This is a genomic window from Psychroflexus montanilacus (assembly GCF_020164535.1).
In the GTDB taxonomy this organism is placed as follows: domain Bacteria; phylum Bacteroidota; class Bacteroidia; order Flavobacteriales; family Flavobacteriaceae; genus Psychroflexus; species Psychroflexus montanilacus.
In genome coordinates this window covers 403,701-452,317 of sequence record NZ_JAIQZC010000003.1, presented here as the reverse complement: position 1 = coordinate 452,317, position 48,617 = coordinate 403,701, and the positions used below count along the sequence as shown (strand labels likewise).

General features: G+C 37.5%; 41 protein-coding genes and 1 tRNA gene (1 of these 42 only partly in view). 18 read left to right on the top strand and 24 right to left on the bottom strand.

Going from position 1 to position 48,617, the window contains the following annotated elements; genetic code table 11:
* The first annotated feature begins 1,101 nt into the window (after positions 1-1,101).
* The 5 genes from gcvP to LB454_RS11000 all read left to right on the top strand — a co-directional run bounded on the left by gcvP (position 1,102) and on the right by LB454_RS11000 (position 7,314).
* Positions 1,102-3,945: an aminomethyl-transferring glycine dehydrogenase gene (gene gcvP, locus LB454_RS11020; protein ID WP_224464719.1), complete on the top strand. Its 2,844-nt coding sequence runs from the start codon at positions 1,102-1,104 to the stop codon at positions 3,943-3,945.
* 82 nt (positions 3,946-4,027) lie between these two features.
* Positions 4,028-4,198 (top strand): hypothetical protein, encoded by a 171-nt coding sequence (locus LB454_RS11015; protein ID WP_224464718.1) that lies wholly within the window; start codon positions 4,028-4,030, stop codon positions 4,196-4,198.
* A gap of 667 nt (positions 4,199-4,865) precedes the next feature.
* Positions 4,866-5,930, top strand: a complete 1,065-nt coding sequence (locus LB454_RS11010; RefSeq protein WP_224464717.1) for a 3-oxoacyl-ACP synthase III family protein — start codon at positions 4,866-4,868, stop codon at positions 5,928-5,930.
* Positions 5,931-5,937: 7 nt separating this feature from the next.
* Positions 5,938-6,462 carry a class I SAM-dependent methyltransferase gene (locus LB454_RS11005; RefSeq protein ID WP_224464716.1) on the top strand — a complete coding sequence of 175 codons (525 nt, stop codon included), beginning with the start codon at positions 5,938-5,940 and terminating at the stop codon, positions 6,460-6,462.
* Between the two features lie 3 nt (positions 6,463-6,465).
* Complete coding sequence (locus LB454_RS11000) at positions 6,466-7,314, top strand: glycosyltransferase family 2 protein (protein WP_224464715.1); 849 nt, start codon at positions 6,466-6,468, stop codon at positions 7,312-7,314.
* Here LB454_RS11000 and pafA read toward each other — a convergent pair.
* Entirely contained in the window at positions 7,306-8,937 is a 1,632-nt protein-coding gene (gene pafA, locus LB454_RS10995; RefSeq protein WP_224464714.1) for an alkaline phosphatase PafA, read from the bottom strand. The genes LB454_RS11000 and pafA overlap by 9 nt on opposite strands.
* A gap of 119 nt (positions 8,938-9,056) precedes the next feature.
* Here pafA and LB454_RS10990 point away from each other — a divergent pair, with 119 nt between their 5' ends.
* Positions 9,057-9,800, top strand: a complete 744-nt coding sequence (locus LB454_RS10990; protein WP_224464713.1) for an MlaE family ABC transporter permease — start codon at positions 9,057-9,059, stop codon at positions 9,798-9,800.
* A 1-nt stretch (position 9,801) separates the two neighbouring features.
* A complete protein-coding gene (locus tag LB454_RS10985) occupies positions 9,802-10,566 on the top strand; it encodes an ABC transporter ATP-binding protein (protein ID WP_224464712.1) in 765 nt (254 codons plus the stop codon).
* Here the strand turns inward: LB454_RS10985 and LB454_RS10980 are convergent.
* The 10 genes from LB454_RS10980 to porU form a co-directional block, all read right to left on the bottom strand.
* Positions 10,563-12,005: a DUF389 domain-containing protein gene (locus LB454_RS10980; RefSeq protein WP_224464711.1), complete on the bottom strand. Its 1,443-nt coding sequence runs from the start codon at positions 12,003-12,005 to the stop codon at positions 10,563-10,565. The genes LB454_RS10985 and LB454_RS10980 overlap by 4 nt on opposite strands.
* Positions 12,006-12,008: 3 nt before the next feature.
* On the bottom strand, positions 12,009-13,091 hold the full coding sequence (locus tag LB454_RS10975) for a mannose-1-phosphate guanylyltransferase (protein ID WP_224464710.1): 1,083 nt from the start codon (positions 13,089-13,091) through the stop codon (positions 12,009-12,011).
* A 5-nt stretch (positions 13,092-13,096) separates the two neighbouring features.
* Complete coding sequence (locus LB454_RS10970; RefSeq protein ID WP_224464709.1) at positions 13,097-13,693, bottom strand: SprT-like domain-containing protein; 597 nt, start codon at positions 13,691-13,693, stop codon at positions 13,097-13,099.
* Between the two features lie 6 nt (positions 13,694-13,699).
* Positions 13,700-14,383, bottom strand: a complete 684-nt coding sequence (locus LB454_RS10965) for an SDR family NAD(P)-dependent oxidoreductase (RefSeq protein ID WP_224464708.1) — start codon at positions 14,381-14,383, stop codon at positions 13,700-13,702.
* A complete protein-coding gene (locus LB454_RS10960; protein ID WP_224464707.1) occupies positions 14,383-15,351 on the bottom strand; it encodes a M28 family metallopeptidase in 969 nt (322 codons plus the stop codon). The genes LB454_RS10965 and LB454_RS10960 overlap by 1 nt, the downstream gene beginning before the upstream one ends.
* A gap of 80 nt (positions 15,352-15,431) precedes the next feature.
* Positions 15,432-17,168 carry a pyruvate dehydrogenase complex dihydrolipoamide acetyltransferase gene (locus tag LB454_RS10955; RefSeq protein ID WP_224464706.1) on the bottom strand — a complete coding sequence of 579 codons (1,737 nt, stop codon included), beginning with the start codon at positions 17,166-17,168 and terminating at the stop codon, positions 15,432-15,434.
* Between the two features lie 4 nt (positions 17,169-17,172).
* Positions 17,173-18,171 (bottom strand): pyruvate dehydrogenase (acetyl-transferring) E1 component subunit alpha, encoded by a 999-nt coding sequence (gene pdhA, locus LB454_RS10950; RefSeq protein ID WP_224464705.1) that lies wholly within the window; start codon positions 18,169-18,171, stop codon positions 17,173-17,175.
* A 93-nt stretch (positions 18,172-18,264) separates the two neighbouring features.
* Complete coding sequence (cdd, locus tag LB454_RS10945) at positions 18,265-18,750, bottom strand: cytidine deaminase (protein ID WP_407692592.1); 486 nt, start codon at positions 18,748-18,750, stop codon at positions 18,265-18,267.
* Positions 18,751-18,823: 73 nt separating this feature from the next.
* The gene (porV, locus tag LB454_RS10940) at positions 18,824-19,993 is read right to left on the bottom strand and encodes a type IX secretion system outer membrane channel protein PorV (protein WP_224464703.1); all 1,170 of its coding nucleotides are present in this window, start codon (positions 19,991-19,993) and stop codon (positions 18,824-18,826) included.
* 31 nt (positions 19,994-20,024) lie between these two features.
* Entirely contained in the window at positions 20,025-23,858 is a 3,834-nt protein-coding gene (porU, locus tag LB454_RS10935) for a type IX secretion system sortase PorU (RefSeq protein WP_224464702.1), read from the bottom strand.
* A 168-nt stretch (positions 23,859-24,026) separates the two neighbouring features.
* Here porU and gldJ point away from each other — a divergent pair, with 168 nt between their 5' ends.
* From gldJ to LB454_RS10905, 6 genes are all read left to right on the top strand, one after another.
* On the top strand, positions 24,027-25,688 hold the full coding sequence (gene gldJ / locus LB454_RS10930) for a gliding motility lipoprotein GldJ (protein ID WP_407692588.1): 1,662 nt from the start codon (positions 24,027-24,029) through the stop codon (positions 25,686-25,688).
* Between the two features lie 66 nt (positions 25,689-25,754).
* Positions 25,755-27,038, top strand: coding sequence for a UDP-N-acetylmuramoyl-tripeptide--D-alanyl-D-alanine ligase (locus tag LB454_RS10925; protein WP_224464700.1), 1,284 nt, complete (start codon positions 25,755-25,757; stop codon positions 27,036-27,038).
* Complete coding sequence (locus tag LB454_RS10920) at positions 27,028-28,374, top strand: MATE family efflux transporter (protein WP_224464699.1); 1,347 nt, start codon at positions 27,028-27,030, stop codon at positions 28,372-28,374. Before LB454_RS10925 ends, LB454_RS10920 begins: the two co-directional genes overlap by 11 nt.
* 78 nt (positions 28,375-28,452) lie before the next feature.
* Entirely contained in the window at positions 28,453-29,562 is a 1,110-nt protein-coding gene (locus tag LB454_RS10915) for a vWA domain-containing protein (protein ID WP_224464698.1), read from the top strand.
* Position 29,563: 1 nt separating this feature from the next.
* Positions 29,564-31,027 (top strand): magnesium chelatase, encoded by a 1,464-nt coding sequence (locus tag LB454_RS10910; RefSeq protein ID WP_224464697.1) that lies wholly within the window; start codon positions 29,564-29,566, stop codon positions 31,025-31,027.
* 21 nt (positions 31,028-31,048) lie between these two features.
* Positions 31,049-31,216, top strand: a complete 168-nt coding sequence (locus LB454_RS10905) for a hypothetical protein (protein ID WP_224464696.1) — start codon at positions 31,049-31,051, stop codon at positions 31,214-31,216.
* A gap of 345 nt (positions 31,217-31,561) precedes the next feature.
* Here the strand turns inward: LB454_RS10905 and LB454_RS10900 are convergent, their stop codons facing one another.
* The 8 genes from LB454_RS10900 to rseP all read right to left on the bottom strand — a co-directional run bounded on the left by LB454_RS10900 (position 31,562) and on the right by rseP (position 39,233).
* Positions 31,562-31,762, bottom strand: a complete 201-nt coding sequence (locus tag LB454_RS10900) for a hypothetical protein (protein WP_224464695.1) — start codon at positions 31,760-31,762, stop codon at positions 31,562-31,564.
* Between the two features lie 4 nt (positions 31,763-31,766).
* On the bottom strand, positions 31,767-34,655 hold the full coding sequence (locus tag LB454_RS10895; RefSeq protein WP_224464694.1) for a T9SS type A sorting domain-containing protein: 2,889 nt from the start codon (positions 34,653-34,655) through the stop codon (positions 31,767-31,769).
* A 95-nt stretch (positions 34,656-34,750) separates the two neighbouring features.
* Entirely contained in the window at positions 34,751-36,025 is a 1,275-nt protein-coding gene (locus LB454_RS10890; protein ID WP_224464693.1) for a metal-dependent hydrolase family protein, read from the bottom strand.
* Positions 36,026-36,201: 176 nt separating this feature from the next.
* Positions 36,202-36,648 carry a ferritin-like domain-containing protein gene (locus LB454_RS10885; RefSeq protein WP_224464692.1) on the bottom strand — a complete coding sequence of 149 codons (447 nt, stop codon included), beginning with the start codon at positions 36,646-36,648 and terminating at the stop codon, positions 36,202-36,204.
* A 308-nt stretch (positions 36,649-36,956) separates the two neighbouring features.
* Positions 36,957-37,256, bottom strand: a complete 300-nt coding sequence (locus tag LB454_RS10880) for a GIY-YIG nuclease family protein (protein WP_224464691.1) — start codon at positions 37,254-37,256, stop codon at positions 36,957-36,959.
* Between the two features lie 90 nt (positions 37,257-37,346).
* Complete coding sequence (locus LB454_RS14215) at positions 37,347-37,652, bottom strand: GIY-YIG nuclease family protein (protein WP_224462032.1); 306 nt, start codon at positions 37,650-37,652, stop codon at positions 37,347-37,349.
* Positions 37,653-37,701: 49 nt separating this feature from the next.
* Positions 37,702-37,775, bottom strand: a tRNA-Asn gene (locus LB454_RS10870).
* 93 nt (positions 37,776-37,868) lie between these two features.
* Complete coding sequence (gene rseP / locus LB454_RS10865) at positions 37,869-39,233, bottom strand: RIP metalloprotease RseP (RefSeq protein ID WP_224464690.1); 1,365 nt, start codon at positions 39,231-39,233, stop codon at positions 37,869-37,871.
* Between the two features lie 149 nt (positions 39,234-39,382).
* On the opposite strand from rseP, the gene LB454_RS10860 reads away from it, so the two are divergent.
* The 3 genes from LB454_RS10860 (at position 39,383) to LB454_RS10850 (ending at position 42,806) form a co-directional block, all read left to right on the top strand.
* Positions 39,383-40,063, top strand: coding sequence for an SCO family protein (locus LB454_RS10860; protein ID WP_224464726.1), 681 nt, complete (start codon positions 39,383-39,385; stop codon positions 40,061-40,063).
* 586 nt (positions 40,064-40,649) lie between these two features.
* Positions 40,650-41,390, top strand: a complete 741-nt coding sequence (locus LB454_RS10855; RefSeq protein ID WP_224464689.1) for an SDR family oxidoreductase — start codon at positions 40,650-40,652, stop codon at positions 41,388-41,390.
* 24 nt (positions 41,391-41,414) lie between these two features.
* On the top strand, positions 41,415-42,806 hold the full coding sequence (locus LB454_RS10850) for an NAD-dependent succinate-semialdehyde dehydrogenase (protein ID WP_224464688.1): 1,392 nt from the start codon (positions 41,415-41,417) through the stop codon (positions 42,804-42,806).
* Between the two features lie 340 nt (positions 42,807-43,146).
* On the opposite strand, the gene LB454_RS10845 is transcribed toward LB454_RS10850, so the two are convergent.
* From LB454_RS10845 to LB454_RS10835, 3 genes are all read right to left on the bottom strand, one after another.
* Positions 43,147-44,049, bottom strand: a complete 903-nt coding sequence (locus LB454_RS10845) for a geranylgeranylglycerol-phosphate geranylgeranyltransferase (RefSeq protein WP_224464687.1) — start codon at positions 44,047-44,049, stop codon at positions 43,147-43,149.
* A 16-nt stretch (positions 44,050-44,065) separates the two neighbouring features.
* The gene (locus LB454_RS10840) at positions 44,066-45,004 is read right to left on the bottom strand and encodes a mevalonate kinase family protein (RefSeq protein WP_224464686.1); all 939 of its coding nucleotides are present in this window, start codon (positions 45,002-45,004) and stop codon (positions 44,066-44,068) included.
* Between the two features lie 151 nt (positions 45,005-45,155).
* Complete coding sequence (locus LB454_RS10835; RefSeq protein WP_224464685.1) at positions 45,156-46,223, bottom strand: diphosphomevalonate/mevalonate 3,5-bisphosphate decarboxylase family protein; 1,068 nt, start codon at positions 46,221-46,223, stop codon at positions 45,156-45,158.
* A 100-nt stretch (positions 46,224-46,323) separates the two neighbouring features.
* Here LB454_RS10835 and LB454_RS10830 point away from each other — a divergent pair, with 100 nt between their 5' ends.
* Positions 46,324-46,800, top strand: coding sequence for a TspO/MBR family protein (locus LB454_RS10830; RefSeq protein WP_224464684.1), 477 nt, complete (start codon positions 46,324-46,326; stop codon positions 46,798-46,800).
* Here LB454_RS10830 and LB454_RS10825 read toward each other — a convergent pair.
* Complete coding sequence (locus LB454_RS10825) at positions 46,797-47,588, bottom strand: anti-sigma factor (protein ID WP_224464683.1); 792 nt, start codon at positions 47,586-47,588, stop codon at positions 46,797-46,799. The two genes, LB454_RS10830 and LB454_RS10825, sit on opposite strands and share 4 nt — an antisense overlap.
* Position 47,589: 1 nt before the next feature.
* Positions 47,590-48,117, bottom strand: coding sequence for an RNA polymerase sigma factor (locus LB454_RS10820; protein ID WP_224464682.1), 528 nt, complete (start codon positions 48,115-48,117; stop codon positions 47,590-47,592).
* A 240-nt stretch (positions 48,118-48,357) separates the two neighbouring features.
* Here LB454_RS10820 and LB454_RS10815 point away from each other — a divergent pair, with 240 nt between their 5' ends.
* Positions 48,358-48,617, top strand: partial view of a glycosyltransferase family 2 protein gene (locus LB454_RS10815; RefSeq protein ID WP_224464681.1) — the beginning only. It continues 430 nt past the right edge of the window; only the first 260 of its 690 coding nucleotides appear in the window; its start codon is at positions 48,358-48,360; the stop codon falls past the right edge of the window.

Sequence of the window (48,617 nt, the reverse complement as noted above, 5' to 3'; positions counted from 1 at the left end):
AAAACAGAAGTTAAATCTACTTTACCTCTGTGTTAACCTTACTCCAATACCTCAATTAGCGGGGTGCAAAATTACAACTCTTTCCCACTACCAACCAAACTTTTTTGAAGGTTTTTTTGAGATAATTTCAAAATAAAACATAACTACTTGCTAGGCTTGTATTTAACTCATCAAATATTTTAATAAGAACCAGAGAATTGGAACAGCCTCCACCAAAAGTGCTGAATAATAGAAGCCGCTTTCCCTTTTTGAGTAGATAACCAATAAAATTAAAAGTAGATAAATGTATACATATATATAAGTATCAATTTGAGAAAAATATAAGAATACCATCGAACAAAGGATGAGAACAACAGCCAGTACCTTGGATCTAAAAACACCTAAAACTTGTGGCAATGTCTTTAAATATATATCATCAAGTTTTAAATCTCTTATTTCAAAGGGAATTATTAGGGCGATGACTATAAAAAAACGGCTTACTGCATATAAAATAAATTCGGGATAAAATGAACGTAAGTCAAATTCAGAAGTAAGAAATGGAAGCATTACCGTAGTTCCCGTCCAAACCAATGCAATAATAAAAATTTTGAGACCACTAATATCTCTTAAGTTTTTTGCTTTGGGTAGAAAAGGCAAGACATATAATAATGTAAAAAGACCTAATAAGGTGATAAATATTAATACTTTGGTTTCGAAATAAACTAATGAAATGAAGATAGGGAGTATTGAAAACAATGATAAAATGATAATCAACTTAAGACTCCTGGCTAGTTTTAAGTGTTTATGCTTCACTAGGGAAATATACTTGACGAATGTGTAAGCTACAATGGTTGAAAAGAAAACAAACGAAAGAAGGTTTTGTTCAATTTTTAAATCAAAATCTAAATAAGTAATGCACGTCAATGAAACAACAGCTAGCGCAACATGAATGCTAGAATTGACATAAAATTTTAAACATTTGAGGAAAAGATTCACATCGTCAAAAATAGAGTTTTATTCACAATAATTTTTCTCAGAAAGTTAACGATAGTCAATGCATCTTTAACTATTGTTTCGTTAGAAATAATGTATTTTTGTGAGCAAATTTTTAAAAAATCTTCAATGAATACACAATCATTTGCATCAAGACACATTGGTCCTCGTGGCGAGAGTATAACAGAAATGCTTAGCAACGTTGGAGTGGAGTCTCTAGGACAACTTATTTATGAGACAATACCAGATGATATCAAGTTAATAAATAAATTAGATCTACCTGAACCTTTGACTGAATTTGAGTTTTCGAATCACATTCAGTCCTTATCGATGAAAAATAAAGTTTTCAAATCTTATATAGGTTTGGGCTATCATCAGGCGATTCTTCCAGCTGTCATTCAAAGAAATATTTTAGAAAACCCAGGATGGTATACGGCTTACACACCTTACCAGGCAGAAATAGCTCAGGGTAGACTTGAAGCTTTGCTCAACTTTCAGACTATGGTTTCTGACTTAACGGGAATGGAATTGGCAAATGCATCTCTACTGGACGAATCTACATCTGCTGCAGAAGCCATGTCTTTGCTTTATGCGGTGCGGTCTAGAAATCAAAAGAAAAACAATGTTGTAAAATTCTTTGTTGGAGAAAATGTTCTTCCACAAACTTTGGCTTTGTTGGAAACTAGAGCCGAACCTTTGGAAATTGAGCTAGTCGTAGGAAATTATGATGATTTTGACTACAGTGACGAATATTTTGGAGCTTTAGTACAGTATTCTGGCAAGTATGGAGAAGTTCGGGATTTTGAAGATTTTACCAAGAAAGCAAAAGAAAATGACATAAAAGTAGCAGTTGCTGCTGACTTAATGAGTCTGGTTTTACTTGAAGCCCCTGGAGACTGGGGTGTAGACGTAGTGGTAGGAACTACTCAACGTTTTGGAATCCCACTTGGTTATGGTGGACCTCACGCTGCTTATTTTGCTACAAAAGAAGAATACAAAAGAAATATTCCTGGCAGAATCATTGGCGTTACCAAAGATATGGACGACAACACCTCTCTTAGGATGGCTCTACAGACTCGCGAGCAACACATCAAAAGAGATAAAGCTACCTCAAATATATGTACAGCTCAGGTCCTTCTTGCAGTAATGGCAGGAATGTACGCTGTCTATCACGGTCCTAAAGGCTTGGAGTATATCGCCAGTCAAATTCATAGGAAAACAGTAAGCCTCGCTGAAGGTCTTGAAAATCTAGGCTTCTTTCAGGTAAATGAATTGTACTTCGATACCATCTTATTAAAGGCAGATGCTGATAAAATAAAATCTTTAGCTGAACAAAAATCAATTAACTTCTTTTACCCTGATACTGAAAGCGTCTCCATTTCAATAAATGAAACCACATCTATTGAAGACTTAAATGAAATTTTAGATATTTTCAAAGAGCTTTCAGAAAAGAACCTAAACAGCATTGAAGAGTTAAAAGAGGGGATCATTGCAAACTCAGAATTAAAAAGAGAAAGTGAATTCTTAACTCATGATGTGTTCAATAGCTACCATTCTGAAACAGAATTGATGCGATACATCAAAAGGCTTGAGCGAAAAGATCTGGCTTTAAACCATTCTATGATTTCGCTAGGATCTTGCACTATGAAACTGAATGCAGCTTCCGAAATGCTGCCGCTCTCTAATCCGCAATGGGGAAATATCCATCCTTTTGTACCAAAAGACCAAGCTTTGGGTTATCAAGAAATTTTAAAAAGTCTGGAGGACTATCTTACTGAAATTACAGGATTTTCTGCGACTTCTTTACAACCTAATTCTGGAGCGCAAGGAGAATATGCCGGACTAATGGTAATACGAGCTTATCATAAATCTAGAAATGAATCTCATAGAAATATTTGCTTAGTACCATCTTCTGCCCACGGCACCAATCCTGCAAGCGCAGTTATGGCTGGTATGAAAGTAGTGGTTGTGAAAGCAACAGAAAAAGGAAACATCGATATTGAAGACCTAAAAGCTAAAGCTGAAAAACACAGTGATAATCTTGCAGCTTTGATGGTCACATACCCTTCTACACATGGCGTTTTTGAATCTGACATCAGAAAAATTACTGCTCTTATTCATGAACACGGTGGACAAGTTTATATGGATGGCGCCAATATGAATGCTCAGGTTGGGTTGACAAGCCCTGGAGGAATAGGTGCTGATGTATGTCATTTGAACCTTCACAAGACCTTCGCTATTCCTCATGGTGGTGGCGGACCTGGTGTAGGTCCGATTTGTGTAGCGAAACAATTAGCTCCATTTTTACCAAACAATCCTTTAATTGAAACTGGGGGGACAGATGCCATTTCATCAATTTCTGGAGCGCCATTTGGATCTGCATTTGTATGCTTGATTTCCTATGCATACATTAGAATGCTAGGTGAAGAAGGCTTAAGAGAATCTACTGAATATGCTATTTTAAATGCCAACTATATCCAGGCAAGATTAAAAGGACATTATAAAACTCTTTATTCTGGAGAAAAAGGAAGAGCGGCTCATGAGATGATTATTGACTGTAGAGATTTCAAAGACTACGGAATTGAAGTTAAAGATATAGCAAAACGACTTATCGATTATGGCTTCCATTCACCTACTGTTTCATTTCCAGTTGCTGGAACCATGATGATAGAACCTACTGAAAGTGAAAGCAAAGCAGAACTAGATAGATTTTGTGATGCCATGATTTCTATCAAAGCAGAAATTGAAAAATGCGATAAAGACAATCCTAACAATGTTCTAAAAAATGCACCACATACAGTAGCGATGTTAACCGCTGAAACCTGGGAGTATGATTACAGCAGACAAACTGCAGCATTCCCACTCCCTTTTGTAGCTGAAAATAAATTTTGGCCATCGACCCGAAGGGTGGATGAAGCGTTTGGAGATAGAAACCTTACTTGTACCTGCGCTCCTATAGAAGCCTACATATAGATTTTTTCTAAAACTCTAATAACTAATAGCCTCAAGTTTTAAAATTTGAGGCTATTTTTATTTGTTATCAAATTGAAAGATCATGTCCTTATCCGAAAATGAGAAAAAGCAGCTTTTAGACTTTATAAGATCGCATTATGTCGATTACTACGATGTGAGCTTACTTATCGCCAAAGATCTGGAAGAGGATATCACATCTCAGATGGAACCAAATGAAGAAATTTTATTTGAAGACGCACTTAAACAGGCTTAGAAAAAGTACGGTGTTATTGGTTTTTCAGATGTGTCTGAAGACTATATGAAGAAAATCGACAAATACTTTAGAAGCAATATTCTATTCAAACTACTAAAAGAAGAGGCTAATACTTTAAGCTTTTGGCTTTTATTCATCTTAAGTTTTATAATCATTTACTCTACGATAACTTCACTAAGCTCCTCACCTGTCACACTATTATGCATATTTGGAGTTTTTATTCTTTCAGCACTTATATTTCATATAAGCAAGTTATACAGAAACTTAAAACAGCTCAAGAAAACAAAACAAAAGTATTATTTAGATCATCTTCTTGCCTCCAATAGTTTTATGCTATTTCCAATTCCTTATACCCCTTTGTATCTTTTAATCCATGTTAAAAATTTGACTGACAATGGGTATTGGTACGTGGCGGTTATAGCTTTTTTCACCACACTTTCTTTTTTAGCTTTTTATTTGATTTATTTCAAACTGTATAAAGAGAGGTTAAAACTTCTTCAAGACTATAAGGAGAACTATTTGTCTGAGAAACTTGACTACAAACATGAAGTGATCTAAAATCAAATTCAGAATAAATTTCAAAAACGATATAAAATCTATTAATTTTGACGCATAGTTTACAATTTAGTTACATTAACTGTACCTTGCTAAAAAATTTATACTGGACATGAATGCTATAAAAATCGTTGGTGTTGGGAGCTATATCCCTGAAATGATTAAGAAAAATGAAGATTTTCTTAAGAACAAATTCTTCAATCAAGATGAAACTGCCTTTGATGCAGATCCAGAAGTCATTATTAAAAAGTTCAAGGCAATAACGGGGATTGAAGAAAGAAGGTATGTAGATGATGATCTTAGAACTTCTGATATTGCCACCTTTGCAGCAGAAAAAGCCATCAAAAATGCAGGAATAGATCCAGAAACTCTTGATTATATAATAGTAGCTCACAATTTCGGAGACGTAAGTCATAAGAAACAACAAGGTGATACTGTACCTAGCCTGGCTTCTAGAGTAAAAGAAAAATTACAGATCGACAATCCAGGTTGCGTAGGTTATGACCTTTTATTTGGTTGTCCAGGATGGATAGAAGGCTGCATTCATTCTTTAGCTTTTATGAAAGCTGGAATGGCCAAGCGCTGTTTGGTAATTGGTGCAGAAACACTTTCAAGAGTTGTAGATCCCAACGATAGAGACAGTATGATTTATGCTGATGGTGCTGGTGCAACTATTTTTGAACATCAACCAGACTCCAAAGGTGGTATTTTGTCTCATAAAACAGCCACCTATGCCAAGACTGAAGCCAATTACATTTACTTCGATAAGTCATTTTCTCCAGACAGAGAAGACGATAGAGCATACATTAAAATGTACGGTCGGAAGATTTATAATTTCGCCTTATCTAAAGTTCCAGAAGCGATGAAAGCATGTTTGGACGAAAGTGGAAAATCTATTTCAGACCTGAAAAAAATATTTATCCACCAGGCTAATGAAAAAATGGATGAGGCTATTGTTCAAAGGTTTTATAAGCTTTATAAAATGGAGACGCCTAAAGATATTATGCCAATGAGCATTAACAAATTAGGCAATAGCAGTGTCGCTACTATTCCTACACTCTACGATATGTTTCTTAATGGAGATTTTGAGCATGAGAGCTTGAATCCTGGAGATACAATTATGTTTGCGAGTGTGGGTGCTGGCATGAACATCAATGCTATAGTCTACGAAATATAGGCTACCAATGTACGAAAACAGCTATCCGGAAAAACGATTTCAAATAACATTAGCATTTTTAAAAACCCACGCTCCTGCTCCGTCGAAAATTTTGGATCTGGGTGTGCCGAATCCTTTTTCAGAATTGCTTTCTGCTGAAGGATATATAGTTGAAAATACTAAAGGACAAGATCTTGACGAAGATCAAAATCAGTTAAAGTCTTCTTCAGCAGAAATTACCACAGCATTTGAAATTTTTGAACACTTATTATCGCCATTAGAAGTCTTAAAAAGTCTTCATAGCGACTACCTGTTTGCGAGTGTTCCGCTTAAGCTTTGGTTTGCCAAAGCCTATCAAAGCAAAACCGATCCTAGGGACAGGCATTTTCATGAATTTGAAAAATGGCAATTTGACTGGTTGCTGGATAAAGCGGGTTGGGAAATTGTGGATTCTAAAAGCTTCACTCACCCCGTCAAGAAAATTGGAATAAGGCCAATTTTGAGGTTAGTTACGCCTAGATATTATCTTGTCTTCTGCAAAAGAAAATCTTAAGCCTTGGATATAGCTATTGTCATACCAGCTTATAATGAAGAAAAATTTATTCAGCGATGTTTAGATTCTCTTCTGAGCCAGACTCTTAAAGCTAAAAAAATTCTAGTAGTTGATGATGGATCAACAGATTCCACAGCTGAACTTGTAGAGAAACTATCAAAACTTCACATGAGCTTAGATGTCATTTCCAAAGACAAAAGCTTCCATCACAAACCTGGAAGTAAAATTGTGGAAGCGTTCAATTTTGGATTAAAAAACATAGATATCCAATATGATATAGTTTGCAAATTTGATGCAGATTTAATTTTTCCAAAAAATTATCTTGAAATTTTAGTCAAAGCCTTCCAAAGCAATCCAAGGCTTGGGATGTATGGTGGATTTTGTACTGTTCGAATCAATGGAAGCTGGGAGGTGGAAAAGCTTACCAATCCAGATCACTTACGCGGTGCCTTGAAAGCTTATCGCAAAACTTGTTTTAATGAAATCGATGGCTTAGTAGCAGCTATGGGATGGGATACCATCGACGAAATGAAAGCAAGGTTTCATGGCTGGGAAGTAGAAACCAATCCACACTTACTGGTAAAACATCTGAAACCTACCGGACAAGAATACAAGAAGGATTTGCCGCAACTTTTTGGCATTTCTTTGTTTAGAATGCGCTATAGTATGTCTCTGGCATTCCTAACCTGCTTAAAAATGGCAAAGCAAAAGTCTAGTTTCAGTTTTTTTAAGGTATCCATGAAATCTTATTTGAGATGCAACTCCAAAAAAAACACCTTCTTGGTTACTGAACCAGAAGGTGTTTTTATAAGAAATTACAGATGGTCTAAAATTAAAGAACGCTTATTCTAAAACTTCAGAAATAACTGTTCCTGTTGCTCCATTAGGAAGTTCAATCCCTAATAACGCAGAAATTGTTGGAGCAATATCTGGGATGTGATATCTGTTGTAGGTTTTACCTGCTTTGATGCCGTTACCGTACATCAACAATGGAGCTTGTGTATCGTAGTTATTTCCACTGCCATGAGTAGAGCCTTTTCTTGAATATGAAATAAAAGAATTGTCTAATACATAGACGACATCACCACTTCTTTTTTGATGAAATCCTCTCAAAACTAATTCTGCTGGATTACCACTAAAATCACTGTTTTCTAAAGATTCTCTAGTGTAGACTTTATCAATGTTCTTGTACTGAAGCAAGAAATGCTTAGCTTCATTTTGGGCTGCAACAAAATCAGCATAGGAGCTGAATTTTGAATAATCGAAGAAAACCTGATTATTATAAATGCTTTCGATAGCATTATCCAAATTAAAATTTGATCTCAAATGTTCTTCTAAAGCTTTCTTCATTTCATCTGTTTCAAAATATCCTGCTGGAATTTTTTCATCTTTCAAAAACTGTGGAACATGAACAGCTCCATGATCTGCCGTTAGAAAAATAGTGTAATTGCCTTTACCTACCTTCTCATCAAGATAAGACAAAAGGTCTGCAACATTTCTATCCAACCTTACATAAGTATCTTGAATTTCTTTAGAATTTACTCCAAAATTATGACCTACATAATCAGTACTTGAAAAACTCAAAGTAAGGACATCTGTAAACTCATCTTGACCTAGATTTTCATTTGCGATAGCCTCTTTAGCAAAGTCTAACAACAAATCATTGCCATAAGGTGTTGGACGTAAAATGCTGTAATCGTCATTTTTCTTAGCAAGTTTCTTAAGATCATAAGGAAAAGAAGCCTCTTTTTTTCCTTTGAAACCATGTTCATAATTGTTTAGGTCATCTCCACTTTCTATATAAGTTGATATGTCTTTATAGGTATCCCAGGTTTTGAGATAACTTTTGGCGGTATTGGACGCGTTGAAGTTGGTCACCCATTCTGGCAATGCATCCATGTAAAAATCTGAACTGATAAAATGACCTTGGTCTCCACCAACAAACCAGTAAGCTGCATTGGCAGTATGTCCTGCTGGTAAAATAGCTCCTCTGTCTTTAATGGACACTCCTATTGTTTTCCCTTTGAACTGAGTATGCAATCGGTTTTGATCTGCAAAACTGGTAGTCAACATTCTACGAGGAGACATTTTCCCATCTCTATCCTCAGGATCTACGCCTAGGCCATTAACCTCTGAATCTGATGCACAATAAACACTTTCTTTTCCAAATTTATCATACCAGTTATTGGCTACAATACCATGATTCATAGGACTTGTACCAGTGAAAATAGAAGCATGTCCAGGACCAGTGTAGGTTGGTACATAATCAAAATGAAAATTTTTCATTTCGAAACCTTCCCTTTGCAGGCGTTGAAAACCATCTTTAGAATAATGCTTTTCAAATTTTGTCAAGTAATCATAGCGCATTTGATCTACAACAATACCAACCACAAGCTTTGTAGATTGATTGTTGTCTTGAGCAAAAAGTTGAGTTTGCACCAGTAAAAGTAATAATACAGCAATTTTAAATTTCATAAGTCTAATATTTATGACAAAGATAAGGAGTTAGGTTAGTTTCAAGTTTATGCTTCGGTTAAATCGTATCCTCAAGTTTTTATTCTATTTTTATCAAAATTTCTAAAGGCTCCAACCAGATGCTATCAAATTATATAAAAAGTATTGGTCAATACTTTATCATGATCTATGAGACGTTCAAAAGAATGACCAAAACTTCTGAATTGAGAAGGCTTATTCTTCAGGAACTCGATGATCTCATCGTAAGTTCCTTAGGGATCGTGGTTTTCATTTCATTTTTTATTGGAGCAGTAATTGCTATCCAAACTGCCCTTAACTTTTCAAATCCATTTGTTCCAAAATCACTTATTGGTTTTGCAGCGAGGCAATCTATCATTTTAGAATTTGCTCCTACGTTTGTTTCCATTATTATGGCTGGAAAAGTGGGTTCATACATCACGTCGAGCATTGGGACTATGCGAGTTTCAGAGCAAATAGACGCCCTGGAAGTAATGGGAATCAATTCTTTGAATTATCTGGTTTTCCCAAAGATTGTTGCGATGTGTATGTTCCCATTTGTCATTGCAATATCCATGTTTGTTGGAGTCATTGGCGCTTATTTTGCTGGTGTTTACGGTGGATTTCTCAATGCAGATGAATTTTTAGCAGGATTACAAGAAGATTTTATACCCTTTCAAGTATTTTACGCTTTTCTAAAGAGTTTCATTTTTGCTTTTATTTTGGCAACAGTACCTTCATTTCACGGATATTACATGAAGGGAGGATCTTTGGAGGTTGGTCACGCCGCTACGACTTCATTTGTATGGACGAGTGTTATCATCATTTTTATGAATTATTTCATCACTCAATTATTACTAAGCTGATATGATAAAAGTAAAAGACTTAAAGAAATCATTCGAAGATTTGGAAGTTCTCAAAGGAGTGAATACTGAATTTGAAAAAGGAAAAACCAATTTAATTATCGGTCAATCTGGATCAGGTAAAACCGTTTTTTTGAAGTGTTTGCTTGGACTATTTGTTCCTGATTCTGGTACTATTGAGTACAATGAAAAGGTCTATCAAAACTTTACAAAAGATGAAAAAAGAGAGCTAAGTACACAAATGGGAATGGTATTTCAGGGCGGAGCGCTTTTTGATTCTATGACAGTTGAAGAAAACGTTATGTTTCCGCTAAAAATGCTTACTAAGATGAGCAGACCAGAAATGAAGAGACGGGTAGAAGAAGTTTTGGATCGGGTTAATCTTGTAGATACCAATAATAAGTTCCCTTCAGAAATAAGCGGTGGAATGCAAAAAAGAGTTTCCATCGCAAGAGCAATTGTGAATAAGCCTAAATACTTATTCTGTGATGAACCCAACTCCGGACTAGACCCAAGAACAGCCTCTGTTATTGATAATCTTATTCAGGAAATAACACATGAAAATAACATCACTACTGTCATCAATACCCATGATATGAATTCTGTGTTTGAGATTGGTGAAAAGATTGTTTATCTGGAACATGGAGTGAAAGCCTGGGAAGGTGACAAAGACAATATTTACAAAACTGACAACAAAAAATTGACAGATTTTGTATACGCTTCCAATTTATTCCAGAAAGTAAGAATTGCACAAAGAGAAGGTCTTTAATTTAAAGACTGAACGGAGATGTTATCAAGGTCTAATTTATAAGATAACCAACCTTCGAGCCTTTTAAGTTTAGTATTCTTTTCTTCAGGATTTACCTCTGGGTTCCATTTGATACTGAAAGTCGGGATGGTATCCATGTTCTCAAAATTGGACTTGATGACATCAGCAAAACTCACCTCAACTATATTTTCATAATTGAGCTGTATTTCTTGAGCGAGTTGATCAAACTTAACAATCCGATTGCTTTTTTGCATGTTTCGAAGCTCATAACGAAGAGTTTCAATTTCAGCTTTAGATTGAACAAGATCCAAAGAATCTCTTTTTTTCAATTCTACCATATATTTTAACTGGTCGAAATTTTCAGAATTTTCGTTCTGCAACACCCTCAGCTCAGTATCATCCAGGTAGGGATAGTTTTTCATCTTGTCTTTCCAGAGCGTGATTACTTCCTTAGGAATTTCTTTGCCTAGAAAAGAAGCTTCTATTGTAGGATTGAGTCCGGAATTATAAGAAATAACAGTTGAATTTTTCTGAAGGAACGACTGTTTGTAATTCAAGAGTTCTTCCTGTACAAATTTATTAGCGTCACTCGTAAAGTAAGATTCTTTCAATAAGTTATAAAACAAATAAACACTTGGTATCATTACGATGATAGCAATTGAAGAAGCTATTTGAGCAATTCGTTTTCTCCTCAAAGAATTGGCATATTTTACTAAAGGAAAACGTAAGAATTTTGAGACTACAAAAGTAGAAAGCGCAATAAAAATGGTATTAATGGTGAATAAATACATGGCGCCACCAAAAATACTCATGTCCCAAACTGCCAGGCCATAACCAGCGGTACAGAGAGGTGGCATAAGAGCTGTAGCAATCGCAACACCTGAGATTACAGTGATGATTGTTCCTTTTTTGGCCTTGGCAATGATGAGCGCTAATCCGCCAAAAATGGCAACCAAAACATCCAGAATAGTAGGATACGTTCTGGCTTCAAGTTCAGGAGTAAGTTGAGTAAGTGGAGATAACTGAAAGTATAAAAAAGCAGTTACCAAACTGAGACCTACCATAACTCCTAAATTTATAAGAGACCTTCTAAGTGTATCTACGTCGTTGATAGCCACAGAAAAACCAAGACCAACAATAGGTCCCATAAGTGGAGAGATAAGCATAGCACCAATAACCACTGCAGTACTGCTCACATTCAAGCCTACCGAAGCGACAATAATGGAGAATATCAAAATCCAGGCATTGTGACCTTTGAAGGGAATATCTTTCAGGATAGCCTCCGTGGTAGCTTCTCTATCGGTATCATGAGTGATATCCAAAAGTTCGTATAAAAAACCCTTGACGCTTCCAAAAGATTCCCGAAGGCTACTTTTTACCTTTTCAGACGACTCGGGATTAGAATCCTCTCCAGATGAATGTGTTGTATTTTCAGTCATAAGTTAGCCGTAATGTTTACCAAATTTTTCCATAACTAAGTTACGTATTGTTTTAATTTCCTGCTCGTCTTTTTTTGGCAGAATGACAAGACTGTCTTCGTTTTCTACCACTATAAAATCATTCAAGCCCTTGATGACAGTAATCTTATTTTTGGAAGTCCTCAGTATAGTATTGGACGTGTCTATAAAAATAGACTGAGCGTTTACACTTACATTTTCATTTTCATCTTTGGGCAACTGTGTATGCAATGAACCCCATGTGCCTAAATCACTCCAGTCAAAACTGGCCTCTATGACACCTACATGTTCGGCTTTTTCCAAAATACCGTAGTCAATAGAGATATTGTCAAAATTAGGGTAGTTCTCATTCAGGAATGATTCTTCTTCATTTGTATTTAATTTGGACCAGGATTTCTCAAATACTGAAAACATGTCTGGCAGGTAAGATTGAAATTGATCTATAATAAATGAAGATTTCCAAATAAAGATTCCAGCATTCCATAAATAATTTCCAGCTTTCAGAAAAGATTGAGCTGTAGGATAGTCTGGTTTTTCTGTAAAGGTTTCAACAGCCTTGACTACTGCTTTATCCTCTTTCTCATATTTGATGTAACCATATCCAGTGTTGGGAAACGTTGGCTTCACACCCAGAGTCATGAGTACATCTTTCTCATCACATGCTTCAAAAGCTTTATGCACATCTTTTACAAATGCATTTTCATCCTCAATCCAGTGATCACTTGGTGCAACAATCATTCTGGCTCTTGGATTTTCTTTATTGATTTTGAGAGCGGAGAGCAGTATGCAGGGAGCGGTATTTCTCATAGCGGGTTCTGCTACCACTTGATTAGCATTGATATCTGGAAGCTGCTGATTGACGAGATCTGTATATTCTGTGTTGGTAAGAATAAGAATTTGATGAGCGGGAATTATTTTAGATAGCCTATCAAAAGTCTGTTGAAGAAGAGATTTTCCTGTCCCCAACACATCGTGAAATTGTTTTGGATAGGATGTTTTACTCACTGGCCAAAATCTAGAACCCACTCCACCAGCCATAATGACCGCGTAATTATCCTTCATACTCATATCATTCATTTTAAAAGATCTACCTCAGCATTAGGCTGAAATACATAAATTTTCCCCGTACTCATTTCCTGACATTCGTATCTTTTACGAATTCTTCTGCCTTTTTTGAATTTACGCCCATTGGGTATCTGAAAAATACTTCCAAAAGGAATTTCAAATATAAAATTTTTCTCATTAGGCAAATCGTACTGCTTTAAAGCCACGGAAAGCTTTGCATCTGTATCGCTGCTGGCAGTAGGATTTTTAAAATGCCGAGCCAGGTCTGGTAGTAAATCCTTTGGGAAAATTTCAGGGGTTAAAAACGGTAACATCAACTTTTGAAAGGTATGCTTCCACTCAACTCCATGAGGTAAAATTGAAAACCCATACGTTTTGAAAGCTAAAAGGTGAGCGACTTCATGAACCGTTGTCACCAGAAATCGATATTTATTCAGATTTGAATTAACGGTGATCTGATGAAAGCCATCTGGCTTTAATTTGTAATCTCCATGTTTGCTTTGCCGCTGACTCACAATCTTCAACTGTATTTGGTAAGCTTTGATCATTCCCATCACTGGAACAACGGCACGCTCTGGCAAATATTTATGAAGTGTCTCTTTCATTCAAATTTATGGCGTAGAACTAGATACCTGTAATAACTTCCCGTTATAGAAACGCTGACCAGTTTCAGAAAATTCTTTGATATATTCTGCCATTTCGAAAGCAGAATTTGGAGCTTCCAATCCAGGAAAAGCTTCTTCAAGCATTTCGGTTTGAACAGCTCCCAAAGCTAAAACATTAAATGAAGGCCCATTTTCCTTATATTCTTCAGCAAGTAACTCTGTGAGTGTAATGACAGCTGCTTTACTAGAACTGTAGGCAGCAAGACCTGGAAACTTCATACTTCCCTGAACACCTCCCATGCTACTTATCGTCACCACATGAGAAGAGCTCGTCATCAAGGGTAGTAACTTATGCGTTAAATCAAAAACAGAGAAAACGTTGGTTTCGTAAACGCTTCTTACATCATCCAGATTTGTATCCTTAAAGTCTTGTTTTAAAAATTGGCCTGCGTTATTGATTAAAATATCAACGGAATCGACCTGCTCATCAATTTTTTGAGCTATTGCTGAAACATTTTTAGAGTCGTTTAGATCACAGGAAAATGAAAAAACCTTATCCAGCTTCAGAAGCTTCACTGGCTCATCATTTCTCGATAACGCAAATACAGTATGGCCCTGGGCAGCAAAAAGCTTTACTAGCTCATAACCAATACCGCGGCTCGTTCCTGTGATAACAATAGTTTTTGGCATTAATTTAAATTTACAGTGGTTTCAGTTGAATTGATCAATTGTAATACGCCTGGTTTCAAGTCGTCGACTAGTTTTACATAAGCTTCAACATCTAGCTCTTCGTATTCATCTTTAACATGATGGTAATAGTCATAATTTGTAAAATCGAACGTACAGATGGTATGAGATGGTACGTTAAAAACTTCAAAGAAAGGGTAGTTATCACTTCTTTTGAAGAGTCCATATTGGGCAGCCTGGGGCAAAAAGCCTAAAAACTCTTCTTCATCTTCATAAAACCCATTAAAAACTTCGGCGAGGTTGGACATTTCATAGCCCGTAACGTATGCACGGTAATCTTTCCCTTGCATTTGAACGCCTAACATTTCAATATTAAAAACAACATAAGGTTCAACTTCCATGTCTTTCATCTTATTAGCAAGGTGCTTCGATCCTACAAGCCCTTTTTCTTCAGCTGAAAATAAAGCAAAAATGACATCTCTTTTGAGCTCTTTGTCTGAAAGAAATTTAGCTAACTCCAGGACTGCAACAGTACCAGAAGCATTATCATTGGCTCCATTAGCAATACTATCGTTTTCTATAGCTTCAATATGGCCTATGTGGTCAAAATGCGCACCAATCACTAGGGGTTTTAAGTCATTTTTCTCTTTTGATTTAAGAACACCAACTACATTGTAACCATCTACTTGTTTTAACTTGAAAGAATCCCTGTATGTTTCAAAGTAAGGTTCAATATCAAACTTTTCAAAAGATTTTTCGATATAAATTGCTGCCTTCTCAATACCTTCAGAGCCGGTATCTCTTCCACTTAACTCATCTGACGACAAATACTTAAGTGCAGATTTTGCAGAGTAATCGAACTCTGTAGTCTCTGAGTCTTTGGTAATTTCTTTTTTTTGTTCCTGTTGTGAATTTTTACAAGAAAAGGCTAAAAGTGAACCTATGCAGAGGGTTACGATAATTTTTTTCATGAAGTGAATATATAAAAAACTGCCTTTATAGACATCTTAATGGTCTAAAAAGGCAGCTGTTTGTTTAATTATACCTAAGCTTATGCAAGCATAGTTACTGGATTTTCCAAATAGGTTTTAAGCGTCTGAAGGAATTTCGCTCCAGTTGCACCATCTACTGTTCTATGATCACATGCCAGAGTCAATGTCATTGTATGGCCAACAACAATTTCTCCCTTCTTCACTACTGGCTTTTCTACAATTGTTCCAACAGAAAGAATAGCAGAATTTGGCTGGTTGATAATGCTTGTAAATTCTGTAATACCAAACATTCCTAAATTGGAAACTGTGAAAGTACTGCCTTCCATTTCGTTAGGCTGTAGTTTTTTGTTTTTCGCTTTTCCAGCTAAACTTTTCACGTTATTTCCAATTTGAGTCAAGCTTTGCTGATCTGCAAATTCCAAAACAGGAACCAAAAGTCCCTCATCTACGGCTACTGCGACACCTACATGAATATGCTTTGCAATTTTTGTAGCGTCGCCATTCCAGGATGAATTCACCTGTGGATGTTTTCGCAATGCCATTGCAGAAGCTTTGATTACAAGATCGTTAAAAGACACTTTCACATCAGGCATCTCATTGATATGAGATCTGGAAGCCATTGCATTTTCCATATCTACCTCAACATTGAGGTAGTAATGAGGAGCAGAATTTTTAGATTCTAATAAACGTTTGGCAATGGTTTTTCTCATTTGAGAGTTTTTCACATCCTCAAATGATTCTTCTCCTGCCGGAGTATAAACTTCTGCTGCTGGTGCTGCTCCTTCTTTTTTAGGCGCCTCAGATTTCTCTTCAGAAGCTTGCTTTTGAGCTGGCTGTTCTGAAGGCTTGTAGTCTTCGACGTCTTTTTTCACAATACGACCATTGTCTCCGGAACCACTCACTTTTCTGAGATCAATTCCTTTATCTTCAGCTATTTTTTTGGCCAAAGGAGAAGCTAATATTCTTCCCTGATTGTCTGTATTATCTGCGTCTTCATCTCCAGACAGGTCTTTGGACTCTGCTTCTGAAGATGTAGAATTAGTTTCTTTTTCCTGGGAATCAGTATCTTTTGAGGCTTTCTCTTTGGATTCCTTTTTAGATTCTGATGAGGACCCTCCAGATTTCAGGGATTTGAGAACCTGATCTACATCGGTTCCATCTGGCCCTATGATGGCTAGAACATCGTCTACCGGAGCTGAACCTCCTTCCTCAATACCTATGTGAAGTAGTTTTCCAGAATAGAAGGATTCAAATTCCATCGTAGCTTTGTCGGTTTCGATTTCTGCTAAAATCTCACCCTCTTCCACATCATCACCAACAGATTTCAGCCATGTGGCTACAGTACCTTCCTCCATAGTGTCACTAAGTCTTGGCATTGTGACTACTTCAACGCCATCAGGAATACCGCCATTATCGTCATCAGACTCATCTTCATCTTCAGAAGAAGTATCATCAGATGATGTATCAGTATCTTTTTCATCTTTAGCTTCAGAAGATTCATCTTCATCAGAAGAATCACCTTGCTCAGCTTTCTTTATCAATTCATCAATGTCTTCACCTTCTTCACCAATGATAGCAAGGAGTGAATCTACTGGAGCACCATCACCTTCTTCAACGCCAATATGCAAAAGCACACCGTCGTAGAAAGATTCAAATTCCATGGTAGCTTTATCAGTTTCGATCTCCGCTAAAATATCTCCTTCTTCTACCTTGTCTCCTTTTTGTTTTAACCATTTTGCCACAACACCTTCTTCCATGGTGTCGCTCAATCTAGGCATATTTACTACTTCAGCCATCTAATTATAATTTGTGAGAAATGAAAGGATAATCTTCTTGCTCGTAAACAACATCATACATGACGCTTTTGTCTGGGAAATCAGATTCATCAGCGAATTTTTCACATTCGCTAACTTTATCTTTGACGCGTTTGTCAATTTTTTTGATGTCGTCTTCAGAGGCGTATTTCTTATCTAATAATGTTTTCTTCACCTGAGAAATAGGATCAATTTTTTGATACTCTTCTACTTCGTCTTTGGTTCTGTATTTTTGAGCATCACTCATAGAGTGACCTCTATATCTGTAGGTTTTAAGGTCCAAAAAGGTAGGACCTTTACCAGCTCTAGCTCTTGTAATCGCCTCGTCCAGGGCTTCAGCCACCTTGGTAGGATTCATAGCATCTACAGGGCCACATGGCATCTCGTAACCAAGACCAAGTCTCCAAATATCTTCGTGACTCGATGTTCTCTTCACCGAGGTTCCCATCGCGTAGCCGTTGTTTTCTACACAGAATACTACTGGTAAGTTCCAGTTGGTTGCCATGTTCAAGGTTTCATGAAGCGAACCTTGTCTGGCTGCACCATCTCCTAAGAAACAAAGTGTAACCGCATTGTTGTTGAAATATTTATCGGCAAAAGCCAAGCCAGCACCAAGAGGAATTTGCCCCCCTACAATACCGTGCCCTCCAAAAAATCTATGTTCTTTTGAAAAGATGTGCATCGACCCTCCAAGACCCTGAGAAGTACCAGTCTTTTTACCGTAAAGTTCGGCCATAACGCGTTTTGGATCTACACCCATTCCTATGGGCTGCACATGGTTTCTATACGCTGTGATCATTTTATCCTTCTCCAGATCCATCACATGTAAAGCTCCTGCTAAAATCGCCTCCTGACCGTTGTATAAATGCAAGAAACCTCTTACTTTTTGTTGAATGTAAACTTGAGCTAACTTATCTTCAAACTTTCTCCAAAACAGCATGTCCTCATACCATTTCAAATAAGTTTTTTTTGTTATTTTTTTCATGTACAGCTTTATTTTGTTGCCTTTGTTAAAAGTATAGAATTACAAAAGTAATACTTTATGTAAGAATTGAAAATACTTTAGCGAGTATTAACTTTAAAGAAACTTATTGTCAAAGGCTAAGGGTAAAATATCCAGCAATGCCTTCACGTGAATCACTTTACCACTTGTACCAGTAAAGTAAATATGTATTGGCTGGTCTTGTTTTTGCTCATACTCCGCAATAGCTTGACGGCAAGCTCCGCATGGAGCGATAGGTTCGAGAACATCATGTTTTTCTGATGTTGCTGTTATGGCTATAGCTTTAATTTTCTGATTTGGATAATTGGCTCCAGCAGCATAAATCGCTGTGCGCTCAGCACAAAGGCCAGATGGATAGGATGCATTTTCCTGATTGCTACCCTTTACTATGGAACCATTTTCTAAAACGAGAGCAGCACCTACTTTAAATTTTGAATAGGGAGCGTAAGCCCTATCTCTTGCTTCAACTGCATTTTGCATCAGACTTTGAATATCATCTGGTAATTCTGAAATAGAATCAAAAACCTGTATAGTTGTATTTATGTGCTTTTCTATCATGATTTGCTTTTCTTGAAGACAAAAAAAGTATCAATTAAATTGATACTTTTAGCAATGTCGTGTCACAAATATAAAGTTAATATTCTATATAGGCATTGTCTCCAATATTAAAGGTCAGTCCAAATCTCAAAGTACCTTCCAATGGATTTTGAACTGTAGATGTTGAAAACAGGTACGAAGCATCTATATTGATTGTAGAATACTTAAAGCCCACACCCATAGTTACAAATTTTCTAAAACCCTTTTGCTCTGATTCGTTAAAATAACCTAATCTCACAGCAAAACTATCCTCAAACCAATATTCTGCCCCTAAAGCCCAGGTGATTTCTTTTAACTCTTCTGAAAATCCATCTGGCGCATCACCCCAGGATGAAAAGATAGCCCCAAATTCATTTTCCCTTCTATAATCCAAAAGTCTCTGTTGACTTTCAGGAGTAATCTGTCCCTGTTCATTTCTTTCAACACTTGGCGGAGTAGGAACTAGTAATTTATTCACTTCCAGGTGAACTCCTATAGTATTGGATGCATCTAGTATAAAGTCGAAGCCTGCACCTGCTTTAAAATTGGTAGGTAAGAAGTTCTCATCACCTGCGTCATCATATTTGATTTTTGGACCTATGTTGCTAATCGCCAAGCCTCCTCTCCAGCGACCGTTGAAGTCTTTGTAGAATTTTTCTTCACTTCTATAGAACATTGAGATATCGGCACCAAAACTACTTGCTGCAGAAGCGTCTGCAATTCCTGTAGGAAATCTTAAATTAGAATTTATAAACCGACCAGTGACCGCCATAGAGAACTGTTCGCTCAATCTTAAGGAATAACTTAAATCTACTGCAAACTCATTTGGCTCTACCTCTCTTGCAACTTGCTCAGGTGTATCTCTAAATTCTACCCCACCAAGGCCAAAATATCTAATGCTAGCTGCGAAGGCACTACGCTCGTTAATCCTATTAAAATAAGACAAGTTTGCTAAGTTAATATCACTTACCAATTCCCTTAAATATGGTGTGTAAGACAAGCCTATTCCTGTTTTTGTTTCAGAAAAGGCATATTTAGCTGCATTCCATTGTTGTGAGAAAGCATCTACAGGAGTGGCCACTCCCTGATCTCCCATACCTGAAGATCTTGCATCTGCAGCAATAAGCAAAAAAGGAACTCCAGTAGTAATAACTCGGCGATCATCCTGGGAGTAGGATACTTTTGAGGCGAAAAAAAAGGCTAGAAGAAAAAGTGGGACAGATTTCATATTAAAATTTATATTAGCAAATATATAATAATTAAAGAATGACAAGTTTTTCATATTTTTCTACTTTATGATTGGTTAATGTTGATTTTACAGTAAGCTTATAGACGTAGACTCCTTTTCCAATTTTATCTCCAAAATCATCTCTTCCATTCCAACTCATATCTCTGAACAAAAATCCATTGGTGTTGGCAATTTGATTTTGTGTCCAAACCAGTTTTCCGGTGACCGTGAACACCTGAACCATAACTTCCAGTGGTTCAAAAGGACGGTTGTGATTGAACCAAAATTCAGTGTAATCTATAAATGGATTTGGATAATTGAGCACCTGTGTAATTTTGAGTTCATCATTACCGGCAACAACAAACATAATTTCCTGAGTTTGAGAATTATTATAAACATCCCACGCCTTCAATGTTAAGGTATGCTCGCCATCTTCGAGATCTCTCAATCTGTAATACACTTTCCCTTTGGTAAAATCGTCACGCTCCGCCTCATAATATTCATTCAAAATTATTGGGTTAGCCTCATCTCCATCTAGAATAGCTACAATATCGTGACCAATGCCACCTGCAGTATTTATACCATTCTCATCTTCGAGCAAAGCTAAAATAAATGGCTGATTATCAGTAATGCCACCATTCACAAAATTTTCATCATTCATGTAGAGGTTTATCAACGGACCTTCATTGTCTTCAGGAGCATTTTCATTCAATCCACCAATAGAAAGGTCTGTATTGAATCCACTGTACTCTTCCAGCTGGTTGTCTCTGGAAGTATAGAAACTTACTCTACCCTTGTCAACAGGAAGTCTTGTATCTCTTGGCAAAACAAATTCAAATTCAAATTCTCCATTTGCAACACTTGCCTGCCCTCTGAAAAGATTCTCTCCTAAAGTTGTAAAGTCCATGATAGCCAATTGTCCATTGACTCGGGTTCCATCATTACCAAGTGTTTGTCTTTCAATTGGTTTATCAAAAATAACTGCAGATAAGTCTCCATTATAATTTTGTAAACGCTGATTACTCTCATCTACTATCTGACCCTTGAAGGTATATCTCCCTAGAGCCTGCAAGGTATCTGTAAACTGGGAAAGCGGTTGATCATTGATACTCGTCAACTGAACTCTGGGTTTTGGCAGAGGAAGTCTGGCTGCAGGATCACCAATAAAGAAGACGATGCGCTTACCATTTCCAGAAAGATTTCGTTTAGCTCTAGCAACCGACTGAGCAATGGTTTCCTCGTTATTTACAAAATCGAAGAGAAAAGGAGCAAAGGCTTCATTGAAGTCTACCCCCGCAGTTACACTTATGGCACGAGTGGTAGTGACCAAAGAAGAGGCACCACCGTTTTCATTCCAAAAAGTAAGCTCCCCACCTGTTAACCGCAAAGGATTATCAAATTTTGTAAATTCACAGGTCACCGTTACAAAACAATTGTACCTGGCAGGGTTTCTCCAATTTTGCACATTGGTTTGAGTAACTATACGTTCCTGAGCCAATCCATCCTCACCTCCATGACCAAAATAATTGACAACAACTGCCCCAACTTCTATGGCATCGGTTATGGCTTTATTTACATCCGGATAACGATCTCCCCCTGCTCCTGCTATTTGCTGAAACGCATCAGAATGAATTTTTTTGACATTGACTGTTGGTTTATTTTCAGAAATGTTATCTCCTAAATTATCTAAACGTAATTGATTATTAAAATCACTGGCATTTTCAGCATCATCAGAAATTAAAACAAAATTATTTCTCCACTGGGAATAGGATTCTCGCTGTTCTGAATCTATAATTTTATCAACCATCGCATTTGCTCGCTGTGGGCTGTCAGCCAGAATTCTTCCCACAGCAAAATCCATAAGACCTCCAGTCGCTAAGTTTCCCTCTCCAGGGTCCATCATCGTAAAAAAGTCATCAGACATAAACGAAGATACCGTAGTAGAAAAACTCCCTAAACTTTGATACGTCGGCACTATATTGCTGTTGCCCTGCAATCTGTTTTTGTAATCTACTGATGCATCTCCTACTATACCTAAAAACTTAATCCTGTTTTCTGGTGAAGAAGCGTTGTCATATATGTATTTGAGCAGGTTCCTAATCGCACCAATATCTTGTTTTCCCGAATTGAATTCTTCGTAAATATCTTCAACAGCCAGAACTTTTACGACCAGACCATCATTATCCCTCCTGTACTGAGCCAAACGATTGGCTGCGGATAAAAAACCGGACTGAGTAACAATCAAATAGTCTAAATCCTGAAACTGACCTTGTGCATTTGTCAAAACACTTCCTTTGATATTTTGTCTAGAGACCTGGACGTTACCAGGTTCAATTCTCGGCTGTAAAAAGGAAGAAGTAACAGCCTGAAACTCCCGTTCAGAACCCAAGGCACTTTTGAAGGAAAAGACGGAAGCTTGATCCTGATTTGTCGTAAATGTTGGATGAATAGGATCCGTAATTTCCCACACCTGTAAAATTTCAGATGCATTTTGAATGAGATACTCACCAACTCCAGCCTGTGTGGCAGCATCATTGTTTTTGAATTTAAATTGCTCGTCATTTGCAATTAATTCTCGCCTTGCTTCTATAGATATAAAATCCAGAAAACCTCTTGCCCCAGGGTTTCCATTCTTATTGTAAGTCAGTTGAATGTTAACTTCATCAGAATCTGAATTTATTGTTGTATTTCTCGCCCCCGGTCGAGAAGGTGAATTAGCTCCAGTTCCCTGAATGTTAACAGGCTGACCTAGAGCCTGACCATTAACGAATATAGCAAAAGAGGAGCGTACAGGAGAAATCGCCCCTAGTCTTACATCAACTTGCAAAGGCTCACTTTGTACTAAATTTGGAAAATTGAACTCATAATTTCTTTCAGTTTCAATATCAAAACGGTCACCAAACCAGCGTCTTCCTACTAGCGACAAGCTCGTTTCATCAACTTCATAGAATTTATAATCATCAAACTCAGTTATGCTTGTAGTTGCAGCACCTGCAGGCTGGTTGAGGGCAGACATACGTTTACCTCCTCCTGAATCCACAGACATATAATAATAGGAGCGGTCTGCATATAGATTTAAATTGGTTTCATTCTCTTCACTCCACCCTTCAGTATTTGTAGCGTAAAATAGAATGTAATCACCCTGATTAAATACACCATCACCTCCATCAAAAACCTGAATAGCAAGCTCTGGAGGATCAAAATACAAATTATCCTGATTGCGAAGAGGAAGCATTCCACCTCCATGGCCGTATATTTTCAAATTACCAGAAGGAATGCTTGTCTCATTAAACCCAAGACTTCTTAAAAATGAAAAATCCATCCGATGTACACCAGTTTCTTCAACGTAAAATTTTGATAAGCTACCAGAATTGAATATAGAATTAGTCAATTCGGTACTACTTTTTCCAGTACTGGTATTTTGTCCAGCAGAAGTTTCTATGGGTGCATTTGAATTTACAACTTCAAAAGAAACTACTCGATGTAAAACGTTATTTTTGTAAAAGAATGGATTCATTTTTAGGATCAACTTCCTTTCATCCTGGTAATACTCTTCTGAAAATGAGTAGTCTAAAGTTTTAGGAATAGCATTAATTTTATCTCTAACATCAGACGTTACCCTCACAGACTGAATGTTTTGAAGTGTGAGATTGTTGGCGACATTATCAAATAAATGAGAGTAAGCAAGACTGCCAGAATTTTCATCATATTCAAAGTGTGCTGGATTTAACTCATTCAAATTAACATTAAATTGAGATTTTTCAGCAACTTTGTTGTCATTACCCCAATTTATATTAACTTTACCAACCTGAGCGTAAGTAATTACGTAAGTAAATAAAGATATAAAAAACAGTAAAATTTTCATGTTGAAATCTTGTAAAGTATAAGATATAACGCAAAGCGTACAATGATAGTATATAAATAATGAAATTGAAACGAGTTTCAAAAAATTAATTTCACTAGTAGAAAATATACTTGTTAATACAGCGTTAATCATTATATTGCGAACAAAATTTGGATTAAAATCGAAATTATGATTATGAAAAACTTCGTTAAATCATGCATGCTTGTTACCTTGGCAATCCTTGTGACAGGCTGTAATAATTCTAGAGATTACAAAAGTAATTCTAGAGCTACCGGTTGGGACTTAAGCGGTAGAGATGGAGGTGTAAGCTACAAAACAGACTACGAAGAACAGGAGCCTGGACCAGGACTTCTTTTTGTGGAAGGTGGAACATTTACGATGGGTAGAGTTCAAGATGATGTGATGCACGACTGGAATAACACACCCACACAGCAACATGTTCAGTCCTTCTATATTGATGAAACGGAAGTTACTAATGTGATGTATCTAGAGTACTTAGATTGGCTGAAACAAGTATTCCCTCCTTCGGAAGAACGTTACAAAAATATTTACACAGGTGCCTTACCTGACACTTTGGTATGGAGAAATCCATTAGGATTTAACGAAAACATGGTAAATAATTATTTAAGACACCCTGCTTTTCACAATTACCCTGTAGTTGGCGTTAATTGGATACAGGCAACTGAATTCAGTCAGTGGAGAACAGACCGTGTAAATGAAAAAAGGCTTTCAGATAAAGGCTATACTTCTAGAGATGCTTATAAAAACTCAACTGCTGAAAGTGTTTTTAGTACTGAAACCTATTTAAATTCACCTGACCAAGTTTATGGCGGTGATGAAGAGAAAACAAAAGGTGGACGAGAAAGTGATAGAAAAGCTAAAAATAACAATCCTGATGAAGAACCCAAGAATTTATACGTCCAAAGAAAAGATGGAGAGTTATTGCCAGCTTACAGACTTCCAACAGAAGCTGAGTGGGAATATGCTGCTCTTGGCCAAAGCTCTTTAAGAGATTATAACTCCTATAGAGGTAGAAAAAAATACCCGTGGGATGGACAATACACCAGATCTGGAGACAGAAAAACCATTGGTGATCAACGTGCTAACTTTAAGCAGGGACAAGGAGATTATGGAGGAATTGCAGGCTGGAGTGATGATGGTGCAGATATCACTTCCGAAGTAAAATCTTATGATCCCAATGATTATGGCTTATATGACATGGCCGGAAATGTATCGGAATGGGTGGCCGATGTTTACAGACCTAGAGTGGATAATGAGTACAATGATTTCAACTACTTTAGAGGTAACGTCTATACCAAAAATGCCATTACAGAAGAAGGTAAGGTAAAGGTGTTAACTGCAGACGAAGTTGTGTATGATACGTTAAGCAATGGGAAAATCGTAGCTAGAAATACTCCAGGTGAAATTGCTCAAGTATCTATCGGTGAAGAAGAAACCTATTTAAGAACTCAATTCTCAATAAGTGATAATATCAATTACAGAGATGGTGATAAATCTTCTTCAAGATATTACGAAAAACGAGGTAGCGATGGCAAAGAAGAGAATATGTATAATTCGCCAGACAATAATGTTACATTAAAAGATGGGCAGATAGACAGGCGATATGACGGCTCTTCCAGCAGAACTACACTTATCGATGACAACGTAAGAGTTTATAAAGGTGGATCTTGGAGAGACAGAGAATACTGGCTGGATCCAGCTCAAAGACGTTACTTCCCACAAGATATGGCTACAGATGATATTGGCTTCAGAAATGCTATGTCTAAAGTTGGTTCAAAATCAAATAAAGGACGACGAACAAGAAATTAAAATAAAAGGTATCCACTGATTAAAAAAGCTCTAATTTCGTATTAGAGCTTTTTTAATTTTAGACCTATGACAGATCTACCTCTTTTATATTCAAAATTTTTAGAAAGCAGTGGCATATGCACAGACACTAGAAACCTGAAACCTAATGCCCTGTTTTTTGCTTTAAAAGGTGATAATTTTGATGGTAATGCCTATGCAGACCAGGCTATTGAAAAAGGTGCACTTCTGGCTGTAATCGATGATCAGGATCAAGAAGGAGAATCAAAACTGATTGTTCAGGATGTGTTACAAACCTTACAGGATTTAGCGAATTTCCACCGCAATCAGATTGAAATCCCAATCATTGCCATAACAGGAAGTAATGGGAAAACAACTACCAAAAAATTAATACATGAAGTTCTTGCCAAAGAATTTAAAGTAAAAGCCACTGTTGGAAACTTAAATAATCATATAGGTGTACCCCTTACCTTATTATCCTTTACAGCAGAGCTGGATATTGGTATTGTAGAAATGGGTGCCAATCATCAAAAAGAAATTGAAGCACTCTGCCAAATTGCAGAACCCAATTATGGGCTGATAACCAATTTTGGAAAAGCACACCTTGAAGGCTTTGGAGGCATTGAAGGTGTCATCAAAGGGAAGTCGGAGTTATACGATTACCTTATCAATAATGATGGGCTGATTTTCTTCAATCGTGATGATACACTTCAGGTTGAAAAAGCCATACAGCATAAAAATTACAGCATAGGAGAAAAATCATTATCAGACTGTCAGGTCGTCTTCAAGACAGCTCAGCCCTATGTTACAGTTGAATATGCTAATATCAACATACATAGCCGTCTTATAGGAAGTTACAATTTCAAAAATATTTCAGCAGCTATTGGTGTTGGAAGGTATTTTGGAGTTGATAAAGAAGATATAAAAGATGCCATAGAAAAATTTGAGCCTGAAGAGATGAGATCTCAAATCATCGAGAAGAAAGGAAAAAAAATCTTACTCGATGCCTATAATGCAAACCCAACAAGCATGGCGGCTGCCTTGAGAAGTTTTAAGCAAATGACTACTGAGGAAAAAACTGTGATTATAGGTGATATGTTTGAAGTTGGTGCAGACTCTTTTAAAGAACACCAATTTATTCTTGAGATGTGCAAGGAATTAAATTTTGAAAGCATACTTGTATGCGGTGAGCATTTTCATAAAGCATCTTCAGACTTTGAGGGCCTTCATAGTTTTAAAACAACTGAAGAATTGAAGGATTTTATCACAAAAAACAGAACCCAAATCACTTCCAACTTACTTATAAAAGGATCTAGAGGCATGAAACTGGAAAGCATTTTGGATGTCCTCTAAGACGGAGATAAAAACACCTAAAGTTTCTTTTAAAGAAATCAATACCATTGCTATTCCAGCAATTGTAGCTGGTATAGCAGAGCCTCTTATATCTCTAAGCGATATAGCTATTATTGGTAATGTAGAAGTGAATGCAGTAGAGGCACTAGCAGCTGCAGGAATAGTAGGCTCTTTTTTATCCGCAATCATATGGATACTTGCACAAACCAAAACTGCGATATCAGCTTTAGTTTCACAGCACTTAGGATCTGGCAGGCTTAATGCTGTAAAAACACTGGTCCCACAAACGCTATTACTCAATTTTATATTGAGCTTAATCATATACTTTGTGACTGCTTTTTTTGCTGAACTTATCTTCAGCGCCTACAATGCCGAAGGACAAATACTAGAATATACCAAGAATTACTACAGAATAAGAGCTTTAGGTTATCCCTTTACCCTAGTGACGTTTGCAATTTTTGGCGTCTTTAGAGGGCTTCAGAATACATTATGGGCGATGAAATGCAGTCTGGCGGGAGGAGCAGTTAATATTGGACTTGACTTTCTTTTGGTATATGGAATAGATGGATTTATTCCTGCGATGCATCTGGAAGGTGCTGCCATAGCTAGTGTAATTGCCCAGGGGGTGATGCTGGGCATGGCCTTTTACTTCTTTATTAATAAAACTCCGTTTCACCTCAAATTGAGCTTTAATATAAATCCGAATTTAAAGCCGCTGATTTCTATGGCAGCCAATCTGTTCCTACGAACTTTAGCTTTGAACATAGCCATTTATCTGGCAAACTCTTACGCAACAGATTATGGAAAAAACTACATCGCTGCTCAAAGTATCCTGATGAACATTTGGCTCTTTTTCTCTTTTTTTATAGATGGCTACGCCAATGCAGGGAATGCAATCGGTGGAAAATTACTTGGCGCAAAGGCGTATACCAAGCTTTGGAATTTGAGCAAGGACATAAGTAAATATGCTGTTATCATTGCCCTTGGTTTGGCAGGAATCTGTGCTATATTTTACGATGAGATTGGATTAATTTTCAATAAAGACGAACAGGTACTGCTTTTGTTTTCATCCGTATTCTGGCTTGTGTTGATCATGCAGCCAGTTAATGCCATTGCCTTTATGTTTGATGGAATTTTCAAAGGCCTTGGAGAAGCTAAATACTTAAGAAATGTATTATTGGTAGCTACTTTCTTAGGCTTCTGGCCGACTCTGATCCTGTTTGACTATTTAGGCTTAAAATTATATGCCATTTGGATTGCTTTTTTTGTGTGGATGCTTATCAGAAGTCTGGCCCTTGTCATCAAGTTTAGAAGAAAATATCTATCACCTTCATAGCTGTTGGTTATTTTATTTTAAAAACAGTTTAACACAAACTTATTCCTAGCCTCCTCTTATTTCTACTACTTTTAAGGTATGGCAAATTATAGAAAAGGAATTGTTTTTAAAACCTATGAAGAGAACACTAGCTTATTTGATAAGCTTCTGGACATCTTTATGGAATTAATCACACATACCTCAGGAGATTTTGATGAAGCTATTGATTGGTTAAGAGAATTGGATAAAGCCTATGAAATTACGAATGAAGATTACACGATCGATGACTTTATTGAAGATTTAAAAAAGAAAGGATACATCCGGGAGGAAATCAAACCAGATGGAAATTCTGGTGTAAAAATCACCAATAAAACGGAGCAGGCCATTCGAAAACATGCTTTAGAACAAATCTTTGGCAAACTGAGAAGAAGTGGCTCCGGAAAACATAAGACTAAACACACCGGTATCGGTGAGGATAAAACCGGAGATTTGAGAGATTTTCAGTTTGGGGATGGATTTGACCAGGTGTCGATGACCGAGAGTTTTAAAAATGCTCAAATCAACCATGGTATTGATGAATTCCAAATGTCGGAAAAAGATTTGGTGGTCAACGATACTCACCATCAAACGCAGATGAGCACTGTATTGATGATTGACATCAGCCATAGTATGATTTTATATGGCGAAGATAGAATTACTCCAGCCAAAAAAGTGGCTATGGCTCTGGCAGAAATGATTACTACCAAATATGCTAAAGATACTTTGGATATTATTGTTTTTGGAAATGATTCCTGGCCAGTTAAAATTGGAGATTTACCCTACCTGCAAGTAGGGCCCTATCACACCAACACAGTTGCGGGACTGCAACTGGCTATGAAGATTTTGAGTAGGAAAAGAAATGCCAATAAGCAAATCTTTATGATAACAGATGGTAAACCAAGTTGCTTGAAGCTTCCAGACGGAAGTTACTATAAGAATAGTGCTGGTTTAGACGAGATGATCACGAAGAAATGTTACAACATGGCAGCCCAGGCTCGAAAGTTAAAAATCCCGATTACCACGTTTATGATAGCCTCCGATCCTTACTTACAAAAATTTGTGAGGGAGTTTACTAAATCTAATCAGGGAAGAGCCTACTTTTCAGGATTGAAAGGTCTTGGTGAAATGATTTTTGAAGATTACGAAAATAACAAACGAAAAAAATTATAACATGCAATTAACTGCACTCAAGACGCTTGGGGATTTAAAAAGCAATAACTATACATCCAGATCTATAAAAGACGAGTTGAGGGACAACTTGATTTTCAACTTAAAAAACAACAAATCTTCATTTGAAGGTATTTTTGGTTATGAACACACAGTCATTCCACAGTTGGAACAAGCCATTTTGTCTAGACACAACATCAATCTTTTAGGCTTAAGAGGCCAGGCTAAAACCAGAATTGCGCGTCAGCTTCTCAATTTACTGGATGAATACATCCCTGTAGTAGAAGGCTCAGAAATAAACGATGATCCGTTCCACCCCATTTCACTTTACGCCAAAGAACTTTTGGAAGAAAAGGGAGATGATACCCCAATAACCTGGCTTCATAGAAGTGAGCGATTTGCAGAAAAACTCGCCACTCCAGATGTGACCGTTGCAGATCTCATTGGCGATATCGACCCTATAAAGGCTGCAAATCTCAAACTGAGTTATGCCGATCAGCGGGTGATTCATTATGGGATGATTCCCAGAGCCAATCGTTGTATTTTTGTCATCAATGAACTTCCAGATTTACAAGCAAGAATTCAGGTGGCTTTATTCAATATACTTCAAGAAGGAGATGTACAGATAAGAGGTTTTAATTTAAGGCTGGCACTAGATTTACAATTTGTGTTCACTGCCAATCCTGAAGATTATACCAATCGTGGAAGTATTGTAACCCCTTTAAAGGATAGAATAGGCTCTCAAATTTTGACCCATTACCCTAAAGACATTGAAATTGCTAAGCAAATAACGAAACAGGAAGCTAAGCTGTCAAAATTTAAGCAGGATCATATTGTAGTTCCAGACTTAGCCAGAACTTTACTTGAACAAATTTCAATTGAAGCCAGGAAAAGTCACTATGTAGATGCAAAAAGTGGAGTAAGTGCAAGATTAAGCATCACCGCATTCGAAAACCTCATGAGTACCGCTGAGCGAAGAGCTCTGGTAAATGGCGATGATAAAACGTGCATAAGGTTAAGTGATTTTAATGGGATCATACCTGCCATAACTGGTAAGGTTGAGCTCGTTTATGAAGGTGAAGAAGAAGGAGCAGAATTTGTTGCACAACAACTTATAGAAGCTGCAGTGCTTAATCTGTATCCAAAATATTTCCCAGAAATAAAAAAATTGGAGAAACAAGATGAAGTTCAGTCATACGATGACATTTTAAAATGGTTTCTAGAAAATGATGATATTCAATTTTTTGAAGATGATTCCAATGCAGAGTATGAATCTGCTTTATCTAAAATAAAGCCGCTTGAGGAAATGCTCGAAAAGCATGTTTCGAATTATGAGGCAACTGAGAAATTCTTTTGGATGGAATTTATTTTATGGGGATTATCAGTTCATAAAAAATTAGACAGAAATCAAGTAGATACCCAGTTGAATTTTGGAGATTCTCTTGGTAATTTCATTAAAGGGCTATAATAGTTTTTTCAAAAAAGAGATATGCAACAAACCGTAACAAATCCAGAGAGTAGTGACAGCGAATCTTATAGCCCATTTGAATTCACTGAATTCATTCAAGACAATTGGTTTTACATTGTTTTACTCATTGTAGCCATTATTTTGGTTGTAAAATATTCTAAAACTTCGAAAGAGAAAAAAGAAGATTAGAATTTTAATTTAAAATTCTAAGATTTGTATTTTTATGAATCAAACCAAACCTAATAATTAGCCTTTTTAATAGAAGTTATCATTATGCAACAAAGTGAATTACCTAAACCAGAGAGTAGTAACAGCGAATCATATGCGCCAACAGAATTTTCTGAATTTTTTCAAGAGAATTGGATATATCTGGCCATTTTAGTTGTTATCATTTATATAGTTATAATGTATACCAAAATTTTGAAAGACAGAAAGAGAAATAAAGATGAATAAGTTATTTCATCAACCTATAATACTAAAAAAGACCGCTATGAAAAGCGGTCTTTTTTATGATAGACTATATATGCCTACTTGTCATTTTTTTACTTTTCTAATCCCTAGGTATCCACCAACAGCTAAGCCTAAAGCAATAAGTCCGTTGATAGGAGCCACTGGCTCATCACCAACGTCGTCATCGAAAGGTGGTAATCCTTGAGCTGATGCTTCTGTAGATATCAATACTATTACTAGTATGATTCCTATGATGATGTAATGTGTAGTAGTGTGAAGTTTCATATCCTTATTCTTTTATCAGTTTGAAGGTTTTCTCGCCTTGATTGGTTTTTAATTTTACCAGGTAGATGCCTGTAGTAGCATTGAAATCTGTCACCTCTATGGTAGACTGACCCTTTAAGCTACTTTTATACACCTGCTGACCTATCATGTTGTAGATCTCTAGCTCTGCTCCTTGCTCCAAGTCTCTGCCCGAGATGCTAAAGTTGCCTTGAGTTGGATTAGGATAAAGACTTAAGCTTGTTATAGTCTCCTCTGGTGTTGATAAACTCACAGGTTCAAAGACTAGAGCAAATCGATCTGAAGCCTTAGATTCTGGAATTGACTCATCTACTGTAAATGTGTAAGTGTTTGCTGATGAAGTGATTTCAGTGACCTCCTCCAAATACTTATCTTCAATATAAACTTTGGTATTTAAGTTATCGGTCAGGTCAAATTTCATCACATACGCTTCTCTTCTATACTGATTGATGAACAGTTCCAACTTCTCCTCAGACTCTGGAAATGGGCGTCTCTCAATAGCTGAATATATATTGCCTTCTATTCTGGCCAGGTTCTCATCCAGGTTACCAAGTTTGGGAGAGTCATCTTCAGTTGTTATACTGTATGATTTATCAAATTTGATTCGCAAACCGTCAGATGGGGTATTCCCTTCTTCATAAGATGCAGCATCAAACAACTGGATGTTGATATATTCTGACTCGGATAAAGATTTTACCTCTGTTTGGGTTTCCTCAACAGCCTTCATTGATTCTTCAAAAGTCAAAGAGGCTGAGCCGTCAGCTTGTGTTACAACAAAGGCCCCTTGCATAGGTTGCAAGTATTGATTGGCTGTTGAACTTGATAAACCTCCTATAGAAGTATCAAAAGAACTACTTCCATCTGAAGGATCTACAGTTACATAAGCACCTCTACCTCCTGGTGAGCCAGGAGTTGCAGCTCCTCCGAGTGTAGGATCCCAAACGTAATATTCTGTAGTTGATAGATTACTAGAACTTGTAAGCAATGCACCGATATCAACTTGGGCCTGGTATGGATTACCTATGAAATTAAAATTTCCGCCTGTAGTAGATAAATTAGTAAAGGTTTGGGTTCCTGTAGCCAGGTTTCCTGTTGCACTTAAGCGTGTAGCTGTTGGAGGCGATGAATTACTGGTAATATCTATACTTCTGTCTCCTCGTATCATAAGACGATAAGGGACTCCAGCGACCAGATCATTATCTAATGTAGATTGAACTCTATTCCAGGATGGATCTGTATTATTAAAAGTAAACATCGAAGCGTTTCCTGAAGGGCTATAATCAAAACCATCATCTCCATCCTGGCCTGTACCTGCATTAGCAGGACCTGGCTCTACTCCTGTGATATGGGTGCCGTAGCCAAGTCTAGGAATATCTAGGTAATCATCTGGATTATCCTGCCAGTTCTCTCGAATTGATGTACTCGTATTTACTGAAGAGGTTAAAAATCTAAAGGCTCTTCTGGCTGGATAACACTGCTCTACCGTAACCTCGCCTACAATGGCTCCTAGTACAGGGGCAACCTGAGCAGCCTTGCCTGTTCCAAAATCACAGCGTAAAGAAAGGTTTCCTCCTGTGTTTAATGTGCCTTGATCTACATATAAATTACCAAATAAATCAGACGGATCATTGAAAACGACAGATGTAGAATTATTAAGTCTTAAATTTTCAAATGATCCACCTCCAGAAATAGACTGCTGTGAAGACCCGTTTAAAACAACTTCGCCTTCGCCAGTAAATTGTCCACTGTTAGAGATGTCACCTTCAATATTAAAACTATTACCAATACCAATGTTAACATTAATGCCGCTAAAAATGCTTACATTATTTACAGTCTGGTTGGAAAGTAAATTAGGATCTGCAGCTATAATGACATTATCACCACTTGAAGGCTGAGTATTATTTAGCCAATTTGTATTGACTTCGTAATCGCCGTCGTTTACAAAAACAAAATCCGTTACATCATCAAGTCTATAGCGTATTATAATGATTCCTGAGCCTCCATTTCCAGCAACCCTGCTGTTGTTGCCGCCACCACCACCACTACCAGTGTTTACTTCACCATCAGTAGCATCGTTATTATTATTTGCACCATCGCCCCCAATACCAGATCCGCCTAAGCCTCTTGTTCTGCCTTGAGGACCTCCGGCACCACCACCAGCAGCGTAAAACCTATTAGTGCCATCTATATTGTTTTGTACACCGGCACCACCATTACCTCCAATCCCTGAAGTACCCGATGTACCGGCAAAACCAGCAGAACCTGCACCACCACCACCACCAGCACCAGATCCTGTAGAAGCATTTGGTGTAGAAGCACCGGGGTTACCTAGCCCGCCACTTGTTGAATCTGGTTGTAAACCGTCACCAAAAAGACCTGAATTTCTAGCACCACCACCAGAGCCTCCATTTCCACCTCTATTAGAACCATTCTCAGCTGTTATAGCACCACCACCTCCGCCTAAAGCGGTAAGATTAGCAAAATTAGAGTTTTGTCCATTTGAAGCAGTTCCTACTCCAGTTGAACTAGAACGCTTAATGCCACCGGCTCCAACTGTCACATCAATAGGAGAAACTAAGGAACTGATGTCAAAATTCTCTCTGTAAATGTAACCACCTGCACCTCCACCGCCACCAGCTCCGTTGGTAAAGGATGTGTTTTCTATGCCAGCACCTCCGCCACCTATAACCAGGACATCTATTTCACTGATACCATTTGGAGCTTCAAACGAACTGGAACCAGTGGTTGTAAATTTATGTACGACATAATCTACACCCTCAATATTTTCGACAAAAATATCATCGCCATTTTGAGATTGTACAACCCCAAAAATAAATACGGAAAAGAAAAAAGATAGAAACGTAATTTTGTTCATAACGATAGATTTTGTACAAATCTAAAGTCATAAAATAAAATTTCTTGTAGAATAAGTTCGAAATTAATAAATCTATTGAGTTAATAGATTATTAATCATTGCTTTACCACTTCACCATGCTTCATCACAAAAATGACATTTTCCAGAGTGGAAATGTTATTTAGAGGGTTAGCTTCAACGGCAATGATATCGGCTTTTTTTCCTTTTTTGATTGATCCATAGTAGTCATCAACTTTAAGCAATCTTGCTGAAACCAGTGTAGCTGACTGTATCGCTTCCATAGCTGGCATGCCTACTTCTACCATGTATCCAAACTCCTTGGCATTTTCGCCGTGTTTAAAGACTCCTGCATCTGTACCAAAAGCGATATTAACTCCTTTTTTATATGCTTTTTCGAAAGTGCTCTGAATTTTTGGACCGATGGCTTTGGCCTTTGGAACGACCAGCTCTGGATAATAGCCTTCAATTTCAGCAAGTTCGGCGACGCTTTTTCCAGCAGTGATGGTAGGTACATAATAAGTATCATATTCTTTCATCAGTTCCATAGTTTCCTCGGACATCATGGTCCCATGCTCAATCGTTTTTATACCTGCTCTTATAGCGCGCTGCATACCTTCATCACCGTGGGCGTGAGCAGCCGTAAGTATACCATAATCATTAGCAGTTTCTACAATAGCTTTCATTTCATCTTCAAAAAACTGAGGATTCTGACCGCTTTTAGCTACACTCAGCACGCCGCCAGTTGCCGTAATTTTAATAACATCAGATCCGTTTTTATAACGTTGTCTTACCGCTTCTCTTGCTTCAGCAGTCCCATTAATAACTCCCTGATCTGGTCCTGGACTCCCCATCAAATCGGCTTTATACCCATTAGTGGGATCCGCATGACCTCCAGTAGTGGCTATAGATTTTCCTGCTGAATAAATGGTTGGGCCTACCAACTGTCCTTTATTTATTGCATTTCGTAAACTAGTATTCACTCCACTACCCCCAAGATCCCTCACCGAGGTAAATCCTGCCATTAGTGTTGTTTTAGCATGACCCTGGGCTTCATAGGCTACATCCGCCTCGTTGAGTGTAAAAGGCTTTATGTAATTATCTTTTGAAGTTTCAGATTCTAAATGCACGTGCATATCAAAAAGGCCTGGAAGCACAGTTGATTCTCTCAAATCAATTAACTTTGAGTTCTGAGGTACCTCAACGAAACCGTTTTGAATATCAACTATGTAATCATTTTCAACAATGATGGTTTTTTCGGAAACTACTTTTCCTTTTTCAACGTCAACCAAGTTTCCGCAGTAGATAAAAGTTTGTTGAGCCGATAGTGTAAAACTTATGATTACTAAAATTAAAGTAAGAACTGATTTCATAAACGTAAAATTTTGACTAAAAATAGGAAAATTTATGAATGAAATTTACTTCGATAGAATTTATAATGGTTTTTAGATACTATTCATCGATTTCAAAATAATAGTGCACACCTGAATGCTTCAAAACAAAAAAGGCTACTCGTAAGTAGCCTTTTGTAATTTTTACAATAAAATAATTAAGCAAAGCTCTCCATAGTTTTCACTTCTTCCAGTGAATTTCTCACTTTATTGCGCTGGTTTTCAATTAGTTTTTTGGTGGAAACTGCCAATGTTGTTTCTTTCAAAACATCATCATAGTCTTCTGCAAAAGCTTTTTCACCTTTAATAGTTTCTTCCAAAATAGCTTCTTCTTTGTTGCCAGAAAAAGTGGATTTCAAATTCATCCAAGTTCGGTGAGCATCTCCTTTAAAACTTGTCTCATTCTCCGGAGCATCGCCGTGTAATTTGATCTCTTCTTTAAGTTCATGACCAAATGCATACCTGTCTTCTGCCTTGTTCTGAAAGTAAGTTTTCAACTTGCTGTTTTTTACATTCCCTGCAGCAGCTTTATAACCTGCTTCAGCATCATAATTTTTTTCTAATAGCTCATTAAGCTTATTGGAAACTTCTTTAGTGTATGCCATAATTTTAGGTTTTTATTGATGTTCTACCAATGTAACCTGGAACCCAGCGACTTATCTTCAGTTAACACTTATTAACCGCTTAATTAACAAGACTTTGGTTAAAACACTTATAATCAAGGAAGTAATTGTGATTTTAGATTTTAGATTTTTTGAAAAATACGTGATCGATTTTGGTATAGAAGAAGTTAAACTTAGAGTGAAGTGCTTAAAAAATATCAGTGACTTGTAGAAATATCCTCAAAAATGCCATAAAAAAAAGCCCGATACTTTCGTATCAGGCTTTGTTTGCTCCCCCTCAACCCCGATAGTTATCGGGGCGAACCTTGGTTGTATTTATATAGTAATTTTATTCTCATCTCAGAATAGATTTTTAAGTTCTGAATATAGACTTTGCTTTTCATCTTTTTGATATGCTTCTCAACAGCTAAAGCTTGCATTTTAGATGCACATTCCATCTTTAAAAACAATTCCCAATCCTTAGCATTTGAGGTGAATTTATGTGATTCTGCTTGTTGATGGAACGCCATCCGCTGCTCAATATTTGAAGTGTAACCAATGTAGAACCTATTCAATTTTTTAGAAAATAAAATATAAACAAGGTGCTTCATCCTAAAGGTTTATATAAAACAAAAAAGCCCTACACATCTGTGTAAGCTTTATTTGCTCCCCCTCAAGGACTCGAACCTTGGACCCTCTGATCAATCCCGCACGTGCGGGACTCTAACCAACTGAGCTAACTTACCGGTAGGAATGAATTCAGGCTCTAAAAGCTTTAGAAGTAATTGTCTACTCTTTTGCTTTTTAATAAATTTTTCGACAGACTCTGCTTCGTTTCGTGAAGATCCTGCTTCAAAGACAGCTTTTAAAACCCAAGGTCTGTATTTTGACGTAAATGTATGGAATGAAGAGCTGTTGTGTTTCTCTAATCGTTTCCAAGGGTCAATTGAAGATCCTGTGTAGTATTTATCAAACTTTTCTGAGTATATGATATAGAAATAAAACATTGGCATCGATAACAAAAAAGCCCGATATTTTCATATCAGGCTTTGTTTGCTCCCCCTCAAGGACTCGAACCTTGGACCCTCTGATTAACAGTCAGATGCTCTAACCAACTGAGCTAAGGAGGAATTTATGTTTGCAAAAGACTCTCGTGTTTTGCGGTTGCAAATATAAACCAATATTTAGTTTCACAAAATATTTTCTTGAAAAAATATTAATTTTTAACCGCCCGTTAGCCAGCGGTAAACGTCGTTACCATTGGCAAACAACACCAAAGCGATAAGTACAAAGAAACCAATCATTTGCGCATATTCCATCACCTTTTCGTTAGGCTTACGACCAGAAACCATTTCGTAGAGCAGGAACATCACGTGACCTCCATCCAGTGCCGGAATAGGCAGAATGTTCATAAACGCAAGAATCAAAGAAATAAAAGCAGTAGTTGTCCAGAAGGCCTTCCAATCCCAGGCATCTGGAAACAAGCCACCTATAGCGCCAAAACCACCTACCTGAGTTGCACCTTTCTTGGTGAATACGTATTTGAACTGCGCCGCGTAATCGTGAAGCGTCCAGTAGGCGAAATCGAATCCAGCACCAATACTTTCTCCAAGACCGTATGTTTTGGTCATAATATTATCCGCATTGATAGCCGAAGTAATCACTCCAATATTTCCTTCTTCATTAGCCGTGATACTTACTTTACCAAAACCATCGCCTTCCAGTTCCCTGTCAAGACCAGGATTCTCTTGCGGCTCACTCGTATATGTAATTTCTACCGGACCTCTAGTAGTGTTTTTTATTTTTTGTCTGAACTCATGCCAGTAGTTGACTTTTTCACCATTCACAGAAGTGATCATATCACCTTTCTTCAGCCCTGCTATTTCAGCTGGAGAATCTGCCAGAACGCTATCAATCATCGGTTTTTTGATGGGAGAAAAAGGCTGAATCTCTCCAGACTGAAACAATTCCTGACCTATATCCTCTGGAATTGCTATAGTTTCTTTGCTTCCATTTGCATGCTCCACCTCCACAGTATTGACATTTCTAAGCAATAAAAATTTATTGATATCAATCTGGCTTTGTAAAGGTTCACCGTTCACGTTCAAAATTTTATCCCCGTCCTGAAAACCGTAATCTTTCATAATTTCAGAAGACTCCATACCGTTTTCAAAAACCTTTGGAGAGAGGTAATTTTCTCCATAAACAAAAAGTACCATCATGTAGATCACAAATCCCAAAATAACATTGACGGTCACTCCTCCCAGCATGATGATAAGCCGCTGCCAGGTTGGTTTGCTACGGAATTCCCAGGGCTCGGGCGGTTTGGCCATTTGCTCTTTATCCATACTCTCATCGATCATGCCCGATATTTTCACATAGCCGCCAAGCGGTAACCATCCAATACCGTAAACCGTCTCCCCTATTTTCTTTTTGAAAAGCGAAAACTTCACATCAAAAAACAAGTAAAACTTCTCAACCCTGGTTTTAAATAATTTGGCGGGTATAAAATGACCTAACTCGTGTAAAACAATAAGTATTGACAAGCTCAAAAGGAGCTGAATAGCTTTGATAAAAAATGGATCCATTAATCTGTAATTTTCAATCGCAAAAGTAATCTTTTATCGGTGCATAAAAAATTTTTGAATAGCTACAAACTTTAGTTAACAAATAATTGTAACCTATGAGACATTACAGCGTTCTCTTTCGGGTTATTTTTGCAATAGAAATCTGGAGAATGTTCAAGTTTTTTGCTAAATACAAGTTTTTCTTTGTAGTGATGCTCATCATCTCTGCCGTGGTGGTAACACTCATCTACAATCAATTAAAGCCCACACCCAAACTACCCGTCTACCAACCCAGCATGGTGACTGCAGACCTTGTGGATACTACTGTTCAATACATACGCAAATACCATAAAGTCGATGATTTTAAACTCGTCAACCAAAATGGCGATACCATCACTCAAAAGGATTACGAAGACAAAATTTACGTCGCCGATTTCTTTTTCACCACCTGCCAAAGCATTTGCATCGATATGGCCAAAAGCATGCAAACTTTGCAAAAGGAGTTCAAAAATGACGACGACATCAAACTCCTCTCCCATTCCGTCACACCAGAAATTGACGATGTACCTCAACTTAAAAAATACGCCAAGGAAAAAGAGGTTATCGACAGTAAATGGAACCTGGTAACAGGCGACAAAAAACAAATTTATAACCTTGCCCGAAAGGAATACCTCGCTTCCAAAACTGAAGGTGACGGCGGACCTTACGACCTTGTCCATACAGAGAACTTTGTGCTGGTGGACAAAGAAAAGCGCATCCGCGGATTCTACGATGGCACCAATCCCGAAGAAATCCAACAACTCATCAAGGATATTGACATCCTAAGGCTAGAATATCTTCCAGAAGAGTAATTTTTTACTTTGAATTTACCACTGCTATCTTCAATGCTTTACGATAGTAAGCTTCAATGGCGTAGCACAAATTAAAAGTGAACGTCCATTGTCGATCAGGGTTAAAGCCTAAAGTCTGCACTCAAAGATCACGTTCACCTGAAGCCGGGTGCATTTGGGCTTCAGAAATACTCTGCTTTTTAAAAACAGAATCTCACACGGTAGTACTGAGTCCTCACAGATTTTAAAAATCTGCGAGAAGTGTACGGGAAAGACCACTTAAAACTACAAGAATCAGGTTGTAAAACTTGGGTTGACATTTTTCCAGCCACCACCTTTTTTCATTTCGATAATATTAAGACCAGCACAAACCTTTCCCAATTGGCTAGTATTCAGCACATAAAGCCCTTAACTTAGAGGTGGCCGCAAAGCATCAAGAGGTTTTAGACCATCAGCATTTTAGTGTACTACTAATTATTTGTTGTCCATAGCTCACTAAATCTTCCACACACCATAAGTGTTGGAAACTCTATAATTCTCAATTCACTACCTACCAGCGGTTGGAAACGTTTCAATCCAGACCTTCAAACAAGTAAAAAGAGAAAACATGAAATTAAAAGACAAGATCATACTTATCACTGGAGCTTCCAGTGGCATTGGGGAGTCTACAGCGATGAAGTTAACTAGCGAAGGCGCCATAGTTGTTTTATGTGCCAGAAGCGTAGATAAATTGAAAGAGCTGAAAAATCAAATTGAAAAAAAAGGCGGGAAGGCCCTGGTTGTGGAAACCGATGTCACCAAGCCAGCCGATTTCAAAAAGGCGGTTTCGGAAACCCTCGAAAAATATGGGTCTGTAGATGTGTTAATCAACAACGCTGGATTAATGCCACTTTCCTACATAGAAAAGTTAAAAACCGATGACTGGGACCAAATGATAGATGTCAACATCAAAGGGGTACTCAACGGGGTGGCTGCCGTATTGCCAACAATGCGAAAAAACAAAATCGGGCATATTATAAATATATCATCTTCTGCAGCTCATCGCTATTTCCCGGGAGGTGCAGTTTATAGCGCTACCAAAATTGCTGTAAAAATGTTTTCGGAAGGTTTAAGACAAGAATTGACACCAACATATGGGATCAAAGTGACTTCCATAGAACCCGGCGCTGTCGACACAAGTCTGTTTGAAAGCATTACAGATGAAGATATTAAAGATAAACTGGAAGACCTGAAAGAAATGACAAAGCTGGAAGCAGAAGATATTGCCAATGCAATTTTCTATGCGCTAAGTCAGCCGCAAAGAGTGAACGTTAACGATGTTTTCTTAATGCCTACAGAGCAAGGATAACTAATGACCATAAAACATAACAAAATGACCCAAGTAACAACTAAAAAAGACATAGAAACCATCAATCCCGCAACAGGAAAACGTCTAAAGCATTACAGCTACATGACCGAAGGAGAGGTAAATAAGGCCATTTCCAAATGCCAGCAGGCTTTTGAGGAGTGGAAAAATGTACCTTCAGATGATCGCGCAGAATTGATCAAAGCCATAGGCAGAGAGCTGAACAATGCTAAAAAGCAACTCGCCCAGCTCATGACTGACGAAATGGGAAAAACCCTTGAGCAAAGTCTGCAGGAAGTAGATTTGTGTGTAGCGATTTGTGAATACACAGCCAAAATTGGACCCAAAGAGCTGGAGACCGAAGAACGAGCCATGCTCAACGGAGAGCGCGGCCGTGTATCTTACGCGCCTATTGGTGTGATATATGGCATCCAGCCTTGGAATTTCCCAAGCTATCAGGTGGTGCGTTATTCCATCGCCAACCTTATGGCTGGAAATGCAGTCCTGTTGAAACACGCCTCCAATGTGACAGGCTCTGGCAAATTGCTGGAGAGTATTTATTCAAAAGCCGGACTACCGGAGGGCTTATTTACTACATTGATCATCGACCATGAGCAATCGGATGAAGTGATAAAAAATAAGTCCGTAAGAGGTGTTACCCTCACAGGCAGTCCGGATGCGGGAAGAGCTATTGGTCAAAAAGCCAGTGCAGAATTGAAAAAAACTGTTTTGGAACTGGGGAGTAATGATGCTTATCTTGTTTTTGAGGATGCCGATATGGAGTTAGCCGTAAAAACGTGTGTCCAAGGACGTATATATAACAATGGGGAAACCTGTATTGCTGCCAAACGCTTTATCGTTGCCGAGAAGGTGTATGATGAGTTCCGCGATAGATTTGTAAAAGCCATGAGTGAGGTAAAAACGGGAGATCCCAATAAAGAAAGCACACAATTGGGGCCTATGGCGAGAGAAGACCTTCGTGAAGAATTGCACAACCAGGTAGTGGAAAGCGTCAAAAATGGTGCTGAAATCGCCTGCGGAGGGAAAGTCCCTACTGGAGATGGATATTTTTATCCGGCTACAGTTTTGGTGAATGTAAAACCCGGTCAACCCGCTTATGATGATGAATTTTTTGGACCCGTAGCTTCACTTATCAAAGCCAAAGATAATGAAGATGCGATGCGTATCGCCAACGATAGCCGTTTTGGACTTGGTGGTGGGATATTCTCAAAAGATGAAGATGCTGCAATTGAAATGGCAGAGAAATATTTTGACACCGGAATGGTTTTTATCAACTCGTTTGGCCTGGCCGACCCTGCCATGCCGTTTGGCGGAGTAAAAGATTCCGGTTACGGTAGAGAACACGGCGGTTTTGGTTTGAAAGAATTTGTAAACGTGAAAAGTGTGATGAAAAGGTAGATTTATTTTTTTATAGTTAGTTTGTTGATGATGGCGCTTTTAGGAAAAAATTCTAAAAGCGCCATCTGTTTGTCAGTTTGGGTTGTCTTAGGTGAAGAGAGTCAAAATTAATTTTGCTTTTACCTTTCGGCCCCAGCAGAGGACCCAACAAATAAAAATAACTAAGCCTTCAGTGCTTTTATGAGGTTCAATGAAGACTCAATAGATTTAGTTGGTCTTTACATTCAGGCGGGTGGCGCTAGATTAACGTGAATAATCAAAGCTAAATATCGCAAAGCTTCAAATTAATGGAGGTAAAAACCTCCCTGAATTCCATAGAAGGCTAGTCAGAATAAAGTAATTAAAACAACCTCCTGATCACAGCTTCAATATCGATTAATACAATGCTGAATACTCCAAGAACAATCACAAATTTAAGTAGATTGTGTAGGACGAGGTAATGGATTTTCTGCTCAGAACGCCAGACCTGGAAAAGGAAAATGATAAGCAGCACCACGCACAACATAAAATAATAATCCATATAGCCTGAATCGAAATACAGGACTAGAATTAAAGCTGGAATGATCGTGGAAATGACTAGAACGGAAATGAGTCGTTTGGTGAACTTTACACTGTATTTAACGGGAATTGTTGCATAATCAAGGGTGAAATCGCCTTTTAGATTTTCGAGATCTTTGACGAGCTCCCTTATGAGAATGATGAAAAATAAAAAAACAGCGTGAACGATGATCACAGACTCAAAATTTCTGTAGTAGACAAAAATGATAAAGAAGGGTAAAATGGCGACCAGTCCGGCGGTGAGGGTTCCTAAAAAAGGATAGCGCTTAAGTTTGTGAGAATACAGCCACAGTATAAATATGTAAAGTGAGAAAAAAAGCACGGCTTTGAAACTAACGTAACTGGCAATGATGACACTTAAAAAATTGAGAGTAAAATAGACGCCAAGCTTGGTTTTCTGACTTACATAATTATCGAGTAAGGTTTTGGTGGGTCTGTTGATCAGGTCTTTTTCGGAATCGTAGAAATTATTAATCAGGTATCCGGAAGCTATGGCCAAAGCTGTAGAAATGACAATCAAAAACAGGTTAGAATCCAAAAGGACTTGCTTTACCGGCAAGTGATAAGCCATGATAAAGACAGATGCCAGATACTGCGCCAGAATTATAATCAAAATGTTATAACCGCGAATAACGGAGAACAAACTCAAAAATTTGAGCCACAAACGTTTGTTCTCTCGAGACATGACTTAGGGAGTTTTTTTAAAACGTATACACGACTTCCAGTTTGTGGTCTTTCAAAACTGCTTTTGCTTTTTCAAAATCCTGAGTAAAGCCCAAAATATAGCCTCCACCGCCAGAGCCACAAAGCTTCAGGTAGTAATCGTTGGTTTCGATTCCTTTCTTCCACAATTCGTGAAATTGCTTAGGAATCATAGGTTTAAAGTTATCTAAAACTACATTGGACAGGTGCTTGATGTTGCCGAAAAGAGATTTGAAGTCACCTTCCAGAAAATTCTCTACACAAGCATCGGTGTGTTTCACAAACTTGTCCTTGATAATATTTCTAAACCCTTCCTGCTTCATATTTTCCATAAAGATTTGCACCATAGGAGCTGTTTCTCCTACAATACCACTGTCTAGAAGAAAAACTGCACCATTGCCGTTTTGCGTTTGGGAAGGAATGCCAGCAGGTTCTATATTGTCTTTGGAATTGATAAGGATGGGTAAACTTAGGTAACTGTTAAGCGGATCCAATCCTGAAGATTTTCCATGGAAAAAGGATTCCATTTTAGAAAAAATAGTCTTTAGCTTAAGAAGTTTGTCTTTAGAAAGATTTTCTAATACGGTGATTTTATCAAAAGCATATTTATCATAAATAGCTGCGACTAGAGCTCCACTACTTCCTACGCCATAACCCTGAGGAATGCTACTATCGAAGTACATCCCCTTATCTAAATCGGCGTTAAGCGATTCCAGATCGAAGCGTACTGGAGTTGATTTTTCTTTGTTGAGATTTTCGAGATAGTTTGAAAATCGCTTCAATTCTGCATTGGATTTGATGGCTTTGTCATCGGGTTGATCATCGACCTTTAACGCACCATTGTAGAAATTGTAAGGGATAGACAGGCCTTTGGAATCTTTGATGATACCGTATTCTCCAAATAATAAAATCTTGGAATAAAATAGAGGTCCTTTCATAGTCATTACTTAAAAAATCAATTGGTTATGCAAATATTACTGATTATTAGGAGATAATGCATCTTAATTAAGAAATAAATCGCTAACCAATTTAGTTTAGTACAAAAATAATCTTTTTTGTTCAATCTTTGATTTAAAACTTGAAACAAAGTTAAAATTGAATCTGATCGTGAATCACTTGTTCGCCCTGACAAAACTGAATTAAATTCTCATCGATAAATGCCTTTACTTTTTCATCTGAAGCTTCAGGGTACAACATATGAACATTGGCACCAGCATCTAAAGTAAAACCAACCTGAACCCCTTGCGATTGTCTAAACTCCCAAATCCTGTTGATGACTTCTAGTGTGTTGGGTTTCATCAGGATAAAATACGGTGAACTCGACATCATCATGGCGTGAAGGGATAGTGCTTCAGATTCTACCAGAGCGAAAAACTCATCAAAACCTCCAGTCGCTAAAATAGATTTTAGCTTTGTGATATTCTCATCTGCCTGTAGAAAACGCTGTTCTGCAAACGGATGACCGTGCATTAAATTATGTCCCACACTACTGCTCACCTGCTTTTGACCTTCATCAATCAACAAAATGGAATCTTTAAAATTTCTGAACTTATCCTGGACTTCATAAGGATAATCGATACCATAAAAACTAGAACTTCCTTCTATCACCTCATGTTTTCCCCAGACCACAAGTTTACCCCCTGTACTTCTGCAGGCACTCCCTGAGCCAAGCCGAGCTAGAAATGATGTTTTGTGTGCCCGAAAATCCTCTGTCATTTCAGGTGTTACCGATGCTTCCATAGCCATAAAACATTTGGCTAAAGCGGCCATTCCACTAGCTGATGAAGCAATACCACTGCTGTGAGGAAAAGTGTTTTTGGTATGAATTTCAAACTCAAAAGACTTCAAAAAAGGAATGTAGACTTCAATTCGCTTTAAAAACGTATTTATTTTTGACTTGAAAGAAGGTTTTGCTTCTCCATCTAAAAACACTTCAAAATGAAAATGATCATCGGCTTCAATCTTTGTCTTCAGAATAACTTCAGTCTGTGTTTTGCATTTTTCTAAGGTATAACTGATGGAAGTATTCTTAGGTAATTGTTCCCCATATTTTCCCCAGTATTTGACCAAAGCAATGTTACTAGGTGCTTCAGACGCATAAGTATCGAGATCTGGCAGTACGTGAGGAGTTTTGTATATAAAATCGTTTTGATTCATTTTAGCTTAATTTTGAAAGCAAATATAACGAAAGCAAGATGTAGAACAGAGGTTGTAGATCTTGAAAATTATTGATATTTTGCTTTACAGAATTTAGCTTATGAAAGTCTCAACTGTTGTCAAAATATTTATTGGTGTTGTCATTTGCCTGGGCATCGGCTTTGTAGGCTCTATAGCCACTCAAACCAGTGTAGATACCTGGTATACTACTCTCAATAAACCTGGTTTCAATCCGCCAAGCTGGTTATTTGCTCCTGTCTGGACCCTGTTATACATATTGATGGGTGTTGCTGCAGGAATGGTGTGGAGCAGAGGTTTTCATCACATTTGGGTAAAAACAGCACTTTACCATTTCGGGTTTCAGCTTGTACTCAATGCTTCGTGGTCTATTGCTTTTTTCGGTTACCAGTCTCCATTGGTAGCAATGCTGATTATTATAGCATTAATTGTGTTGGTTCTGATCACTTTTAAATGGTTTAAAGTAGTCAATACGACGGCTGCTTATCTGCTTATCCCTTATATCTTGTGGATAGTTTATGCAGCCGCTCTCAATTTTGAAATCTGGAGGCTCAACTAAATAGTTCCTAAAGCGTACAACTGATCTAAATTTGGAGATTCACTCCCGCCTTCTGGCTCAAGTGTAATTCCAAAACCTTCAGAAGTTGGAATATTTTGCAATTTGAAAAGTTTATTGCCTGGTGAATTTTCTTCAGCTAAGACTCCAATGCTATTTGGCGTAAGTGGTTCAAAGGTGAGCGACCACGCCTGATAAACCATACCTTCTGGAGCTTCCGGCAAACGACTTATGTCTAAAATTAACTCATTGGTTTCTTCATCGTAAAATGCAGCAACTGCAGAATTTGGTGCATTGAGTTCGTTTCCTGGCAAAGTGAGCTTTCTGGCACCTGGCTCAGCCATTTTTAGAAGTAATTCTTCAAGATTTTGAACCTTTTCATTAGAATTGACAACTTCTGTTTCCTTAGACTCCAATTCTGTAGACACCACTTTGATTTCTTGCTGCAGGTCCTGATTCAGTTTTAATAGCCATAAAATTCCTCCAAGGAGTAAAATAGCAGCCGCCCAACCAAAATAAGAATAGTTGGAAGTGATGATTTTTACTTTTTGTTTTACCTGAGTCGACCTTTGGTTAATCCTTTGTAGTACATTTTTTTTCACAGAGGTGTCTAAACCAGTAGAAGTAGCTTTTGACAACTCTAAAAGCGTTGTTTCTATAGCTTCAACTTCAGACTGAAGTTCAGCATCTTTGGCGACATCTGCCGCAACTTGTTTTTGCTCTTTATCTGAAAGTACCCCGTAAACGTAGAGCTCAAGTAATCCAGATTCTATATATTCTTTGGTAGTCATATTATTCTAATGTTTCTCTTAGTGAATTTAAGCAAGTTCTGTTCCTAGACTTAACGGTTCCTAAAGGAATCTCTAAAGTTTCTGAAGCTTCTTTCTGAGTATATCCCTTAAAAAACAGCAAATCGATCAACTTCACACACATTGGCTTTAGTTTATCCACAAATTTTCTAATGCCATAACCATCACTAATACTGTCCAGATCCATATCATCTTTTATAAAAAATGAAAAATTATCAAAATCTGAGTTTTTTCGCTTGTTTTTATAAGCCTTAGATCTCACTTTATCAATGGCAGCGTTTCTGGAGATGTTGAGTAGCCAGGTAAAAAATCTGCCTTTCTCGCTGGAATAGGAGTCGGATTTGTCCCATACTTTTATAAAAACATCTTGAAGCACTTCTTCTGCTATTTCTACGTCATTTACTATGGTATTGATTATTCCAAAAATATTTTCAGAATACATATCATAGATTTGAGAAAAAGCCACTTCATTTTTTTGCTTTAACTGCAAAATGAGTTCATCTGGTTGCATTGGTAATTTTTTTCTAAATCTACTTATTTTAATTCATTTAGCAAATCCTGATAAAGAAAAGGAAATTGTGGCTACTTAACACCACAATTCCTAATCAATCAACAAAAAACAACCAAAACACAAACGGTAAAAAACTTATCTATAGACATTTACGCAAATAAGTCCAATAAGGTTCAAAAAATGTTGAAATGAAATTCATTAAAAAGCGACTATGCCTTTAAAAATGTATTTTCGCAGTCTATGACCTATATACGAGTTATTATACCAGCATTTAACGAAGAAGGCTCTATTGCCAAGGTCATAAATGATGTTCCTTCTCATATTTCTGAAGTGATTGTGGTGAACAATCAATCTACAGATGCTACTGAAACAGAGGCCAGAAATGCAGGAGCAACTGTACTTTCTGAAACAAGAATGGGTTACGGTTATGCTTGTTTGAAAGGGCTTGAATACCTGAAACAAATAGATGAACCTACGGATATTGTTGTTTTCCTTGATGG

Bases quoted from the DNA above. Each gene is read 5' to 3' on its own strand.
- rseP (WP_224464690.1), bottom strand. From the start codon at position 39,233: ATGGATCCATTTTTTATCAAAGCTATTCAGCTCCTTTTGAGCTTGTCA.
- LB454_RS10990 (WP_224464713.1), top strand. From the start codon at position 9,057: ATGCTATCAAATTATATAAAAAGTATTGGTCAATACTTTATCATGATC.
- porV (WP_224464703.1), bottom strand. From the start codon at position 19,993: ATGAAATCTGTCCCACTTTTTCTTCTAGCCTTTTTTTTCGCCTCAAAA.
- LB454_RS10885 (WP_224464692.1), bottom strand. From the start codon at position 36,648: ATGGCATACACTAAAGAAGTTTCCAATAAGCTTAATGAGCTATTAGAA.
- LB454_RS10975 (WP_224464710.1), bottom strand. From the start codon at position 13,091: ATGAGTATGAAGGATAATTACGCGGTCATTATGGCTGGTGGAGTGGGT.
- LB454_RS10850 (WP_224464688.1), top strand. From the start codon at position 41,415: ATGACCCAAGTAACAACTAAAAAAGACATAGAAACCATCAATCCCGCA.
- LB454_RS10880 (WP_224464691.1), bottom strand. From the start codon at position 37,256: ATGAAGCACCTTGTTTATATTTTATTTTCTAAAAAATTGAATAGGTTC.
- LB454_RS11015 (WP_224464718.1), top strand. From the start codon at position 4,028: ATGTCCTTATCCGAAAATGAGAAAAAGCAGCTTTTAGACTTTATAAGA.
- LB454_RS10980 (WP_224464711.1), bottom strand. From the start codon at position 12,005: ATGACTGAAAATACAACACATTCATCTGGAGAGGATTCTAATCCCGAG.
- LB454_RS10830 (WP_224464684.1), top strand. From the start codon at position 46,324: ATGAAAGTCTCAACTGTTGTCAAAATATTTATTGGTGTTGTCATTTGC.
- porU (WP_224464702.1), bottom strand. From the start codon at position 23,858: ATGAAAATTTTACTGTTTTTTATATCTTTATTTACTTACGTAATTACT.
- LB454_RS10970 (WP_224464709.1), bottom strand. From the start codon at position 13,693: ATGAAAGAGACACTTCATAAATATTTGCCAGAGCGTGCCGTTGTTCCA.
- LB454_RS10955 (WP_224464706.1), bottom strand. From the start codon at position 17,168: ATGGCTGAAGTAGTAAATATGCCTAGATTGAGCGACACCATGGAAGAA.
- LB454_RS10910 (WP_224464697.1), top strand. From the start codon at position 29,564: ATGCAATTAACTGCACTCAAGACGCTTGGGGATTTAAAAAGCAATAAC.
- LB454_RS10820 (WP_224464682.1), bottom strand. From the start codon at position 48,117: ATGCAACCAGATGAACTCATTTTGCAGTTAAAGCAAAAAAATGAAGTG.
- LB454_RS10915 (WP_224464698.1), top strand. From the start codon at position 28,453: ATGGCAAATTATAGAAAAGGAATTGTTTTTAAAACCTATGAAGAGAAC.
- LB454_RS10965 (WP_224464708.1), bottom strand. From the start codon at position 14,383: ATGCCAAAAACTATTGTTATCACAGGAACGAGCCGCGGTATTGGTTAT.
- LB454_RS10895 (WP_224464694.1), bottom strand. From the start codon at position 34,655: ATGAACAAAATTACGTTTCTATCTTTTTTCTTTTCCGTATTTATTTTT.
- LB454_RS10925 (WP_224464700.1), top strand. From the start codon at position 25,755: ATGACAGATCTACCTCTTTTATATTCAAAATTTTTAGAAAGCAGTGGC.
- LB454_RS11010 (WP_224464717.1), top strand. From the start codon at position 4,866: ATGAATGCTATAAAAATCGTTGGTGTTGGGAGCTATATCCCTGAAATG.
- LB454_RS10860 (WP_224464726.1), top strand. From the start codon at position 39,383: ATGTTCAAGTTTTTTGCTAAATACAAGTTTTTCTTTGTAGTGATGCTC.
- LB454_RS14215 (WP_224462032.1), bottom strand. From the start codon at position 37,652: ATGTTTTATTTCTATATCATATACTCAGAAAAGTTTGATAAATACTAC.
- LB454_RS10985 (WP_224464712.1), top strand. From the start codon at position 9,802: ATGATAAAAGTAAAAGACTTAAAGAAATCATTCGAAGATTTGGAAGTT.
- LB454_RS10890 (WP_224464693.1), bottom strand. From the start codon at position 36,025: ATGAAATCAGTTCTTACTTTAATTTTAGTAATCATAAGTTTTACACTA.
- LB454_RS10960 (WP_224464707.1), bottom strand. From the start codon at position 15,351: ATGAAAAAAATTATCGTAACCCTCTGCATAGGTTCACTTTTAGCCTTT.
- gcvP (WP_224464719.1), top strand. From the start codon at position 1,102: ATGAATACACAATCATTTGCATCAAGACACATTGGTCCTCGTGGCGAG.
- LB454_RS10835 (WP_224464685.1), bottom strand. From the start codon at position 46,223: ATGAATCAAAACGATTTTATATACAAAACTCCTCACGTACTGCCAGAT.
- LB454_RS10845 (WP_224464687.1), bottom strand. From the start codon at position 44,049: ATGTCTCGAGAGAACAAACGTTTGTGGCTCAAATTTTTGAGTTTGTTC.
- pdhA (WP_224464705.1), bottom strand. From the start codon at position 18,171: ATGAAAAAAATAACAAAAAAAACTTATTTGAAATGGTATGAGGACATG.
- LB454_RS10905 (WP_224464696.1), top strand. From the start codon at position 31,049: ATGCAACAAACCGTAACAAATCCAGAGAGTAGTGACAGCGAATCTTAT.
- pafA (WP_224464714.1), bottom strand. From the start codon at position 8,937: ATGAAATTTAAAATTGCTGTATTATTACTTTTACTGGTGCAAACTCAA.
- LB454_RS10840 (WP_224464686.1), bottom strand. From the start codon at position 45,004: ATGAAAGGACCTCTATTTTATTCCAAGATTTTATTATTTGGAGAATAC.
- gldJ (WP_407692588.1), top strand. From the start codon at position 24,027: ATGATTATGAAAAACTTCGTTAAATCATGCATGCTTGTTACCTTGGCA.
- LB454_RS11005 (WP_224464716.1), top strand. From the start codon at position 5,938: ATGTACGAAAACAGCTATCCGGAAAAACGATTTCAAATAACATTAGCA.
- LB454_RS10900 (WP_224464695.1), bottom strand. From the start codon at position 31,762: ATGAAACTTCACACTACTACACATTACATCATCATAGGAATCATACTA.
- LB454_RS10920 (WP_224464699.1), top strand. From the start codon at position 27,028: ATGTCCTCTAAGACGGAGATAAAAACACCTAAAGTTTCTTTTAAAGAA.
- LB454_RS10855 (WP_224464689.1), top strand. From the start codon at position 40,650: ATGAAATTAAAAGACAAGATCATACTTATCACTGGAGCTTCCAGTGGC.
- LB454_RS10825 (WP_224464683.1), bottom strand. From the start codon at position 47,588: ATGACTACCAAAGAATATATAGAATCTGGATTACTTGAGCTCTACGTT.